Annotated in this window: 53 protein-coding genes (2 of these 53 cut by a window edge); 17 read left to right on the forward strand and 36 right to left on the reverse strand. The window is 69.8% G+C overall.

Features of this window, described 5'->3' with window-relative positions; translation table 11 throughout:
* The 3 genes in view from AB0H76_RS32400 to AB0H76_RS32410 are tightly spaced (at most 3 nt apart) and all read right to left on the reverse strand, a layout consistent with a single transcriptional unit that may run on beyond the window.
* On the reverse strand, positions 1-871 hold the 5' portion of the coding sequence (locus tag AB0H76_RS32400; RefSeq protein ID WP_357330831.1) for an MlaD family protein. The gene continues 185 nt to the left of window position 1, outside the view; 871 of the gene's 1,056 nt are visible here — the first part of the coding sequence; its start codon is at positions 869-871; its stop codon lies off the left edge, out of view.
* Between the two features lie 3 nt (positions 872-874).
* Positions 875-1,741, reverse strand: coding sequence for an ABC transporter permease (locus AB0H76_RS32405; RefSeq protein ID WP_357330832.1), 867 nt, complete (start codon positions 1,739-1,741; stop codon positions 875-877).
* On the reverse strand, positions 1,742-2,620 hold the full coding sequence (locus AB0H76_RS32410) for an ABC transporter permease (RefSeq protein WP_357330833.1): 879 nt from the start codon (positions 2,618-2,620) through the stop codon (positions 1,742-1,744). It lies immediately after the preceding gene.
* Between the two features lie 456 nt (positions 2,621-3,076).
* Here AB0H76_RS32410 and AB0H76_RS32415 point away from each other — a divergent pair, with 456 nt between their 5' ends.
* Together AB0H76_RS32415 and AB0H76_RS32420 are read left to right on the forward strand one after the other, a co-directional pair.
* A complete protein-coding gene (locus AB0H76_RS32415; protein ID WP_357330834.1) occupies positions 3,077-3,535 on the forward strand; it encodes a DUF4377 domain-containing protein in 459 nt (152 codons plus the stop codon).
* Positions 3,536-3,616: 81 nt separating this feature from the next.
* Complete coding sequence (locus AB0H76_RS32420) at positions 3,617-4,747, forward strand: VCBS repeat-containing protein (RefSeq protein WP_357330835.1); 1,131 nt, start codon at positions 3,617-3,619, stop codon at positions 4,745-4,747.
* A 23-nt stretch (positions 4,748-4,770) separates the two neighbouring features.
* On the opposite strand, the gene AB0H76_RS32425 is transcribed toward AB0H76_RS32420, so the two are convergent.
* A complete protein-coding gene (locus tag AB0H76_RS32425) occupies positions 4,771-5,682 on the reverse strand; it encodes a LysR family transcriptional regulator (RefSeq protein ID WP_357330836.1) in 912 nt (303 codons plus the stop codon).
* Positions 5,683-5,752: 70 nt separating this feature from the next.
* On the opposite strand from AB0H76_RS32425, the gene AB0H76_RS32430 reads away from it, so the two are divergent.
* Positions 5,753-6,880, forward strand: coding sequence for a TDT family transporter (locus AB0H76_RS32430; RefSeq protein ID WP_357330837.1), 1,128 nt, complete (start codon positions 5,753-5,755; stop codon positions 6,878-6,880).
* Between the two features lie 5 nt (positions 6,881-6,885).
* On the opposite strand, the gene AB0H76_RS32435 is transcribed toward AB0H76_RS32430, so the two are convergent.
* Positions 6,886-7,746: an RNA polymerase sigma factor gene (locus AB0H76_RS32435; protein ID WP_357330838.1), complete on the reverse strand. Its 861-nt coding sequence runs from the start codon at positions 7,744-7,746 to the stop codon at positions 6,886-6,888.
* A 36-nt stretch (positions 7,747-7,782) separates the two neighbouring features.
* Positions 7,783-8,652 (reverse strand): haloalkane dehalogenase, encoded by an 870-nt coding sequence (locus AB0H76_RS32440; RefSeq protein ID WP_357330839.1) that lies wholly within the window; start codon positions 8,650-8,652, stop codon positions 7,783-7,785.
* Between the two features lie 182 nt (positions 8,653-8,834).
* On the opposite strand from AB0H76_RS32440, the gene AB0H76_RS32445 reads away from it, so the two are divergent.
* Positions 8,835-9,599: an HNH endonuclease family protein gene (locus AB0H76_RS32445; RefSeq protein ID WP_357330840.1), complete on the forward strand. Its 765-nt coding sequence runs from the start codon at positions 8,835-8,837 to the stop codon at positions 9,597-9,599.
* Between the two features lie 35 nt (positions 9,600-9,634).
* On the forward strand, positions 9,635-9,859 hold the full coding sequence (locus tag AB0H76_RS32450; protein ID WP_357330841.1) for a hypothetical protein: 225 nt from the start codon (positions 9,635-9,637) through the stop codon (positions 9,857-9,859).
* Positions 9,860-9,862: 3 nt separating this feature from the next.
* Here AB0H76_RS32450 and AB0H76_RS32455 read toward each other — a convergent pair whose 3' ends face one another.
* Genes AB0H76_RS32455 through AB0H76_RS32465 form a run of 3 tightly spaced genes read right to left on the reverse strand, consistent with a single transcriptional unit; the run spans position 9,863 to position 11,744 of the window.
* Positions 9,863-10,222, reverse strand: a complete 360-nt coding sequence (locus AB0H76_RS32455) for an ACT domain-containing protein (RefSeq protein ID WP_357330842.1) — start codon at positions 10,220-10,222, stop codon at positions 9,863-9,865.
* Between the two features lie 20 nt (positions 10,223-10,242).
* Positions 10,243-11,265 (reverse strand): NAD(P)-dependent alcohol dehydrogenase, encoded by a 1,023-nt coding sequence (locus AB0H76_RS32460; protein ID WP_357330843.1) that lies wholly within the window; start codon positions 11,263-11,265, stop codon positions 10,243-10,245.
* Between the two features lie 47 nt (positions 11,266-11,312).
* Positions 11,313-11,744, reverse strand: a complete 432-nt coding sequence (locus tag AB0H76_RS32465) for a hypothetical protein (protein WP_357330844.1) — start codon at positions 11,742-11,744, stop codon at positions 11,313-11,315.
* Between the two features lie 85 nt (positions 11,745-11,829).
* Here AB0H76_RS32465 and AB0H76_RS32470 point away from each other — a divergent pair, with 85 nt between their 5' ends.
* Positions 11,830-12,627 (forward strand): helix-turn-helix transcriptional regulator, encoded by a 798-nt coding sequence (locus AB0H76_RS32470; RefSeq protein WP_357330845.1) that lies wholly within the window; start codon positions 11,830-11,832, stop codon positions 12,625-12,627.
* Between the two features lie 6 nt (positions 12,628-12,633).
* Here AB0H76_RS32470 and AB0H76_RS32475 read toward each other — a convergent pair whose 3' ends face one another.
* On the reverse strand, positions 12,634-13,554 hold the full coding sequence (locus AB0H76_RS32475) for a LysR family transcriptional regulator (RefSeq protein ID WP_357330846.1): 921 nt from the start codon (positions 13,552-13,554) through the stop codon (positions 12,634-12,636).
* Between the two features lie 79 nt (positions 13,555-13,633).
* On the opposite strand from AB0H76_RS32475, the gene AB0H76_RS32480 reads away from it, so the two are divergent.
* Together AB0H76_RS32480 and AB0H76_RS32485 are read left to right on the forward strand one after the other, a co-directional pair.
* A complete protein-coding gene (locus AB0H76_RS32480) occupies positions 13,634-14,329 on the forward strand; it encodes a type 1 glutamine amidotransferase domain-containing protein (protein WP_357330847.1) in 696 nt (231 codons plus the stop codon).
* Between the two features lie 12 nt (positions 14,330-14,341).
* Positions 14,342-14,806, forward strand: a complete 465-nt coding sequence (locus tag AB0H76_RS32485) for a hypothetical protein (RefSeq protein ID WP_357330848.1) — start codon at positions 14,342-14,344, stop codon at positions 14,804-14,806.
* 4 nt (positions 14,807-14,810) lie between these two features.
* Here the strand turns inward: AB0H76_RS32485 and AB0H76_RS32490 are convergent, their stop codons facing one another.
* From AB0H76_RS32490 to AB0H76_RS32530, 9 genes are all read right to left on the reverse strand, one after another.
* On the reverse strand, positions 14,811-15,620 hold the full coding sequence (locus tag AB0H76_RS32490) for an ABC transporter permease (protein WP_357330939.1): 810 nt from the start codon (positions 15,618-15,620) through the stop codon (positions 14,811-14,813).
* Positions 15,620-16,438 carry an antibiotic transporter gene (locus AB0H76_RS32495; protein WP_357330849.1) on the reverse strand — a complete coding sequence of 273 codons (819 nt, stop codon included), beginning with the start codon at positions 16,436-16,438 and terminating at the stop codon, positions 15,620-15,622. Before AB0H76_RS32495 ends, AB0H76_RS32490 begins: the two co-directional genes overlap by 1 nt.
* Positions 16,435-17,409 (reverse strand): ATP-binding cassette domain-containing protein, encoded by a 975-nt coding sequence (locus tag AB0H76_RS32500; protein WP_357330850.1) that lies wholly within the window; start codon positions 17,407-17,409, stop codon positions 16,435-16,437. Before AB0H76_RS32500 ends, AB0H76_RS32495 begins: the two co-directional genes overlap by 4 nt.
* Positions 17,399-30,625, reverse strand: a complete 13,227-nt coding sequence (locus AB0H76_RS32505; protein WP_357330851.1) for an amino acid adenylation domain-containing protein — start codon at positions 30,623-30,625, stop codon at positions 17,399-17,401. Before AB0H76_RS32505 ends, AB0H76_RS32500 begins: the two co-directional genes overlap by 11 nt.
* Before the next feature lie 290 nt (positions 30,626-30,915).
* Positions 30,916-31,329: an AMP-binding protein gene (locus AB0H76_RS32510; protein ID WP_357330852.1), complete on the reverse strand. Its 414-nt coding sequence runs from the start codon at positions 31,327-31,329 to the stop codon at positions 30,916-30,918.
* 181 nt (positions 31,330-31,510) lie between these two features.
* Complete coding sequence (locus AB0H76_RS32515; protein WP_357330853.1) at positions 31,511-32,710, reverse strand: FAD-dependent monooxygenase; 1,200 nt, start codon at positions 32,708-32,710, stop codon at positions 31,511-31,513.
* 199 nt (positions 32,711-32,909) lie between these two features.
* Complete coding sequence (locus AB0H76_RS32520; RefSeq protein ID WP_357330854.1) at positions 32,910-33,557, reverse strand: PadR family transcriptional regulator; 648 nt, start codon at positions 33,555-33,557, stop codon at positions 32,910-32,912.
* A 69-nt stretch (positions 33,558-33,626) separates the two neighbouring features.
* Positions 33,627-35,663, reverse strand: coding sequence for an MDR family MFS transporter (locus tag AB0H76_RS32525; protein ID WP_357330855.1), 2,037 nt, complete (start codon positions 35,661-35,663; stop codon positions 33,627-33,629).
* 58 nt (positions 35,664-35,721) lie between these two features.
* A complete protein-coding gene (locus AB0H76_RS32530) occupies positions 35,722-36,357 on the reverse strand; it encodes a TetR/AcrR family transcriptional regulator (protein WP_357330856.1) in 636 nt (211 codons plus the stop codon).
* A gap of 188 nt (positions 36,358-36,545) precedes the next feature.
* Here AB0H76_RS32530 and AB0H76_RS32535 point away from each other — a divergent pair, with 188 nt between their 5' ends.
* Positions 36,546-37,517 (forward strand): sigma-70 family RNA polymerase sigma factor, encoded by a 972-nt coding sequence (locus AB0H76_RS32535; RefSeq protein WP_357330857.1) that lies wholly within the window; start codon positions 36,546-36,548, stop codon positions 37,515-37,517.
* Position 37,518: 1 nt separating this feature from the next.
* Here the strand turns inward: AB0H76_RS32535 and AB0H76_RS32540 are convergent, their stop codons facing one another.
* Positions 37,519-38,151, reverse strand: a complete 633-nt coding sequence (locus AB0H76_RS32540) for a TetR/AcrR family transcriptional regulator (RefSeq protein WP_357330858.1) — start codon at positions 38,149-38,151, stop codon at positions 37,519-37,521.
* 94 nt (positions 38,152-38,245) lie between these two features.
* On the opposite strand from AB0H76_RS32540, the gene AB0H76_RS32545 reads away from it, so the two are divergent.
* The gene (locus tag AB0H76_RS32545) at positions 38,246-39,121 is read left to right on the forward strand and encodes an oxidoreductase (protein ID WP_357330859.1); all 876 of its coding nucleotides are present in this window, start codon (positions 38,246-38,248) and stop codon (positions 39,119-39,121) included.
* A 42-nt stretch (positions 39,122-39,163) separates the two neighbouring features.
* Here the strand turns inward: AB0H76_RS32545 and AB0H76_RS32550 are convergent, their stop codons facing one another.
* Positions 39,164-40,099, reverse strand: a complete 936-nt coding sequence (locus tag AB0H76_RS32550; RefSeq protein WP_357330860.1) for an NADP-dependent oxidoreductase — start codon at positions 40,097-40,099, stop codon at positions 39,164-39,166.
* 114 nt (positions 40,100-40,213) lie between these two features.
* Between AB0H76_RS32550 and AB0H76_RS32555 the strand changes: the two genes are divergently transcribed.
* The 3 genes from AB0H76_RS32555 to AB0H76_RS32565 are packed head-to-tail and all read left to right on the forward strand — an operon-like array spanning position 40,214 to position 42,010.
* Positions 40,214-41,182 carry a helix-turn-helix domain-containing protein gene (locus tag AB0H76_RS32555; RefSeq protein ID WP_357330861.1) on the forward strand — a complete coding sequence of 323 codons (969 nt, stop codon included), beginning with the start codon at positions 40,214-40,216 and terminating at the stop codon, positions 41,180-41,182.
* Between the two features lie 52 nt (positions 41,183-41,234).
* A complete protein-coding gene (locus AB0H76_RS32560) occupies positions 41,235-41,672 on the forward strand; it encodes a transcriptional regulator (RefSeq protein WP_357330862.1) in 438 nt (145 codons plus the stop codon).
* Entirely contained in the window at positions 41,669-42,010 is a 342-nt protein-coding gene (locus tag AB0H76_RS32565; protein WP_357330863.1) for a DUF3817 domain-containing protein, read from the forward strand. The genes AB0H76_RS32560 and AB0H76_RS32565 overlap by 4 nt, the downstream gene beginning before the upstream one ends.
* Here the strand turns inward: AB0H76_RS32565 and rdgB are convergent.
* The 10 genes from rdgB to clpS form a co-directional block, all read right to left on the reverse strand.
* Entirely contained in the window at positions 42,007-42,612 is a 606-nt protein-coding gene (gene rdgB, locus AB0H76_RS32570) for an RdgB/HAM1 family non-canonical purine NTP pyrophosphatase (protein WP_357330864.1), read from the reverse strand. The genes AB0H76_RS32565 and rdgB overlap by 4 nt on opposite strands.
* The gene (rph, locus tag AB0H76_RS32575; RefSeq protein WP_357330865.1) at positions 42,609-43,376 is read right to left on the reverse strand and encodes a ribonuclease PH; all 768 of its coding nucleotides are present in this window, start codon (positions 43,374-43,376) and stop codon (positions 42,609-42,611) included. The genes rdgB and rph overlap by 4 nt, the downstream gene beginning before the upstream one ends.
* Before the next feature lie 45 nt (positions 43,377-43,421).
* Positions 43,422-44,186 carry a cyclic nucleotide-degrading phosphodiesterase gene (locus tag AB0H76_RS32580; protein ID WP_357330866.1) on the reverse strand — a complete coding sequence of 255 codons (765 nt, stop codon included), beginning with the start codon at positions 44,184-44,186 and terminating at the stop codon, positions 43,422-43,424.
* A 69-nt stretch (positions 44,187-44,255) separates the two neighbouring features.
* Positions 44,256-44,942, reverse strand: a complete 687-nt coding sequence (locus tag AB0H76_RS32585; RefSeq protein WP_357330867.1) for a rhomboid family intramembrane serine protease — start codon at positions 44,940-44,942, stop codon at positions 44,256-44,258.
* A gap of 87 nt (positions 44,943-45,029) precedes the next feature.
* Positions 45,030-45,992 (reverse strand): cysteine synthase, encoded by a 963-nt coding sequence (locus tag AB0H76_RS32590; RefSeq protein ID WP_357330868.1) that lies wholly within the window; start codon positions 45,990-45,992, stop codon positions 45,030-45,032.
* An 8-nt stretch (positions 45,993-46,000) separates the two neighbouring features.
* Positions 46,001-46,273 (reverse strand): MoaD/ThiS family protein, encoded by a 273-nt coding sequence (locus tag AB0H76_RS32595; protein WP_357330869.1) that lies wholly within the window; start codon positions 46,271-46,273, stop codon positions 46,001-46,003.
* A 24-nt stretch (positions 46,274-46,297) separates the two neighbouring features.
* On the reverse strand, positions 46,298-46,711 hold the full coding sequence (locus AB0H76_RS32600; RefSeq protein ID WP_357330870.1) for a M67 family metallopeptidase: 414 nt from the start codon (positions 46,709-46,711) through the stop codon (positions 46,298-46,300).
* A gap of 121 nt (positions 46,712-46,832) precedes the next feature.
* Positions 46,833-47,894, reverse strand: coding sequence for a P1 family peptidase (locus tag AB0H76_RS32605; RefSeq protein ID WP_357330871.1), 1,062 nt, complete (start codon positions 47,892-47,894; stop codon positions 46,833-46,835).
* 44 nt (positions 47,895-47,938) lie between these two features.
* Positions 47,939-48,511 (reverse strand): DUF2017 domain-containing protein, encoded by a 573-nt coding sequence (locus AB0H76_RS32610; protein ID WP_357330872.1) that lies wholly within the window; start codon positions 48,509-48,511, stop codon positions 47,939-47,941.
* A gap of 23 nt (positions 48,512-48,534) precedes the next feature.
* Positions 48,535-48,861, reverse strand: coding sequence for an ATP-dependent Clp protease adapter ClpS (gene clpS / locus AB0H76_RS32615; protein ID WP_357330873.1), 327 nt, complete (start codon positions 48,859-48,861; stop codon positions 48,535-48,537).
* Between the two features lie 95 nt (positions 48,862-48,956).
* On the opposite strand from clpS, the gene AB0H76_RS32620 reads away from it, so the two are divergent.
* Positions 48,957-50,258, forward strand: coding sequence for a nicotinate phosphoribosyltransferase (locus AB0H76_RS32620; protein WP_357330874.1), 1,302 nt, complete (start codon positions 48,957-48,959; stop codon positions 50,256-50,258).
* Position 50,259: 1 nt separating this feature from the next.
* Here the strand turns inward: AB0H76_RS32620 and AB0H76_RS32625 are convergent, their stop codons facing one another.
* Positions 50,260-50,469 carry a hypothetical protein gene (locus AB0H76_RS32625; RefSeq protein ID WP_357330875.1) on the reverse strand — a complete coding sequence of 70 codons (210 nt, stop codon included), beginning with the start codon at positions 50,467-50,469 and terminating at the stop codon, positions 50,260-50,262.
* 52 nt (positions 50,470-50,521) lie between these two features.
* Positions 50,522-50,743: a hypothetical protein gene (locus tag AB0H76_RS32630; protein WP_357330876.1), complete on the reverse strand. Its 222-nt coding sequence runs from the start codon at positions 50,741-50,743 to the stop codon at positions 50,522-50,524.
* Positions 50,744-50,835: 92 nt separating this feature from the next.
* Between AB0H76_RS32630 and AB0H76_RS32635 the strand changes: the two genes are divergently transcribed.
* The 3 genes from AB0H76_RS32635 to AB0H76_RS32645 all read left to right on the forward strand — a co-directional run bounded on the left by AB0H76_RS32635 (position 50,836) and on the right by AB0H76_RS32645 (position 54,393).
* Positions 50,836-51,399, forward strand: a complete 564-nt coding sequence (locus AB0H76_RS32635) for an isochorismatase family protein (RefSeq protein WP_357330877.1) — start codon at positions 50,836-50,838, stop codon at positions 51,397-51,399.
* A gap of 47 nt (positions 51,400-51,446) precedes the next feature.
* The gene (locus tag AB0H76_RS32640) at positions 51,447-53,483 is read left to right on the forward strand and encodes an ATP-dependent DNA helicase (RefSeq protein ID WP_357330878.1); all 2,037 of its coding nucleotides are present in this window, start codon (positions 51,447-51,449) and stop codon (positions 53,481-53,483) included.
* A gap of 208 nt (positions 53,484-53,691) precedes the next feature.
* Positions 53,692-54,393: a methyltransferase domain-containing protein gene (locus AB0H76_RS32645; RefSeq protein WP_357330879.1), complete on the forward strand. Its 702-nt coding sequence runs from the start codon at positions 53,692-53,694 to the stop codon at positions 54,391-54,393.
* A 47-nt stretch (positions 54,394-54,440) separates the two neighbouring features.
* On the opposite strand, the gene AB0H76_RS32650 is transcribed toward AB0H76_RS32645, so the two are convergent.
* From AB0H76_RS32650 to AB0H76_RS32660, 3 genes are all read right to left on the reverse strand, one after another.
* Complete coding sequence (locus tag AB0H76_RS32650) at positions 54,441-54,926, reverse strand: hypothetical protein (RefSeq protein ID WP_357330880.1); 486 nt, start codon at positions 54,924-54,926, stop codon at positions 54,441-54,443.
* 191 nt (positions 54,927-55,117) lie between these two features.
* Positions 55,118-55,387, reverse strand: a complete 270-nt coding sequence (locus AB0H76_RS32655; protein WP_357330881.1) for a hypothetical protein — start codon at positions 55,385-55,387, stop codon at positions 55,118-55,120.
* A 64-nt stretch (positions 55,388-55,451) separates the two neighbouring features.
* Positions 55,452-56,468: the 3' portion of a protein kinase gene (locus AB0H76_RS32660; protein WP_357330882.1), read on the reverse strand. It continues 123 nt past the right edge of the window; only the last 1,017 of its 1,140 coding nucleotides appear in the window; the start codon falls outside the window, past its right edge — the gene reads right to left on this strand; it ends in the stop codon at positions 55,452-55,454.

Below are 56,468 nucleotides of genomic sequence, written 5' to 3' on the forward strand. Positions count from 1 at the left end.
CCATCTGCGCCAGCACGGTCAGCATCGGCGCGAGCATGTCGGTGGCCTCGGCCAGCTGATTGCCCGCCGCGGTCACCGTGGTCGCGAGGCCGGGCAGGATCTTGCCGGTCAGCGCCGCGACGCCCACGTCGTAGCGGTCCTTGTCGGTCTGGGTGATCCGGATGTCGTGCACCTGATCGAGGATCTGGATGGTCGCGCCGGCGAACTTGCCGCCGCCGTCGAAGGCCGGCCCGAGCTGACCGAGCAGCTCGGAGGGCGGCATGTTCTGGTTGTCGGCGATGATCTTGGAAACCTGGATCAGCGCCTGCACCAGCGGCGTCATCGCCTGGAAGTCCGCGGACACCTGCGCGATGACGGTGGCCAGCTGCGGGGTCAGCACGGCCGCGCCCACCTGGGACAGGCTGCGCAGGATCGAACCCATGGTGGCGTCATAGACGCGATCCGAGCGCGGCCCGGTCAGATCGACGACGCTGCCGGCCCGCAGCGGCGAACCGCCCGCGCCCCGGAGCAATTCGAGCTCACTGATGCCGAACAGGTTGGCGGGGGCGTAGTCCACCCGCAGGCTGTCGTCGATGCCGTACAGCCGGGAACCGTCCAGCCGCAACATGATCCGCTGGGTGCCGTTGGCGTCGGGGCTGATCTCCTCGACCTTGCCCACCTGCACGCCGTCCAGGCGCACCTGGGTGCCCGCGCTCAGCCCGTCGCCGACCTGCTCGGTGTGCAGCGCGATCCGCAGCCCGTCCTCGGTGCGCAGATTCCGGTACAGCGAGGTCGCCAGCGCCACCACCGCGAGGAGGGCGACGATCGTCAGCCCGACCGTGCGGGCCTTCTTCTTGTCCGCGGCGACGCCGGGCAATCCGTAATTAGGCATTACTCACCCCGTAAAACTGATCGCCGCGTTGAAACCCCAGAACACGATGGACAGCACCATGTCGATGGCGATGATCGATACGAAACTGGCCCGCACCGCCCGCCCGGACGCGATGCCGACACCCTCGGGACCGCCGGTGGCGAAGAAGCCGTAGTAGCTGTGCACCAGGATCACCACGGTGCCGAAGATGGCCACCTTGAGCACGGCGGCGATCACGTCGAAACCGGAGACGAACTGGAAGAAGTAGTGGTCGTAGACGCCCGCCGACTGCCCGTGCACCAGCGTGATCAGCCCGCGGCAGGCGCCGTAGGACAGGATCAGCGCGATCAGGAAGGTCGGGATGATGGCCAGCGCGCCCGCGATCACCCGGGTTGTCACCACGAACGGCACCGAGCGCAGGCCCAGCGACTCGATCGCGTCGATCTCCTCGGAGATGCGCATGGAGCCGATCTCGGCGGTGATCCGGCAGCCCGCCTGCGCGGCGAAGCCCACCGCGGCGGCGATCGGGGCCAGCTCGCGGGTGGTCGCGTAGGCCGAGACGACGCCGGTGACCGGGCCCATGCCGAGCATGTCCAGCGTCGCGAAGGACTCCACGGCCACCGAGGCGCCCATCACCAGGCCGAGCACGATCATCATCGGCACCGTGCCGCCGCCGACCACGATGGAGCCGCGGCCCCAGGTCATGTTGGTGATGGCGCGCATGGTCTCGGCGCGATAGCGCTTGAGGGTCAGCGGGATCGCCGAGAGCACCTGCCAGACGAAGACCGCGATGAAACCGAGCATGTCGGCCGCGCGCATGACCCGGCTGCCGCGCCGGAAATAGCGCGCGACCCAGCGCAACCCCTTCGGGGTGTAGGAGGAGGTCGTCATCTAGGCCAGCTTCGTGGGTAGGAACATGGCGGTGACCTGGGTCATCGCCAGATTCACGATGACGATCGAGACCACCGAGAGCACCACGGCCGCGTTCACGGCGTCGGCCACGCCGCGCGGCCCGCCCTTGGCCTCCAGGCCGCGCTGGCAGGCGATGATCACCACGAGGAACCCGAAGATCAGCGCTTTGAGCAGCGAGACCCACACGTCGGCGGTGGTGGTGAAGGAGCCGAAGGTGGCCCAGTAGCTGCCCGGCGTGACGCCCTGGCCCGCGATCGCGACCGCGTAGCCGGCGAGCACGCCGACGAAGATGATGAGGACGTTGAGCAGCGGCGCGACGATCAGCATGGCCGCCATGCGCGGGATCACCAACCGGTTGATCGGGTTGATGCCCATGGTGTGCAGGGCGTCGATCTCCTCGCGGATGGTGCGCGCGCCGAGGTCGGCGGCGATCGCGGCGGCGCCCGCGCCGCCGAGCAGGAAGCCGGTGGCCATCGGGGCGCCCTGCTTGATGACGCCGAGGCCGCCGGTCGCGCCGAGCAGCGAGTCCGCGCCCAGGGTGTGAATGAGATTGCCGACCTGGATGGACACGATCACGCCGAACGGGATCGCGATCAGGATCGCCGGGATGGTCGTCACCGTGATCAGCCGCCAGGCCTGCAGGATGGCCTCGCGCCACTGGAATTTGCCGCGCGCGATGTCGCCGGCGGCGCCGGTCACCGATTCCTCGGCCATGCCCACGGCACGGCCGAAGGTGCGCAGCGAGGACACCACGGTGTCGGAGAAGTTCTTGCGGACCACCTGGACCGCGGAGTCGCGGCGCTTTTCCGCCCGCAGGCGTTCGAGTTGGGCCAGCGCGGTAGGGGTATCCGGGGTCATACGCGAGTTCCGTGCCCCACGCCGATGGCACGGGTTGTGTCGAAGTTCATCAGGTATCTCTCCGAATCCGGCAGCAATGCCAACTCAAGCAAGCTAATAGGTACTCTAGGTCACAACAAAATCGCGCCTGTGTGACGCTGGCCACTTACTCACGGGTTCGGGCACCATTCGAGTTATTCATGAAGCGCATCACAGGACGTTCACGAAAGCGATAGAGACCACAAATGCGCAGCACAACACCCTTTCTGCCATTTCTCGCGGCATCGCGCAACAAGGACTGAAGTCGGAAATGCGGCATCCGGCGGCGGCGGCCGCAACCGAGCCGGAAGACTTCTGAGAGTCAATTTCAGTTTGCCGCGAGATTGCCTTCCCCTCCTACAGCAAACACTCTTCCGCAGTGCCACCATCGAGCCATTTTCGCGATATAGCTAATTCTCAGCTATTAACGTCGGACCGATGCAGCTACGGCTCTGTCACGCAGTTCTGCTCGGTGCCGCGATTCTGCCCGCCGCGGCCGCGTGCGGCTCCTCCGCACCAGCCGAATCCCCAGCGAAAGCCTTCGAGGTGGACGTCGCGCACGAGACCATGCGCTGCACCGAGACCTCCGAGCAGCGATGCCTGCAAATCCGCCGCGACCCGAACGGGCCCTGGGAGCTCTGCTACGACGAGATCGACGGCTTCGACCACGACCCGGGCTATCGATACCACCTGCGGGTCGAGCCGGACCCGGCCGGGCAATCCGCGCCGGACGCGGCGCGCTGGCAGCTGGTGGCGGTGCTGGACAAGCAGCGCGTCATCCCCGAACCGGCGGAACCGCCCAGCAATATCGGCCTCGACGGGCCGGGCCTGACCGGTGGGCGCCGAGGGCTGGGCACAGTGCCCGGCCGCGCTGGGCACCTGAACGAATTCCGTTGAATCGCAATATCTTCGCGTGACATGCGTCATAGGGTCCGAGCCCAGGTATGGAACCTACCCGCACGTCAGGAAGTACCCCGCATGCGCACCACTCCCCTCGCCCTCGCCGCCGGCACCGCCGCGTTCTACCTGTTCGCCACCGGCGCCGCCCACGCTGGGCCGATCACCTTCGCCGCCAAGGTGGATTCGCCCTCCGGCGGGTCCTTTCCGTCCTGGGGCCCGGGCCCGTCGCCGGGCGGCACCGTCGGCGCGGACTTCAACGGCGACGACATCATCGACATCGTCGCGGCCGACTTCCAAGGCGCCGGGCCGATTCTCATGGCCGGCAAGGGCGACGGCAGGTTCAACACCGGCACCCGGGTCGGCGATGTCGGCATCGGCTACGGCGCGGTCGCCGCGGGCGATCTGAACGGTGACGGCGCCCCCGATGTGGTGGCGCAGGCGTGGACCTTCGTGGCCACCTTCCTCAACAACGGCGACGGCACCTTCGCCGCGCCCAAGAAGGTCACGACACTGGAGGGAGCCCAGCAGGAGGTCGCGGTCGCCGACACCAACGGCGACGGCAAGGCCGACGTGCTCAGCCTCGCGCCCGCCGGGGTCAAGACCTGGTTCGGCAAGGGCGACGGCGGCCTGGATTCCGGCCCGACCAGCATCATTCCCGGCGTCGCCGCCTCGTTCACCCTCGGCAGGTTCAACGCCGACAACCGGATCGACTTGGCGGTGAACAACGATGTGCTGCAACAGGTGCACGTCTTCACGGGCAAGGGCGACGGCAGTTTCCAGCTGCGCGGGGCGAGCACCTCGGGCCTGATCACCGAGGCCGTGCGCGCCGGTGACTTCAACGGCGACGGCATCGACGACGTGATCACCGCCGACTCCTTCTCCTTCAGCACGACCCTGCTGACCTCCAACGGCCAGGGCGGCTTCTCGAAGACCGACCGGGTAGCGCTGTCCGGACTCGGGCCGACCGGTATCGCCGTGGGCGACTTCGACCGGGACGGGAAACTGGATGCGGCGATGTCGGCGGTGCTCAACTCGAAGATGGTGGTGCTCAGCGGAAAAGGCGACGGCACCATCGCCAAGGCCGGCGATTTCGGGGTGACCTCGCAGCCGCAGACGCCGGTCGTGGCCGACTTCGACCGCGACGGCAAGCTCGACATCGTGGTCGCGGGCAGCGCGAACGCGGTGTCGTTCCTGAAGAACATCTCCTGACGCCGAGGCGTCATAGAACCACGCTATGACGCGCTCTTCAGGGCGATCGCGTACAGGTCGCGCGCCGGTCCGGTCGGGCGCTGGCCCTTCGGCCACACCGCGCGCAGGCTGCGGCTCAGGTCCAGGTCGGCCACCTCGGGGGCGACCAGGGTGCCCGCGGCGATGTCGGCGGCCACCGCGAGCGAACTCAGCACCGAGACACCGACTCCGGCGGCGACGGCGGTCTTGATCGCGGTGGTGGAGGACAACTCCAGCGCCACCGTGGGCTGCCAGTCCGGCACCGCACGGGTGAGCACCCTTTCGAACAGTGTTCTGGTGCCGGAGCCGGGCTCGCGCTGGATCAGCGCGGTGGCCGCGAGCTCGGCGCGGGTCACCGACCCGCGCCGAGCCCACCGGTGCTGCGGCGCGACGACCACCAGCAGCCGGTCCCGGGCCACCACATGACTTTCCAAGCCGCGGAAGGCCTGTGGGCTCTCGATGAACCCGATTCCGGCCTTGCCGTCGAGCACCGCCTGGGCCACCTCGACGGAGTTCCCGGATTCCAGCGCGATGGTGACCTCGGGTGCGGTGAGCCGCATCGTCATCAGCCAACCCGGGAACAGGTATTCGGCGACGGTCTGACTGGCCGCCACCCGCAGCCGGGAATCGCGCTCGGCCCGCAGGGCGTCGATCCCGGCGTCCAATTGCCCGGCGGCGTCGACGACCTGGCGCGCCCAGGCGGCGATCAGCGCGCCCGCCGGCGTCGGCCGGGAGCCGAGCGTGGTGCGCTCCAGCACCGGTGTCCCGACCAGTTTCTCCAGGTAGCGGATGCGCGAGGAGGCCGAGGGCTGGCTGATCCCGTGCACCTGCGCGGCGCGACCGAGGCTGCCCAGCTCGATGACCGAGAGCAGCAGATCCAGCGCGGCCAGATCGGGGACGCGCGGCGAGAGAGGCATAGAACCACTCTATGCATGCATAGCTACGCTGCGGCTACTCGGCAGCGCGCGCGGCGGCCAAGCTGGAGTCATGACCGCCACCCTGACCTCGCGTCCAGCGCCCGCCCGGCGCCTGTTCGGCGAGCTGGACCGCGACTCGCTGCGTCACCTCGGACCGAACTGGTTCGCGGCAGTGATGGGCACCGGCATCGTGGCCAACGCCGCCGCCCTGCTGCCGCTGCAACTCCCCGGCCTGCGCGGCGCGGCCACCGTGGTCTGGGCCGGCGCCGCCGCGCTGCTGATCGGGCTGACCGCGGCCTACGCGATGCACCTGATCCGGTTCCCGGACAACGCGCGCGCCCACCGGCACAGCCCGATCATGTCGCAGTTCTTCGGCGCACCGCCGATGGCGCTGATGACCGTCGGCGCAGGCGCACTGCTGCTCGGCCAGGACGTGATCGGGCTGGGCGCCGCCGTCGCCGTCGACTGGGTGCTGTGGAGCGTGGGCACGGTCCTCGGCCTGCTCACCGCCTTCGCGATCCCCTACCGGATGTTCACCCGGCACCGGGTCGAGCCCGATGCCGCGTTCGGCGGCTGGCTGATGCCGGTCGTACCCCCGATGGTCTCCGCGGCCATGGGCGCCCTGCTGGTCCCGCACACCCCCGCGGGGCAGGCCCGGCTGACCATGATCATCGCCTGTGTCGCCATGTTCGGCCTGTCGCTGATCGCCGCGCTGGTCACCATCACCATGATCTGGTCGCGGCTGGTGCATTTCGGCGTCGCCAAGGGCGCGACGGTGCCGACCCTGTGGATCGTGCTCGGCCCGCTGGGCCAGTCGGTGACCGCCGCCGGCCTGATCGCGAACGCCGCGCACGGCGCGCTGCCCGACCTCTACGACAAGGGATTGCTGGTCTTCTCGGTCATCTTCGGCATCGTCACCTGGGGATTCGCCATGCTGTGGCTGGCGCTGGCGATGGCGGTCACCTATCGGACCTACCGCGCCGGCGAGCTGAACTTCAACCTGAGCTGGTGGGGGTTCACCTTCCCGCTCGGCACCTGCGTCACCGGCAGCACCGTGCTCTATTCACACACGCACGCGTACCTGTTCGCCGCGACCGCGATCGCGCTGTACGCACTGCTGGTGAGCGCCTGGGCCCTGGTGGTGGCGCGGACCCTGCGGGGGCTGTTCAGCGGAGCGCTGCTGGCGCCCGCGTACTGAGCCATTCAGTCCAGCAGGGGGAAGCGCCCGGATTCCAGCATGCCGGTGATGGCCCGCAGCTTCGTCTGCGGGGCAGCGTAATCCGGGTGCACGCGCAGGACGGCCGCCGCGTCGTGCAGGCGGATCATCTGGGCCTCGGCGTCGACGACCGTACGACCGCCCACGCCGATCCGGTGCGCCGCGTACACCGGATTGTCCCGATCGATCCGGCCCGACCGCAGCGCCTGATCGATCCGCCGCGAGCAACGGCATCGAGCCTGCTCGCTGACGACCCCGCAGGTCGCCGTCAGGAAGGTGCCGATGCGTTTCTTGGCGCGCTCCAGGCGTTTTCGATACGCGGCCGGGCCGATGCCGAGGATGTAGGCGGCGTCGGCCGAGCTGAGCTCGAAGACTTCACCGAGCACGAAGGCGACGCGTTCGTCGCGGGCCAAGCACTGCAGCATGGCCTGGCTGCAGCCGAGCCGGACCTCACCGGAGAGCAGCGCGGCGTCCGGGCCGCGATAGTCCTCGTCGGCCAGCCCGTCGGACAGGCCGGCGGCGAACTGGTCGAGGTCGAGGTCGATCCGCTCCTGCGGCGAGCGGCGGCGCAGGTTGATCAGATAGTTGACCCCGACCCGGTAGGCCCAGGTCAGTAGCTTGGCCTCGGCCCGCCAGGAGCCGAGGCGGCCCAGGACGCGCAACAGGATCTCCTGCGTCGCGTCCTCCGCGTCGGCGGGGCGGCCGGTCATCCGAAGGGCCAAGCGGTACAGCGGATCCTGCAGGCCCCGGACCACCTGCGCGAGCGCGGCCTGCTCCCCCGCGACCGCGCGCGCGACCAACGCGATTTCCGCGTCCCGGTCCGCGTCCTCGGTGCCTGCACTGTCCACCCCACCATTGTCCCCGCGCTCTCGCGGCTGTGCCGCTCAGGATATTTCGGCCACCCCGACCAGCGCGTGCTTGTCCAGCCAGGTCACCAGCGCCGCGCCGATCTCGTGCGGGCGATCCTCCGGCGCGTGGTGCTTGGCCGGTGGGATCTCGACCTTCTCGGCGTTCGCGAACGTGGTCACGGCCCAGTCGACGGCCGCGGCGGTGCCGCCCTGCCCGTTGGACAGGGCCAGGATCAGTTTCGGGAACTCCGGGGCGCCCGCCAGATAGCGGCCATAGTTCTCGATCAGGGCGACCACGTCGGCGGGCGCGCCGTCGAGCGGAATCTCCCTGGGCCAGGCCAGCAGTGGCTTGCGGGAGGCGGGCGTCGGATAGGGCGCGCGGTAGACCTCGTGGTCGGCCGGGGCCAGGTCCGTCACCTGCGCGGGCAGGTTGAACTCGATGAACATGTTCTGCTCCAGCACCATTCGCTCGCCCTCGGCGCCGCGGTATTTCGCGAACAGCTCGCGGGCCTGCGGCGGCATCTCACCGGCCGTGCCCGGCCGCAGGAAGGTCTCCAGGACCGCCAGGCCACGCACCCGGCCGGGATGCCGTGCGGCCCAGTCCATCGCGAGCGCCCCACCCCAGTCGTGGCCGACCAGGACGACCTGCTCCAGATCCAGCGCGTCGAACCAGGCATCGAGGTAGCGGGCGTGATCGGCAAAACGGTAGGGACTGTCCGGCTTTCCGGAGTCGCCCATGCCGATCAGGTCCGGGGCGAGCACCCGGGACCGGTCCGACACGTGCGGAATCACGTTGCGCCACAGATACGACGAGGTGGGGTTGCCGTGCAGGAACACGATCGGGACGGGGCCCGATCCGGTGTCGGTGTAGGAGATGAAGGAATCGAGAACGTCGACGGTCTTCACGATGGAATGTCCTTTCTGTCGCTTACACCTGGTTTCGACACAGCTTTCCGGCCCGCTGTGACAGCATTGGAGGTGACGTGCGTCACCAACTGTGCCTAACCTCATACGCGGCATTGCCTTTCGCCGTGGCAGCAGCGAGTTACCTTGACGCCGTTCGCGATTGCAGGCGTTAGGAAGAACTGATGAAGGTCACGGCCCCACGGCTGTCTCTGCTCGGCCGTGCGGCCGGGCTGTGCGTCGCACTGGCCCTCGCCGCCGGCTGCGGCCAGGCGACCCAGCTCGGCCCGGCGGCACCCAATGCCCCGGCCGCTCCGCTCGGTTCGGCCGCCGAGATCAACGACCTGGTGGAGAAACTGCAGGTCGGCAAGGAAGCCGCGATGAGCGGCTACGAGCGCGAGAAGTTCCCGCACTGGGACACCAACAAACCCGAGCACGGCTTCGCCGCCGAATTCACCCAGTACGCCAAGTGCACCACCCGCGAGGTGATGATGTTGCGCGACGCCACCGGCCCGGTCACCCTGGATCCGAAGACGTGCAAGATCACCGTCGGCAAGGGCGGCGGCTGGCAGGACGAGTACGGCTTCCTCGACAGCAAGACCGGCAAGCTCAAGCCGTACAAGTTCATGACCGACCCGGCCTCGGTCGACGCCGAGCACATCGTGCCGCTGGCCGAGGCGTGGCGTTCGGGGGCCGCGTCCCAGGACGAGGACACCCGTCGCCGCATCGCCAACGACAACCTGAACCTGGAGGCCTCGGACCCCTCGGCCAACCGTTCCAAGGGTGATCAGGATGTTGCGAATTATTTGCCACCGGGCACTTTCCGGTGCGCCTATATCGATCGATACGTCCGGGTGAAGATAAAGTACGCACTGACCGTTGATTCCGCCGAACAGTCCGCCCTGCGCACCGCGGTCGCGGACTGTGTCTCTCGAGGAGAGTTCAAATAAGCGACATCATCGAGATTCCCGCCAAGGCCGCCGTCATGACCGAAGAGGAGGGCACCGTCTCCGGTGAGCTCGACGTCACCGTCGACGATGCCGGAAAGGGCCTGGTCCGCTACCGGGGCAACGAGAAGTGGTACACCATCGGCAATATCGAGGCCGAGCCGCCACGGACCTGGAAGACCGCCGCCGAGCTGGCCGCCGCGGTCAGCGCCGTCAGCGGCGAGAAGGACGCGGCGGGCAACACCGTTCCGTTCGAGGCCTGACCCTCAGGTAGTCACCCGGTGCCCGGCGCCTTCGAGCACCGCGGTGGCTGCCTCGAGTTTGCTCTCGGGGACCAGCACCAAGTCGGCGTGATAGGTGGAGGCGACGAACACCGCGATCTTCGCCTCCGCCAGCGGGCCGATCAGGGCCGCCAGCATGCCCGGCACGTCCAGCCCGTGCGCCGACGCGCCGCCGTAGAACCCGACCCACTTCTCCGCGTCCACCCAGGGCGGCGCGTCCCGGACCACGGTGAGCCCCTCCGGCGCCCGCACCAGCGCGATCCACTCGTCGTCTTCGGGAAACGTCGCCTCCGGGAAGTGCTCGATCACGAACCGTGAGGGCACGACGTTCAAACGCTGCGACATTCCGCCACCTTAGAACCAGCTCACGACATGGTGATGACCACCTTGCCGAACGGATCACCGTCGGAGAAGTAGCGGTAGGCCGCGGCCGCCTGCTCGAACGGGAAGGTGCGGTCGATGACCGGGCGCAGCCGATGCTCGGTGATGGCCTGGTTCATGGCTTCGAAATGAGTACGGCTGCCGACGGCGATCCGGCGGATCGAGAGGTAGGAGCTGCCGAACGGATTGCCGTCGCCCGCGGTGAGTTCCGGTCCCGGCAGTGCGCCGATCAGGGTGAGCTGGGCGTTGTAGGCGCCGGCGGCCACCGATTTCGGCAGGGTCGGCATGCCGACGGTGTCGATGATGTGGTCGGCCCCGTCGCCCGCGGTGTGCCGGGCGACTTCCTGCTCCCAGTCCGGGGTGTCGGCGCGCACGATCACCTCGCCGGCGCCGAGTTCGCGCAGGCGCTCGGCCTTCTCCCGGGTGGAGGTGACGGAAATGACTCGGGCGCCGAGCATTACGGCGTGCTGCACCGCGAACAGTGCGACCGTTCCGGAACCGACCGTCAGCACCGTCTGTCCGGGCCGCACCGGCACCGGGGTGGTGAGCGCGGCCCAGGCGACGACGCCCGCGCAGGTCAGGGTGGCGGCCTCGGCGTCGGTGAGGTGCTCGGGCACGTGCACCACCGGATCCTCTTCGAGCAGCGCGTAGGTGGCGAGCATGCCGTGGTGATTGGCGCCGTACTGCTCGGCGGCGTGCGCGAGCCGCTGCGGGCCGTCGACCCAGCGCAGGAAGTACGTCGCGGTGACGCGGTCGCCGGGGGCGGCCCGGGTTACCTTCTCGCCCACGGCGATCACCACGCCGACGCCGTCGGACAGCGGGATCACCCCGGGTGTGGCGGGCAGCGGGTAATGACCGTCCATCAGCATGAGGTCACGCCGATTCAACGATGCCGCACGAACTTCGACGAGTACCTGGTGCGGGCCGGGCTCGGGCCGTTCCTGGTCGCTCGCCTCGAGGCCGAGTCGGCCCCGGGACGGATCCAGATGGTAGGCAAGGCCGTTCATGGAAGTCTCCTTCGCGCCGGGGACCGGCGTCGATCGTGGTGGGTTGGTCAGCCGATGTATTGGCTGTCGAGGCGAATGCGCCCCTGCTCGTCGAGGGCGATGACGTCGTAGCCCGCGCCGGCCACCGCGCCGTCGGCGCCGACCATGTCCCAGCCCAGGCCGATCAGGCCGGTCGAGAGGCGGGCGACAGCGCCGCGGGCGGCGAACCGGTGCCCGGGGGCGACGAACATCTCGTAGGCGCGGGTCACGCGCCGCTCCACAGCGTCGAGGCCGCGCACCGCCACCGGCGGGATCGGGAAGGCCAGCTCGGCCAGCGCCTCGCGCATCGCCTGCGGCGGGTCGATCAGGAGCTGCATGCCGTCGGCGGCCCACAGCTCATGGATGCGCTTGCGCCGCAGTTCGTTATCGGCTTCGTTCCACATCGCGACGTAGCGCTCGGCGAAGGCGGTCAGGTCGTGGTCGGTCAGATCGTTGCTCATGGCAGCGAGCTTGCGGCAGCGGCTGCGGCCGTGCGATTCCCTGCAGGGAATGGTGCGCCCGCACCGCGCGCCGCACACTGGGCTCATGACCACTGTGGAGGCGACCGGATTCGCGCGCCAGCTCAAGCACTGGCGCACGCGGCGGCGGGTCAGCCAGCTAGATCTCGCGATCCGGGCCGAAACCAGCCAGCGCTATCTCAGTTTCCTGGAGCAGGGCCGATCCCGGCCCGGCCGCACCATGGTGGTGCGGCTGGCCGAATCGCTGGAGCTCTCGCTGCGCGAACGCAACGACCTGCTGCTGGCTGCGGGCTACGCGCCGGTGTTTCCCGAATCACGCCTGGACACACCGGAGTTGGCGCCGGTGAAGGCGGCACTGGAGCGCATTCTGGAGGGGCATATGCCCTACCCCGCCGTCGTCATCGGCCCGTACGGCCGGCTGGTCGCGGCCAACGCCGCCTTCGATCTGCTCGCCGGGCCCGCCGCACCGCACCTGCTGCAACCACCGATCAACGTGCTGCGCTTGGCATTACACCCGGAAGGCCTGGCGCAGCACGTGCTCAACCTGCCGGAATGGGGCCGCCACATCACCGAGGCGCTGCGCGGGCGCGCCCTGCGCAGCCCCAACCCGACGCTCGACGAACTCATCGCCGAGCTGGAAAGCTATCTGCCCGAGACGAATCCGGGCCCGGACCACCTCGGCTTCGCGGTGCCCCTGCGGCTGCGCTGCCCCGAAGGCGAACTGCAGCTGATCACCACCATCACCTCCTTCGCCACCGCGGTCGACATCACCCTGGCCGAACTCCACCTCGAGGCGTTTCTCCCCGGCGACGACTACACCGCCGACTACCTGCACCGCCGGTACGGCGACCGCCCGCGCGAGTAGCCGGAATCACCAGGCGCGGGCGGCGGTGCGCAGGTGCTGGATGACCTGTTCGACGTGCGGCGCGGACGGGCCCGGGCGGCGCACGAGGAAGCCCGTATTGATGGGTGGGTCGGCGGGGTTCAGGAGCGGGACCAGGGTGCCCGAGGCCAGGGCGGCGGCGCAGAGATAGCGCGGCAGGACGCTGATCCCGGCGCCGGCGGCGACGGTCGCGGCCACGGCGCGCAGGTCCGAGACGATGACGGCGGGCTCGGCGCTCAACCGGACGCCGAAGACGTGGCGCCAGTATCGGCGCAGGATCGGCAGGTCGGCGGCGTAGCTGAGCAGCGGGAGGCCGGCCAGGACCGCGGGACCGTCGGCGGAGAGCCGCTCGAGATCGAGGTGCGCGGCGACGGCAGGCGCGGCGACCAGGACGAATTCCTCGTCGATCAGCGCCTCCGCGACCATGGCCCGCCCGCGCGGGCGGATGGTGGAGATCACCAGGTCGTGCTGACCGGCCCGCAGCCCGGTCAGCAGTTCCTCGGACAGGCCCGTGCTGACGGTGAGCCGGATGCCCGCCGTGATCAGCGGCGCCAGCGCCGGAAGCACCTGGGCGGCAAGCATCTCGGCCGGCCCCGCGAGCCGCACGGGTGGTTCGAGCGCGGCTTCGGCATGCGGTGCGCGGCCGATCGCGTGTTCGAGCGCGTCCAGCGGGCCGGCCACGCGCGCGGCCAGTTCGGCCGCGGCGGCGGTCGGCGTCACCCCGCGCGGCAGCCGCTCGAACAACTGGTAGCCGAGCCGCTTCTCCAGGGCCTGCACCTGCGCGGTCACCGTAGGCTGGGAGAGACCGACCAGGCGGGCGCCCGCTGTGACCGTGCCCGCCCGATACACCGCCAGGAATGTCCGCACCTGCGTCAGATCCAGGGCACCATCGGTTTCCCTATCGCTCACATCGGAAAGTCTATTGGCGAGTCGATAGGTTCGGTTCCTAGGGTCGATAGCGACACCCTCGACGAAAGGCTCTCCCCCTATGGCCAAGATCCTGTTCGTGCTGACCGGCGCCGACCACTGGACCCTTAGCGACGGCACCACCCACGCCACCGGCTATTGGGCCGAGGAGTTCCTCGCGCCCTACCGCGCGCTCACCGCCGCGGGCCACGACATCGTGGTCGCGACCCCGCAGGGCACCGTGCCCCCGGTCGATCAGGGCAGCCTGACCGCCGATTCCAACGGCGGCCAGGAGCAGGCCGACGCGGCCGCCGCCGCGATCGCCGCCACCCCCGAACTCCAGCACCCGATCCGGATCACCGACGCGGTCCTGGACGACTACGCCGCGGTCTACTACCCCGGCGGCCACGGCGCGATGGAAGATCTCCCCACCGACCAGGCCTCGGGCGAGCTGCTGGCCGCCACTCTCGCATCCGGCAAGCCCTTGGCCATCGTCTGCCACGGCCCGGCCGCGCTCTTGGCCGCCACCGCGGCCGACGGCACCTCGCCCTTCGCCGGTTACCGCCTCACCGGCTTCACCAACGAGGAGGAAACGGCCGCCGGTTTCGCCTCGCGCGCCCCGTGGCTGCTCCAGGATCGCCTGGTCGCCCTCGGCGCCGATTTCCGCGACGCCGAGCCCTGGGCGCCGCACACCGAGGTCGATCGCAACCTCTACACGGGCCAGAACCCCGCGTCGTCGGCTCCGCTGGCCGAGGAATTGCTGAAGGCCTTGGCCTGAGAGAATGGCCGGATGCCTGATCTGCTGTGGGATGACGTCCGGAGTTCCCTCGACCCCGCGACCGCGGGCGAGCTGCCCGACCTGCGGGTAGCCGACACCTCGGTGGCCGACTGGCAGGCGTTGTTCGAGCTGATCCGGTCCAGCGGCTGGACGTGGGAGTACACCGAGGACGAGGTCCCCGCCGACCTGCCGACCGCCCAGGCGGTGCTGGACCGCTCCGAGGACGCGCCGATGCCCGCCCTCGAGGTCCGGCCGGTCCCGGATGTGCTGATGGTCTTCCGGCCTTGGGCGGCGGAGTCGATCGATTTCGACGTCGACCTGCGCGAACTCCAGGGCCAGCGCGGCCTGGACCTGCTGTGCGAGTTCCTCGGCACGATCGGCCGGCACCTGGGCAAGACGGTGACGATGGTCACCGAGGACGACCGGCCCGTGCTGGCCTTCGACCCCGCGGCCGACCGGGTCGTGGTGCCGGCCTGAGCGCTCAGCGCCGGCTGGCCCGCCGGTAGCCGATGACCGCCGGGGTCGCGAAGATCGCGATCAGGGCCACCGACCACACCACCGTGAGCGTCAGCGGGTGGGCGGTGGGCCCGCCCAGCGCCAGTGCCTTCATGGCGTCGACGGCGACCGACATCGGCTGGTTGCGCACCACCGGCTGGATCCACTGCGGGTAGGCGATCAGCGGGACGAAGCCGGTGCTGAAGAACATCAGCAGCGAGCTCAGGATCGTGATGCCCTCCACCAGTGTGGCTTTCGCGGTGAACACCGCCACGGCGGTGACCATGGTCGCGAACGCCAGGCCGAACAGCACCGGGACGCCGACGAAGGCCAGCGCCGCGAGCCACCCCTGCTGGAACCGGAAACCCAGCAGATACCCCATGAGGATCACCACGATGGTGCCCGCGAGGATCCGGCAGCCTTCGGCCAGGATGCGCGAGATCAGCCCCGAGGCGCGGTGCACGGGCAGCACCCAGAAGCGGGCCAGCAGCCCGGCATCGCGTTCCCGCCCGAGCATCACGCCGCCGGCGACCGCGCCGGACAGCGCCCCGACGATCGCCACCATCGGCACCGAGCCGTACAGCGCGTTCGTGCCGGCGAATTTCTCGATCTGATTGCCGACCACGATGTCGAGCATGAACAGCAGCAGGCACGGGATGATCAGGGTTTCCAGCAGGGCGACCGGGTTGCGGGACCATCGCAGCAGCAGCCGCTGGGTCTGAATCATCGTGTGCCGCACCAGCGAGACGGGCGCCGCCTCGGCGGGACTGCTCGTACGAACGACCGACAGCACCATCATGCCCTCCTCGAACTCAGCCGGATCACCAGTGGCATGCACACCACCAGAATCCCGATCGCCCACAGCAGCGGTGGACCCATCAGCGCCCAACTCACTTCGCCCGCATTGCCTTTGGTATCCCCGGCCAGGGCACGCAGCCCGATCGCGAACTGTGAGATCGGCTGATTGCGCACGAAAGGCTGTACCCAGGACGGGAATTGGGTCGCGGGTGCGAGCCCGGTCGAGAGCATGCCCAGGATCAGCGGCGGCAGCACCAGCGCCTGTGTCGTGGCCTCCGGACTCTTGGATACCGTGCCGATCACGTCCGCGCCGAGCGTCAGCGCGATGCCGATCAGCATGGCGAACGCCAGGAAGCCGAGGGTGTGCGCGGCGTCGAGATAGAACCGGAACCCGATGACATGCCCCGATACCAGGGCTGCTGCCAGGGCGATGAGCAGCCGGAAGACATTGCCCGCCATGCGCGCCGCCACCGGCACCAGCGGCCCGATCGGCATCGCGCCGAACCGGCGATCCAGGCCCGCGACGGCGTCCGTGGCGGCGCGGAAGGCCGCGCCGATCGCGGTGAACGCGGCCGCCTGCAGGATCACGATCGGCATCATGAACTGCGCGTAGCTGCTGAATCCGTGTCCCGCGAAGGTCATCACCGTCTTCAGCGGGATGTAGAAGCTGGCCGTGAACGCCACCGGCGCCAGGATCGAGGACAGCACCTCACCGGTTTTCACCGACGGCACGATCAGCCGCGAGGTGAGCACCCACCACTGCTGGATCCGGACCGGAGTGGCACGGGTATCGGCCAGCCAGGCCCCGGCGGTCACGCGCCCGCCTCCGTGTCGGCGGCGGCCAGGTGCCCGGTCAGCTGCAGGAACACATCGTCGAGCGAGGGCCGGCGCAGCGCGATGTCGACGAGTTCGATGCCCGCGTCGTCCAGCCGCCGCAGCGCCTCGGCCAGGGTCTTCGCCCCGTCCGGGGCGGGGATGGCGAGGCGATCGGTGTCGGCGATGCGGGCCGCCCGATTCTCCTGCGGCAGCAGCGATCCCAGCGCCTCGGCGATGGTCGGCAGGTCTTTCAGATCCAGCGGGACCACTTCGCAGTAGGCGCCGCCGGTGCGCGCCTTCAACTCGTCCGCGGTGCCCTCGGCGATGACCACGCCGTGATCGATCACGATGATCCGGTCACACAGCGCGTCGGCCTCTTCCAGATACTGGGTGGTCAGCAGGGTGGTGATCCCGTGCTGACGGAAGCTCGATACCAGGTCCCACACGCCTTGCCGGCTGCGCGGATCCAGCCCGGTGGTCGGCTCGTCGAGGAAGACCACGTCCGGCCGGACCACCAGCCCGCAGGCGATATCGATGCGCCGGCGCATGCCGCCGGAGTAGGTGCCGACCCGCCGGCCCGCCGCGGTCAGCAGATCGAATTCGGCCAGCAGTTCATCGGCGCGGGTCCGGGCGGCGCGCTTGCGCAGGCCCATCAGCCGCCCGAACATCACGAGATTCTCGTAGCCGCTGAGCATGTCGTCCAGCGCCGCGAACTGGCCGGTGAGCATGATGGCGCGGCGCACCGCCGCCGGATCGGCGACCACATCGTGGCCGGCGACCGTGGCCCGGCCCCGGTCCGGCGCGATCAGCGTGGACAGGATGTTCACGGTGGTCGTCTTGCCCGCGCCGTTGGGGCCAAGGATGCCGAGCACCTCCCCCTGTGCCGCCACGAAATCCACGCCGCGCAAGGCTTTCACCGCGCCGAACGATTTCTCGATGCCCTCCACCACTACCCCGGTGTCAGTGCTCATTGCTTCCTCCAAAGTTTTCGTCGAGCACGCGCGCGATAATGGGAAGTACGTGCGGAGCCGTCATTTCGTCGTGGGTGACCGCCACGTCGTGTGCGGTGATCGCCCCGGTGACGTAGGGCCGCCACCCCGCCGGGCCGAAGATGTCCGAACTGTCCACGGTGGCATGGAAATACAGCACGTCACCGTGGTAGACCGGCCGCTGATAGCCGGTGCGGGTGCGCGCGGAGGCGTTGTAGGAGCCCGCCATGCGCTCGAGCGTGCCCGCGTCGACCAGGGCCGCGCCGCCCATCCGCGCGCTGATCAGCTCGGCCGCCTGCGCCGCGGTGGCGTCGGCGGGGACGTCCTCGATGCCGAAGACCACACCGAAGGTGCTGACGAACGAGCCCGCCGTGAGCGGTTCGATGCTGTCGCCGTCGATGTCGGCGGTGTCCGCGTCGAGCAGCGCGACGACGCCCACCGCCTGGCCCTCCTGTTCCAGCCGCACGGCCACCGCGTGCGCGATCAGACCGCCGAACGACCAGCCCAGCAGGTGATACGGGCCGGTCGGCTGCACTGCGCGGATCTCGCGCACGTACCGCTCGGCGAACTCGGCGATGCTGTGCACCGGCGCTTCGCGTCCGCTCAGATCCGGGGCTTGCAGACCGTAGATCGGGCGGCCCGGCGCCAGGGTCTCGGCGAAACCGAGGTAGGTCCATGACATTCCGGACGACGGGTGGATGCAGAACAGCGCCGGTTCGGCGCCGTCGGCGCGGATCGGCAGCAGCACGTCCAGCCCGAGCGCCGAACCCGCCGAGGCCGCGGCCGCCGCCTGCTCCACCATCGCGCGCTCCTCCGCGGCGCCGAGTTCCCGGGCCGCGGGGGTGTGCGCGAAAGCCGCGGCGGCGGTGAGCGCTTCGACCCACAGCTGGGCCAGCTCGGCCACTTCGGCGCGGTCCAGCAGCCGCGCCGGGTACCCGAAGCTCGCTTGCAGGCGGTCGTCGATCACGACCGCGTTCACGTCGAGTTCGGCTTGCAACGGAACGTCCGGGTATTCGGTCGCGGGCAGCTCGCCGAGCTCGTCGGTGGGCAACCAGCCCAGGCCTTCCAGCCCGGCCGGTATGTCACCGACGGAGTACCGGCCGAGATAGTTGAACCCGATCCGGCCGGGAAGTCCCGGTGGAAGCCGCTGTGCTGTCTCGGAATTCAGATAGCGGAGCAGCCCGAAGCCGATCCCCTTGTCCGGCACCGCGAGCAGCTGATGCTTGACCGCCCGGATGGCCGCGCCGACGGCGGGACCACCCGCCAGCGCATCCGCCAGGTCGATGCCGTCCAGGCCGATCCGGAGCGGATAGATGCTGGTGAACCAGCCGACCGTCCGCGAAAGATCCGCGCCGGGAATCACTTCCTGCTGTCGGCCGTGGCCTTCCAGCCGGAGCAGCACGCTGCGCCCGGACGAGGCCGTGCGACCGGCCCGCCACTGTTCGACGGCGATCGCCAGGGTGGCCAGCAAGGTGTCCTCGACACTGCCGTGGAACAGGCCGGGCAGCGTCGTGAGCAGCGCGCCGGTGACCGCCGCGGGCAGTTCGACGTCGACCATCCGCAGCGTGTGCGCCTGGTCCACGGCCGGATCCAGTTCGCGCGCACCCAGGGCCGGGTCGGGCCCTTCGACCACCTCACTCCAGTAACCGATCTCGGCCACCCGGGTAGCGCTGTGCGCCTCCTCGGTCAGCGCGTGCGACCACCGGCGCATGGAGGTGCCGGTTTCGGTCAGGATCGGGGTCGAGCCGGCCGAGATCTGCGCCCACGCGGCCATGAAGTCCGGCACCAGGATGCGCCAGGACACCCCGTCGACGACGAGATGGTGCGCGATCACCAGCAATCGCCCCGCCCGGCTCCGATCGCCGGCCTCGCCCACCGGGTCCAGCCAGAGAAATTGCAGCACGGCGCCTTCGGCCGGATTCAGCCGGTTCATCGCGGAATCGAGTTCGGCCACCGCGTATTCGCGCAGGTCGACCGTGTCCGCGTCGGCGGCGAACTCGACCCGGTGCAGCAGGGCGGCGGGGTCGACCGAGCCGGGTTCGCCGACCCGCAGCCGCCACTCGCCGGTGTCGTCCTTAAACAGGCGCGCCCGCAACATGTCGTGCCGATCCAGCACCGCGCCGAGGGTGGCGGCGAGCTGCTCGTGGCGGATACCGACGGGCAGTTCCAGCACCGCGGTCTGCGCGAACCGATGGTGGTTGCCGCCGCGTTCGAGCATGTAGCGCACGATCGGCGGCAGCGGCAGCTCGCCGACTCCGCCGCCGGGCAGCTCGTCGAGCGTGACGGCCACGCCCGCCGCGTCGGCGGCCGCCGCGAGGGCGGCGACGGTGCGGTGCTCGAAAACCTGGAGCGGAGTGACGGTGACGCCCTGCGCCTTGGCCCGCGACACCAACTGGATCGCGAGAATGCTGTCGCCGCCCAGGGCGAAGAACGAGTCCGCGACGCCGACCTTCGGCCGCCCGAGCAGCTCGGCGAAGACCTCGGCCAGCACCTCCTCGGTCCGGGTGCTCGGCGGCACATACTCCGCCTGGTCGTCGCCGAAGACCGGTTCCGGCAGCGCTTTGCGGTCCAGCTTGCCCACCGCGTTCAGCGGGATCTCGTCCAGCACCACGAAGGCCGAGGGCACCATGTAGCCGGGCAGCGCGTCGGCGGCGTAGGCGCGCAGCTGCGCGACGTCCAGGTCGACTCCGGCTGCCCGGACGACGTAGGCGGCCAGCGCGGTCGCACCGGCCGGACCCGGAACACCCAGGGTGACAGCGAATTCCACGCCCGCGCCCCGGCCGAGTACCGCGTCGATCTCGCCGAGTTCGATGCGCTGCCCGCGCACCTTCACCTGGAAGTCGGTGCGCCCGAGGTATTCCAGCTCCAATCCGGCGGCGGCACGGGTCCAGCGCACGAGGTCGCCGGTGCGGTACATCCGTTCGCCCGCGTCCCCGAAGGGATTGGCGACGAAGCGCGCGGCGTTCAGATCGGGGCGCGCGTGGTACCCCCGCGCCAGTGCCGGGCCCGCGAGATACAGCTCACCCGCCACCCCGAGCGGGACCGGGCGCAGCCGGTCGTCGAGCACCAGGGCGGCCGCACCGCGGATCGGCCCGCCGATGGTGACCGGCCGATCCACCGACAGCCCCACCGAACCCGTTGCCCAGATCGTGAATTCGGTCGGACCGTAGAGATTCACCATGGTGCGACCGGCGGTCCCGGTCCAGCGTTCGACCAGTTCCGCTCCGACCGCCTCGCCGGCCACCGCGAGCACCCGCACGCTGGCGACCTGCGCGGGGTTCACCGTCGCCAGGGCCGACGGTGTGATCACCACGTGGGTGACCTGTTCGGCGTCGAGCAGTTCGGTGAGTGCGTCGCCGCCGAACACCTCGGGCGGCGCGATCACCGAGGCGCCGCCGGATCCGAAGGCCATCAGCGCTTCGAACACCGACGCGTCGAAGCTCGGCGAGGCCACCTGGAGGACCCGGGAGTGCTCGTCCAAGCCCATCGCTTCGCGCTGTGCGACAACCACATCGGCGATGCCGCGGTGGGTGACGGTGACGCCCTTGGGCGTGCCGGTGGAGCCCGAGGTGTAGATCATCCAGGCCGGCTGGTCCGGCCGGACAACGTTCAGCGGCAATGCCGTGCGGTCCGCACCGCGCCACTGCTGGGCGAACGCCGGATCGTCGAGTACCAGCCACTGTCCGCTGGCCGCGAGCGCGTCCCGGTGCGCGGCAACGGTAAGTCCCAGCACCGCACCGGAATCCGTGAGCATGTGATCGATGCGGTCGACGGGATGCTTCGGGTCGACCGGCAGGAAGGCGGCTCCGGCCTTGGCCACCGCCCAGAGGCCGGTCAGCAGGTCGACGCCGCGGGTAAGTCCCAGCGCCACCACGGTTTCCGGGCCGACACCGGCGGCGATCAGCAGCCTGGCGAGCTGGTTCGAGCGAGCGTCGAGGTCACCGTAGGTCGTGGTGGCACCGGCGGATACGAGCGCGGGACGATCGGCGTAGCGCGCGGCCGAATCACCGAGCAATCGCGGCAGTGTCACCGTCCCCGAGGTCTCGGGACCGCGCACCGGCACCAGCTCGGCGCGTTCGGCCGGGTCCAGCAGATCGATATCGGCCAGGGCGATCTCGGGTTCGGCGACGATCGCGGCCAGCACGCGCCGCCACCGCGCCAGGAAGGACGCCACGGTCGCGGCGTCGAAGAGATCGGTCGCGTAGGTGAGGACACCCTCGATGCCGCCGGGTTCCGCCCCGGCGAAACGCTCGCGCAGGTCGAAGGCCAGATCGAACTGACCCGCCGACCGTTCCAGGTCTTCGACCCCGACCCGCAGTCCCGGCAGCTCCAGGATCGGTTCCACGAAATTCTGCAGCGACAGCGACACCTGGAAGATCGGATGGTGTGCGGTCGTCCGCGCCGGATTCAGTACCTGCACCATGCGTTCGAACGGCACATCGGCGTTCCCGAATGCCTCCAGATCCGAAGTACGGACCGCACCGAGGAATTCACCGAACCCCAGGTTCGGGTCGACCCGCGTGCGCAGCGCCAGGGTATTCACGAACATCCCGACCATGTCGTCGAGCGCCGCCTCACCGCGACCGGCGACGGCGGTCCCGATCACCACATCATCGGTGCCGCCGAGCCGCGCCAGCAATACCGCGAGCGCCGCGTGCACCACCATGAACACGCTGACGTCCTGTGCGGCAGCGAGTTCCACCACACCGCGATGCAGATCCGCGTCGACCGCGAAATCCAGATCCGCGCTCCGCATCGACTGCACCGCGGGACGCGGCCGGTCACCGGGCAGTTCCAGCAGATCCGGGGCACCTGCCAGCGCGTCGGTCCAGTGCCGAATCTGGCTCGCCGCCAGCGACTCCGGGTCCGACTCGGCGCCGAGCAGGTCGCGGTGCCACAGCGCGAAGTCGGCGTACTGCACCGGAAGTGCGGCCAACGCACCGCCGTCGCCGAACGCGTGGGCGGCGTAGGCCGTCATCAGGTCGGTCGCCAGCGGTGCCATCGACGCGCCGTCGGCGCTGATGTGGTGCACCACCAGCACCACCACGTGCACCGTCTCCGCTACCCGGAACAAGCCGACCCGCAGCGGCGGCTCGGTGGCGAGGTCGAAGCCGACGCCGGCCAGCCGGTTGATCCGATCGGCCAGCGGCGCACCGTCTTCGGTCGCGACGGCCACCAGTTCCGGTGCCGCCACCTCGGTTCCGACGATCACCTGGCGTGGGCCTTCGGCGTCGGCCGGGTACATGGTGCGCAGACTTTCGTGCCGCCGCACCACCTCGGTCAGCGCGCGGTGCATGGCGGCCGCGTCGAGGTCGCCGGTCAGGCGCAGCGCGACCGCGATGTTGTAGGCGGCGGAGCCGGGTTCGAGCTGGTTGAGCACCCACATGCGCTGTTGCGCCGGGGACAGCGGGATCCGGTCGGGCCGGATCCGCGGGGCCAGGGCGAAGCGGGCCCGGGCGCCCGCGGCGGCGGGAACGATCCGGCTCGCCAGCCGCGCCACGGTCGGCGCGTCGAACAGATCGCGCAGCGCGATGGTGGAGCCGAGTGCCGCGTTCACCCGGGCGACCACCCGCGTCGCGCTGAGCGAGTTGCCGCCGAGTTCGAAGAAGGACTGGTCGATGCTGACCCGGTCGCTGCCGATGACATCGGCGAAGACGTCGGCGACCGCCTGCTCCACCGGGGTGCGCGGCGCGAGGTAGCGGCGCTGGTAGCTCTCGAAGTCCGGGATCGGCAACGCTTTTCGATCGAGCTTGCCGACCGGTGTCAGCGGCACGTCGTCCAGGACGAGCAGATAGCCGGGCACCATGTAGCCGGGCAGTTTCCCGGCGACCCGGTTGCGCAGCCGCTCGGTGTCGAATTCCGTGCCCTCGGAGACGGATTCACGCCAGTCCTGGGTCGGCACCACATAGGACACCAGCACGGTCTCGCCACCGGGTCCGGGCATGCCGATCGTGGCCGCGTACTCCACCTCGTCGTCGGCTCCGAGGACCGCGTCGATCTCGCCGAGCTCGATCCGCAAGCCGCGGATTTTGACCTGGAAATCACTGCGCCCCAGGTATTCCAGTTCCAGCGCGCCGTCGCGCAGCACCCAGCGCACCATGTCGCCGGTGCGGTACATCCGCTCCCCCGGCTCGGCGAAGGGATTGGCGATGAAGCGGGCCGCGGTCATGGCGAACCGGTTGAAGTAGCCGCGCGCGATGGCGGGTCCGGCCAGATACAGCTCGCCTTCGACACCCACCGGCACCGGCCGCAACCAGCCGTCCAGCACCATCAGCTCGGCGCCGCGGATCGGCCCGCCCATGGTCACCGGTTCACCGGCCCGCAGTTCGCCCGGGCCGGTCGCCCAGATGCTGAATTCCGTGGGGCCGTAGAGGTTCAGCATGCGACGGCCCGCCGACCACTGCGCGGTCAGCTCGGCGCCGGCCGCCTCACCCGCGACCGAGAGCACCCGCAGGTCGGGCAGATCCCGCGGATCCATGGTGGCCAGCACCGACGGCGTGATCACCGCGTGGGTGACCCGTTGCGCGCGCAGCAGCTGTTCGAGTTCGGCGCCGCCGTAGACCTCCGGCGGCGAGAGCACCAGGTGCCCGCCCATGCCGTGCGCGCACAGCATCTCGAAGACCGAGGCGTCGAAACTCGGCGAGGCCACCTGCAATTCCCGGGCGGTGGCGTCCAGCGCCAGCGTTTCCCGCTGTGCTGTCACGAGATTCGCGACGCCGCGGTGGCTGAGCAGCACCGCCTTGGGCTTGCCGGTCGAGCCCGAGGTGTAGATGAGGTAGGCGGTCTGATCCATCCGGATCGCGCCGCCGCGTTCGGCATCGGTGATGGGGTCGGCCGGCACCGTCATCACCCGGCGGATGGTGTTGAGCTCGTCGAGCAGCAGCCAGTCGATGCTGCCGGGCAGCGTCTCGCCGGTGGCGTGCACCGTGACCCCGATCGGCGCCTTGGAGTCGGTGAGGATGTGCTCGATCCGCTCCACCGGATAGTTCGGGTCCAGCGGCAGGAACGCCGCGCCGGTCTTCACCAGCGCCCACACCGCGACCACCGATTCGATGGACCGGGTCAGTGCCAGCACCACGAACACTTCCGCGCCGACGCCGCGGCGCAGCAGCACCCGGGCGTACCGGTTGGACCAGGCGTCGAGTTCGCCGTAGGTCATGGCCGCGCCGTCCAGGCTGACCGCGATGGCGTCCGGGTCGATCGCCGCGCCCGCGCTCAGGATCTCGGGCATGGTGCGCTGCGGCACCGACTCCGCGCCCCGGCGCGGCAGCAGCCGCGCCCGCTCGGCACGGTCACAGTGCTGTAGCCGGGCTACTCGCGCACCCGGCTGCTCGGCGATCTGCCGGAGCAGCAACACGAATCGGTCCAGCAGGCGGGTCGCGTCGGCCGCCGCGAAATGATCGGCCAGATACTTCACGGTGATCCGCAGGGTGTCCCGCTGGCCGGGCGCGCCGTGCAGCGGAATCACCATGAGGTTCAACGGGTACGGCGTCGCGTCGGTCCCCTCGACGTCGAGCACGCGCATGCCCGCGATATCCAGTGATCGCGACAGGGTCTCCCGATCGATCGGGTACGACTCGAAAACGGTCAGGGTGTCGAACAATTCGGCCAGGCCCACCGCCTGGTGGATCTCGGCCAGCCCGACCTGCTGGTGATCGAGCAGGCGCGCCTGCTCGGACTGCAACCGCGCCAGCAGATCCGCCACCCGCTCGGCCGGATCCAGGCGGACCCGCACCGGCAGCGTGTTGATGAACAACCCCACCATGTCCTCGACCCCGGCCAGCTGCGGCGGCCGGCCCGACACGGTGCCGCCGAACACCACGTCGGTGCGCCCGGTCAGCATCACCAGCAGCAGCGCCCACGCCGCCTGCACGGCGGTGTTCGTGGTGGCGCCCGCTTCCCGGGTCGTGGCCTCCAGCCGCGCGATCAGGTCGGCGGGCAGGTCGGCCGACACCATGCCGGATGCGGTGGACTCCACCCCGGCCAGGCTCGGCACGGCCCGGGTCGGCGCGTCGACCCCGTCCAGCGCCAGCTTCCACGCGTCGATCGACGCGGACCCCGCGGCCTCGCCCGCCGCCAACCACGACAGGAAGCCCCGGTAGGAGGGTGCGGGCGGCAGGACCTCGGCCATCGCGGCGCCCGCGGCCGCCGCGATGTACATCGTCAGCAGCTCCCGCACCAGCAGCGGCGTCGACCAGCCGTCGAGCACCACATGGTGATTGGTCATCAGCAGCGTGTAGGTTTCCTCGTCGCCGCGGATCAGCAGGAACCGCAGCAGCGGCGGGCAGGTCAGATCGAAGCGGCTGCTCGCGTCCACCGCGAGGGTGCGCTCCAGTTCCCGCTGCCGCGCGGCGGGTTCGGCCAGGTGGCGCAGATCCAGTTCGCGCCAGCGCACCTCGGCGGCGCCGAGCACCAGTTGCTTCGGGCCGTCCGCGGTTTCGACGAAGGCGACGCGCAGATTCTCGTGCCGATCGACCAACGCCTGCGCGGCGGCGCGCAATCGCGGCGCGTCGACGTGACCGGCCAGGGTGAGCCGGGTTTGCACGGTGTAGCCGTCGGCGGTGTCGGTGTCGTACATGGCGTGGAACAGCAGCCCGTACTGCAACGGCGAAAGCGGCCACGCGTCGGCGAGATTCGGGTAGGTGCGTTCCCAGCCGTCGATCTGCGCCTGCGTCACCGGGGTCAGCGGGAAGTCGGACGGGGTGTGCCCAGCCGCCTCCGCCCGGGTGAGCGCCGTGAGCGCTGCCGCCCACAGGTCCGCCAGCTCGCGGACGTCCGCCTCGCTCAGGATTTCCGAGGCGTAGCCCCAGGTGATTTCGAGAGCCGAGGCACCCATGATCGCGTTGATATCGATGACGGCGGCCAGCGGCGCGCGGTCGTCCTGGGTGGCGGCGAAACGGCGCGGCAGCCAGTCGCCGTCAGCGCCGCCGGCCGCGCGACCGAGGTAGTTGAAGCTGATCTGCGGCGCGGGCGTGCCCGCGAGCGCGGCGGCGGTCTCGGGATTCAGGTACCGCAGCATGCCGTAGCCGACGCCCTTGTCCGGCACGGCGCGCAACTGCTCCTTCGCCGCCTTGATCGCCGCTCCGGCCGCCGGGCCGCCGGTGAACGCCTGCGCCACATCGACATCCGTGAGATCGATCGCGACCGGATACACGCTGGTGAACCAGCCCACCGTGCGCGCGAGATCGGCGCCGGGCAGCACCGACTCCTCACGCCCGTGCCCCTCCAGGGTGAACACCGCGCCGCTGCGCCCACGCCAGCGGGCGACCGCCAGCGCCAACGCGGCCAGCAGCACATCGTCGGCGCCACAGTGGAACCGCTGCGGCACCACCTCGAGCACAGCGCTCGCCACCTCGGCGGGCACCGAGCTCTTTATCTCCGCCATGGTGGCGACCACATCCACCGCCGGATCGGCGGCCCGCGCGCCGATCAGCGGATCGGGGGTGCCCACGATGCGTTCCCACACCGGAAGCTCCGCCGCCCGCCGCTCGGCCTCCTCGACATTGGCGTGCGCCCACCGCCGATAGGAGGTTCCCACCGGTTCGAGCGCCCCACCGCTGAAAGCGGTTGCCAAGTCCGGCAGCAGGGTTCGCCACGAGACGCCGTCGGTCACGAGGTGATGCAGCACCAGCCACAGCACTGGCCCACCGGCGGCAGTTTCCGCCCCCGCGGCCGAGGGATCGATCAGGACGAACCGTGCCATCGTTCCGGCGGCGGGATCGAGTTGGTCCGCGGCGCGCTGCAATTCGCGCTCCACGGCCGCGTCCATCCGCACGTCGGCGGTCACGCTGTCGACCAGATCCGCCGCGTCGACCGAACCCGGTTCGGCGACAATCCATTTCCAGGTGTCCTCCGTGCGCCGCAGCCGGCTGCGCAGGACATCGTGCTGGTCGATCAGGGCTTGGACCGCCGGGATCAGCTGCTCGCGAGTGCTGCCCGCGGGCAGGCCGATCAGCACCGCCTGGCTGTAGCGCTGCCAGGTATCACCCTGTTCGAGCATGGCGTGCACGATCGGCGTGGTCTCGAGCACGCCGATGCCACCGCCGGGCAGTTCCCGCACCGCGCTGTCGGCGGCCTCGGTGGCGACGGCGGCCAGTGCGGCAACGGTTTTGCGTTCGAAGACGTCGCGGGCGCTGAACGCCAGTCCGGCGGCGCGGGCGCGGGAGACGAGCTGGATGGAGATGATGCTGTCGCCGCCGAGACCGAAGAAGTTGTCGTCGACGCCGACCGCGTCCACGCCGAGGACCTCCGCGAACAATGCCGCCAGGACTTCCTCACGCGGGGTGGACGGCGCCCGGCGCACCACGGCGCGGGTGCCGAAATCCGGTGCGGGCAAGGCGCGCCGATCGACCTTGCCGACGGGAGTCAACGGCACATGATCGAGAACCATCAGTACCGACGGCACCATGTAGGCCGGAAGCTCCTGTCCGACAGCGGCCTTCAGCGCCTCGGGCTGTACTTCGGCACCGGGCTTGCCCAGCACATAGGCGACCAGCGCGGTCGCGCCCGCGGGGCTCTTCGCGCCGATGGTCAGGGCGAAGCCGATCTCGGGCTGCCGCTGCAGGGCCGCGTCGATCTCGCCCAGCTCGATCCGGTAGCCGCGCACCTTCACCTGGAAGTCGGTGCGGCCCGCGTACTCCAGTTCCAGGCGCTCGGCGCGGCGGCACCAGCGCACCAGGTCACCGGTGCGGTACATCCGTGCACCGGGCGTGTAGGGATCCGCGACGAAGCGGCTCGCCGTGAGCCCGTTGCGCTGGTGGTAGCCGCGCGCCACGGCGGGGCCACCGAGGTACAGCTCGCCGGTCGCGCCGGGCGCCACCGGCCGCAGCCACGGGTCCAATACCACCGCGGTGACGCCGCGGGCCAAGCTGCCGATGGTCACCGGCGCTTGGGGTTCCAGCGGCGCGCTCACCGTGACGGTGATGGTGGTCTCGGTCGGGCCGTAGCCGTTGAGCAGCCGCCGCCCGGCCCAGCGCGCCACCAGCTCGGGCGGGCACGCGTCACCACCGACGATCACGGTGCGCAGCGCCGGCAGGGTGGCCGGATCCAGCGAGGCCACCACGGCCGGGGTGACGTTCAGGTGCGTGACCTGGTGCGCGCGCAGCACTTCGGCGAGTTCCGCGCCCGCGTACGCCGCGGGCGGCACGACGGCGACGGTCGCGCCGGCGGCGAAGGCCACCAGCAGTTCCTCGATCGAGATGTCGAAGCTGGGCGACACCGCGTGCGCCACCACCGAATCGGCGCGCACCTCGAAGGTCGTGCCGGAGTTGTGCACCAGGTTCCCCAGTCCGCGGTGCGTCACCGTGACGCCCTTGGGCAGGCCGGTCGAGCCGGAGGTGTAGATGAGATAGGCGGGCTGGTCGAGGTGCAGCCGCGCATGCCGGTCGGCATCGGTGATCGCCGCCGAATCTTGCTGCGCGATAAGCTGTTTCGTCGATGATTTGTCCAGGGTGAGCCAGGAGACCCGGTCGGGCAGCGCGGGGCGCGCGGCCGCCACCGTCAACCCGGTGACCACACCGCTGTCGCGCACCATGTACTCGATCCGGTCGGCCGGGTACCCCGGGTCGATCGGCACGAAGGCCGCACCCGCCTTGGCCACCGCGCACATCGCCAGCACCGATTCCACCGACCGCGGAATCGCCAGCGCCACCGTCTGTTCCGGACCCGCGCCGGCCGCGATCAGCACCCGGGCCAGCCGATTGGTGTACTCGTCGACCTCGCGGTAGCTCAGCCGCGCCGTCCCGGCGACGAGCGCTACCGCCGACGGGTCGAAGGCCGCACCGTCGGTGAGGATTTCGGGCAGCGTCCGCGGGGGCACATCGGCCGCCCCGCGGGCGGGCACCAGCTCGGCGACCTCGTCGTCGAACAGCACCGGCACCGCCGACAGCGGCGCGTCGGGCCCGGCGAGCAGGAACCGATTCAAGAACGCCAGAAACCGCCGGTGCTGGCCGGCCAGCTCGTGCGCGCCGTACAGGTTCGGGTTGGCCTGGAAGTCGATGTGCGTACTCTGCGCGCCCACACCGGGATACAGGTTGAGGAACAGGTCGTCGATCATGCCGGAGGTGAGCACATGCATCCGCCCGGTGACCTCGCCGAGCTCGATCCGGGTGTCCACCATCATCAGGTTCACCGTCGGCCCGAAGGAGGCGCCCTCGTCCACCGCCCAGCCGAGGTCGCGGACGATGTCCTCCTGGCGGTAGCGCTGCCGGCGCAGCGCCGAGGTCAGCTCGCCCTGCGCGGCCCGGATGAACTCGCCGACCGTCATCGCGGCCCGCATGCTCAGCCGCAGCGGCACGACATTGGCGACCATGCCGCCGGAGCGCCGCAGCGAGGCCGTGGTCCGGCCCGAAACCGGCAGGCTCAGCACCACTTCCGGCGCACCGGTCATGGCGCCCAGGTAGGCGCCGAAGGCCGCGACCACGATCGGCGCGATGCTGGAGTTCTCCGCTTTCGCCACACCGTCGAGCAATTCGGCGGTGTCGGCGGGCAATTCGCCGGCGGCGACCCGCGGGTGCGCGTCCACGTCGGCGGCCCGGCCGGCCAGGCTGACCGGCTCGGCCATGCCCGCGAGATGCTCGCGCCAATACTGGCCGTCGGCCTGGAAGCGCGGCGAATCCCGGTATGCCACATCGCTGTCGATGATCTTGCGCAGATCCTCGGCCTTGTTCGCCGGCTGGTCCGGCCCGGCCAGCGCCGCGTTGTACAGCTCGGCGGTGCGCTGCAGCATCGTCATCGCGCCGAACCCGTCCAGCACGATGTGGTGAATCCGCTGATACCAATACCAGTGGTCCTCGGCCAGCCGCAGCAGCACGTAGCAGCCGAGCGGGTCGCGCAGCAGATCCAGGGGCGCGCTGTATTCCGCGCTCATCCAGGCCTGCGCCGCCGCTACCGGATCGGCTTCCCCGCGCAGGTCGAGCACCGGAATCGTGTCGTCTTGGCCGGTATCGACGAGCTGGTACGGAAAGCCGTCGACCTCGATCAGGCGCACGTACCCGGTACCGAATTCCCGGCCGGCCTGACGGGCGACATCGGCGAGCAACTCGACGTCGACCGGGCCGGCGAATTCGACGTACTGCGCGATGGAGATGGCGGTGTCGCCCGCGAAGTGCTGGGCGAACCAGATGCCACGCTGGGCTGCGGACAGCGGAAACGCACCGGCGGGCAACTGATCCGGCGCGATCGGCGAGTGGGATCGCATAGAAGTTCCTGGAAGTTCAGGAGATAGCCAGTGAGGACAGACAGAACGCGCGCCGCGCCGCTGCTCGGCGGGCGCGCAGTCGACCGCCGGCCAGCCTGCCCGATCGCGCGGGATCGTGGCTCGCGGCGGGGAATTCGACCAGCGTGCGCAGTATTTCTTTCCTCGGGAGTCTATCTCGCGGCGAGTCGCGGATAACTTGAAATGCGCTCAGCGGGGAGCAATTCGGGCTTGAAACCGACTGGTCCGGCAGCACGCGAAAACGGGCGGACCGGAGTGTCCGCCCGTTCGGCTCAGCAGGCCTGGGGGATGTGGAACAGGTCGGCCTCGGTGATCGGGGCGTCGGACCCGGTCAGATAGCCCAGCAGCGTCGAACGATCGTCGAGCACCAGCCAGTCGATCGTGTCGGTGAGCGCACCGCGCTCCTCCTTGGTGGTGACGCCGAGGCGGCCACCGAATGCGGCCGAGGCGGCGGAAACCGCGGTGGCGCCGATCTTCTCGATCGCCCAGCGGGTCACCACGAACTCGACGGACGGTTCGACCGCGACGGCGATGCGGGTGCCGGGTGCGGCGCCGCGGGCCAGCAGGACCCGGGCCAGGCGGTTGGACCAGCGGTCCAGGTAGTCGCGGTCGGCGTCGAGGGTGGACACCGCGGTGGCCTGCCGAGCAGCGCCGGTGCGGTTCTGGGCGAGGGTTGCGGTGTTCATGAGGTGTTCCTCCGAAGTCGTTCCGTTCTTGCTGTACGACTTCTAATTTCCCCTGTTCAGAGCCCTCTCGACAGGACCCCCAGTGCTGGTGCACCCGACCCCCGGGGGTGAACGATTTCCCACCCCAGGGGGTGCGGCGATGTCGCCGGCGGCGGACGGGCCCACGACCGGCGACATCGGATCAAGCGGCGAGGAGATCCGCGGATACCGTTGCGTCCCAATCGATCCGGTAGCGCTGCTCGGCGCCGAGCTGCTTCTCCTGATCCATCATCTTGAACATCACCGGCATCACCAGATTCATCATCTTGCGGGCCACCGGGCCGGGGGTCTTGCTGTGATTGATCTTCGCGGCGCGCTTGGCGATGCCTTCCACGCGGGCGCGCCGCAGCTGCTCGTAGACCCGGAAGGCCTGCTCGTGCGGCAGATCCCGCAGGCAGCGCGCCAGCTGGATCGCGCTCTCGATGCCCATCGAGGCACCCTGCCCGGAACTGTTGGACGGCGCGTGCACCGAATCGCCCGCCAGGACGAGGCGGCCCCGGTGCCAGCGCGGCACCGGCGGCATGATGTGCAGCGCGCCGGCGACCTCCAGGTTCGCGGCGGTGGTCGCGCGCACCAGCGCACCGCCCGCCGCATCGTCGCTGTAGGTCTCGCGCAGGATCCGCAGCCAGTGCTCGGGCGGCAGCGCCCGCGCCTCGGTCAGCGAAAGATACTGCTTGCTGGGCAGATTCGCGCCCCACATGACCCGGCCGTCGTCGAGCGCGCCGTACAGGTAGTAGGCCTGCTTGCCGAACGCGAAGACCATGGTGCCCGGTTCGACGTCCAGCTCGCAGTCGACCATCGCGCCGAAACCGAGCATCCCGGTGTAATCCGGGCCCGGCGCGTTCGGGTCGATCAATCCCCGCACGGTCGACCGGATGCCGTCCGCGCCGATGAGCACGTCGGCGGTGGCGCTGCTGCCGTCGGCGAAGTGCGCGGTGACGCCGTCGGCGCTCTCCTGGACGCGCACCAGGCGCTTGTTGTATTCGAACGGCACACCGGCGGCGGTCGCGTGATCGTGCAGCAGGTTGTGCAACTCGCTGCGATCGACCAGTTGCAGCGGCTCGGTATCGGCCAGATTGGGCACCGAGTGCTGTTTGCCGCCGACCGAGAGGGCCATGCCGGTGATGGGAAACGCGATGTCGCGCACCCGATCTCCGGCGCCGACCACCTCGAGGGCGGCCAGACCGTTGGGCGCCAGCGCCAGGCCGCTGCCGATATTGAAGGCGGGGCCGGGATAGGCCTCGAAGACACGGGCGTCGATGCCCGCCTTGCGCAGTGCGGTCGCGGCGACCGGGCCGGCGATGCCGCCGCCGATCACCAGTGCGGAACGTGTGGTGGACATGGTTGTACTCCAAATCAGGTCGGTCGAGGTTCCCCGAAACCGTCCTGCCGCCACCCGGTCTATCCTGTGGTTGCCAAACCTTGGGCCGGGTGTGCGTATGCGGGCACGGTTCGAGACGGTTTTCTCGGGCTCGGCGGTGGTGTTGCCGCACCGCCGCCGGGCCTGGGTCTTGCACGCGCCCCGAGCGCGAGGCGCCGATCTACTCTGGCAGTTCCCCCCTTTCCACCAGCTCGAAGACTTCGGCCGGATCGATGTTCTCGACGTGCATGCGACGCCAGAAGCCCAGGTCGGGGAAGGTACCCTCGACGAGCTCGGCGCGGAAGGACCGCGTCCACCGCAGCTCGGCGTCCAGCATCGCCAGGCCGTATTCGGTCTCGACGGTGAACAGCCGGGGCAGGCCGCCGGCCAGCTCGGCCAGCTCACGCCGGACCTCGGCGATGTTCTGCTCCAGGGCCGCGATGCGATGGCCGAGCAGCTCGATCACCAGATCCGGGGGCAGCACGCCCAGAATGGACAGCCCCGCGGTGAACCGCGTCGCCTCCAGCTCCGGATCGGCGATCAGCTCGGTGGTCCACTCCCGCATTTCGGCGCGCCCGGCCTCGGTGATCCGGTAGATCACCCGTTCCGGGCGGGCGCCATCGCGTTCGCTGCCGATCTCCTCCAGGAAGCCCGCCTTGGCCATGTTCTGCACGACCGTATAGAGCGAGCCCCACTTGATGTCCATGTCGCGGTCTTTGCCGCGCTCTTTCAGCTTCGAGGCGATCTCGTAGCGGTGCATCGGCCGTTCCACGATGACCGACAGCACTGCCAATGCCAGCAGATTGTTGACCTTGCGCTTGGTAGCCATTGCACCTCCTTACTCGTAGACGAGTATACGTCTACGAGTATTCGGCCACAAGTATTCGAGCGAGCGCGGTCAGACCCGCACGACGTCGTGTTCCAGCTGGTCATCGAGCAACTTCCGGGCGATGTTGTCCAGCGCCTCGTCCAGCAGCGCGCTGTCCACCGGATCGCGATCGTCCAGATCGTCGATCCGGCCGCTGAGCCAGCGCCGCCAGGCGTGATGCACCCGATCCACCTCGGCCCGCCCGGCGACGGTCAGGTCCAGATTCCCGTCGTCGGCGTCGACGTAGCCCGCGCCGATCATGGTCAGCAACACCGGCTCGACGATCTCGCCCGGCACCTTGTGCGCCTTGGCGATCGACTCGATGCTCGCGCCGCCGCGAATCCGGTTGTGCAGATAGATCTGCCCGAGCGCCCAGGCCTGGCCGCGACTCAGATCGCTGCCCGCGTCCGAGAGGATGACCGCGCCGACCGAGCCGCCGTCGGCGTGCGCCTTGCGCATGGTGGCGCCCACCGACCGCTCCAGCAGCGCCACTCGATCCGAGTGGTCCGGCATCGAGAAGCCCTCGCCCACATCGGTGGCCCCGCCGCGGATGCTGTCGCGCAACGGCACCTGCTTCAGGAACCAGGCCACCAGGAATCCGATGATCGCGACCGGCACCACCCACTTGAACACGTAGTCGATGGACATCGCGTAGGCGTCGATGATCGGGGCGGACTGCTCGATCGGAAGATTGCGCAGCGCTTCGGGATTCGCGGCGACGCCGGGCGAGACCCCGGGCGATTCCGCCAGCGCCCGGCCCAGATTCGGGGTCAGCTGATTGTTGTACAGGGTCCCGAACACCGTGGCGCCGAACGCGCTGCCCAGCGTGCGGAAGAAGGTGACGCCCGAGGTCGCGGTGCCCAGATCCGCATAGGGCACGGTGTTCTGCACCACGATGGTGAGCACCTGCATGGACAGGCCGATGCCCATGCCGAGCACCAGCATGTACAGCGATTCCCGCCAGGTGCCGGTGGACCGGCCCATCGTCGACATCAGGAACAGGCCGACCGCCATCACACCGGTGCCGACGATCGGAAAGTATTTGTAGCGGCCGGTTTTCGCGACCACCTGACCGGACAGGATCGAGGTGAACATCAGGCCCACCACCAGCGGCAGCGTGCGCACACCCGACATGGTGGCCGACACACCGTCCACATACTGGAAATAGGCGGGCAGGAAGGTCATCGAGCCGATCATCGCGAAGCCGACGATGAAGCTCAGGATCGAACAGACCGTGAAGACGTTGCTGCGGAACAACTTCATCGGCAGCATCGGTTCGCGGGCCCGCAGTTCGACGGCGACGAAGGCCGCCAGCAGCACCGCCGACGCCACGAACAGGGCGATGATCTGCCAAGAGCCCCACGGGTATTCCTGCCCGCCGAACTCCAGTCCGAGGATCAGGCAGGAGACGCCGGCCGCGACCAGGCCGATGCCGGCGTAGTCGATGATCGGCCGGGCGACGGCACGCACGTGCGGGATGGTCCGGGCCGCGAGCACGATCATGATGATCGCGATCGGCACGTTGACGTAGAAACACCAGCGCCAGCTGCCGTGGTCGGTGAACAAACCGCCCAGGGTCGGACCGACGACGGTGGTGACGCCGAAGACCGCGCCCAGCGCGCCCTGATACTTGCCGCGTTCGCGCAGCGGGATGGTGTCGGCGATCAGCGCCATCGCGGTCACCATGAGGCCGCCGGCGCCGATGCCCTGGATGCCGCGGGCCACGATCAGCAGCACCATGTCGTTCGACAGGCCGGCCAGCGCCGAACCGGCGATGAAGATGACCGCGCTGACCTGGAAGACCAGTTTGCGGCCGAACAGGTCACCGAGCTTGCCCGCCAAGGCCGTCGCGACCGCCTCGGTGAGCATGTAGGCGGTGACCACCCAGGCCATGTGCCCCGCGCCGCCGAGGTCCGCGACGATGCTGGGCAGGGCCGCCGACACGATCGTCTGGTCCAGCGCGGCCATCAGCATGCCCAGCACGATGGTGCCGAAGATGAGATTGATCCGGCCGCGACTGAGCGCTTCCGGGGCGGACTTCTCGGCGACAGCAACTGCCTCGGTCATGCGCACAGTATGGTCTGATGCCGCCATCATGGACCGCCAGCGACACGGCAGCTAATCGTCAGCCGGGGCGCACCGCGTACCGGTCCAGCGCCGGGGCGAGAGCGCCGAAGGCCTCGGCGATGTAGCCGGTGAGCGCGGCGGCGATGTCCTCGTCGGATTCGCCGGCGAGCGTGCGGCGCACGGTCTCGTCGAACAGCACCCGGTGCACCCCGGCGAGCTGCGCGGCCGCGACGCGCGGCGCGATATCGGTGGGCGCGGCCGCGGTCTCCGCCGCGAGCGCGCGAGCCAGCGCCGCCTCGCGCTCCTCGTGGAATTCGCGCAGCCGGGCGACCAATGCCGGACTGTCGGCGATCAGCTGCGCGAACGCGGGCCCGGAGAATCCGACGACCTGGTCCCGCCCGGCCGCCGCCGCCAGATACGCGCGACGCAGGGCCGCGAGCGCGGACTCCCCCGGCGCCCGCTCCCGCACCGTCCGGGCGAGCTGCTCGACGAACACCGGCCCCAGATCCAGCGCCAGGTCCTCCTTGCGCGGGAAGTAGTTGGTCACGGTCATCTTCGCGACGTCGGCGGCCGCGGCCACCTCCGCGATCGTCACCTTGTCGAAGCCGCGCTCCAGGAACAGCAGCGTGGCCTGCTGCGAAATGCTGTCCCTGGTCTGCTGTTTCTTGCGCGCGCGGAGGCCCGGTTCGGTCATGCCACGCAGCCTAGCCGAATTCGTCCTAAATTTATACTTGACATATTTTTAGGTCTGATCTAATTTTGTCTTCGCCGCCGGAGCCGGCGGCACCGAGCGGAATATTCCGGGCCCCGGAGTGCTTCTACCTGGCACTGATCCGCGCGACGACCCCGCCGATGCCCGCTCCACGATCGAAAGGCCTTCGGATGCCTCAGTTCTGCGCCACCAACCGCCGCCTCGCCCCGACCACCGGCGCGGTCAGCGAAGACCCGGTCAAGGATTACCTGCGCGCCATCGGGCGCACGCCGTTGCTCACCGCCGGCGAGGAGGTCGAGCTGGCGGGCTACATCCAGGCCGGGCTGGCCGCCCAGCAGCGCCTGGACGAGAGTGCCGCCGCCGGAGCCGAACTCGATACCGCGACCCGGCGCGAGCTGCGCCGCACGGTGACCACCGGCAACCGCGCCAAGGAGCACATGGTCGAGGCGAACCTGCGCCTGGTCGTCTCGATCGCCAAGCGCTACCCGCTGCCGACCGGTATGTCGCTGCTGGACCTGGTGCAGGAGGGCACCTTCGGGCTGATCCGCGCCATCGAGAAGTTCGAGGCCGAACGCGGGCTCAAGCTGTCCACCTACGCGACCTGGTGGATCCGCCAGGCGATCGGGCGGGCGCTGGCCGACCAGGGCCGCACCATTCGCATTCCGGTGCACGTGGTGGAGGTGCTCAATCGGGTCACCCGGGCCCAGCGCACGCTGTCGCAGCAACTGGGCCGCGTCGCCACCCCGGCCGAGATCGCCACCGAACTCGACCTGCCCACGGCGCAGGTCGAAGAGGTCCTGCGGCACGGCCGCACCCCGATCTCGCTGCACACCCCGGTCGGCAGCGAAGACGACACCGAACTCGGCAGCCTGATCGCCGACGCCGCCCCCGACCCGGCCGAACTGGTTGCGGCCGGGCAGATCCGGGGCCGGCTCGACGCGGTGCTCGCGACCCTGAGCGATCGGGAGCGCGAAGTGATCCTGCTGCGGTTCGGCCTGGACCGCGGCGAGGCCCGCACCCTGGAGCAGGTGGGCACCGCGCTGGGCGTCTCGCGAGAGCGGATCCGCCAGCTCGAGGCCAAGGCGCTCGGCAAGCTGCGGCAGCCGAGCCGGGCGCGCAACCTGGCCGACATGCTGGGCTGAGCTACGCCGAGGGCTCGATCAGCGCGATCGAGAGCGGGACCAGCAGGTCGACCAGCACGTCGATCGGCGGGCGCGGGTCGGCCAGCAGCCATTCGCTGCTCAGCCCGTTGATCGCGCCGATCAGGGCGGCGGCGCCCAGGTGGGTGCCGCCGCGCAGGTGGCCGCCGGGGGTGACGCGCGGGATCACGACCGCTTCGAGCAGCGCGGCCCATTTGTGCCGGCGGGCGCGCCGGTGCTTCTCCATCTGCTCGCTGACCCCGACCACCTCGATGAACGCGACCTTGGCGCGGAACGCGTCCGAACCGATCGAGCCGAGGTAGGCCGACATCGCCGTGTGCATCGCGGCCTGCGCGTGCGCGGCCGAATCCAGTTCGCGGACAGCGGCGATCACCGCGGAAGCGGCTTCGTCCTGGATCCGGTCGTAGGCCGCGACCAGCACGTCCTCGCGGGTCTGGAACTCCTCGTAGAACTGGCGCTTGGACAATCCGGCGGCGGCGCAGACGTCGGCCAGCGAGCAGTCGGTGTAGCCGCGCTCGGCGAAGATCCTGGTCGCGGCGTCGAGGAACCGGAGCCGGCGTTCGGCCTTGCGTTCGGTGACGGCGCGTCCGCCGTATTGCCTGCCCACGGTTGTCACGAGCTTCACGGTACCCAGCCGTTCTGACGCGTATTGTCTGAGTCAATCCCCCCGCGCTCTTCCCCCGGAACTTACTCCGGAGTAAGGTTGGCCCATGGCGTGGAAACCAACACAGATCCCGGATCAGACCGGGCGCACCTTTGTCATCACCGGCGCGAACGGGGGACTGGGCACGGAGACCACCAAAGTCCTGGCGGCCAAGGGCGCGACCGTCATCATGGCCTGCCGCAACGCGGAAAAGGCCAAGTCGGTCGCCGACAGCATTCCCGGTGACGTACGCACCGCGACACTGGACCTGGCCGACCTGGATTCGGTCCGCAAATTCGCCGAGACCTCCGGCGAGTTCGACGTGCTGGTCAACAACGCGGGCCTGATGAACGTCCCGTTCTCGCGCACCAAGGACGGCTTCGAAACCCAGTGGGGTGTCAATCATCTCGGGCACTTCGCGCTCACCGGCCTGCTGCTCGACCGGATCGGCGACCGGGTGGTCACCCTGGCCAGCATCGCGCACAAGCAGACCCCCAAGTTCTGGGTCGACGACCTGAACTACGAAAACCGGCGCTACCAGCGGAATCTGGCCTATGCCCAGGCCAAGCTGTCGAACCTGATGTTCGCCCGCGAACTGCAGCGCCGCCTCGGCGAGGCCGGTTCGGCCAAGCGCTCCTACGGAGTGCACCCCGGCGTGTCGGCCACGGACCTGTTCGCCCGCACCGAGACTCCGCTGGACCTGGTCAGCAAGCCCTTCATCCGGCTGATCGGGCACGCGCCGGCCAAGGCCGCCCACTCCACCCTCTTCGCGGCGACCATGCCGGACGCCGACCCCGAAACCTATTGGGGCCCGGCGCGATTGATGCAGAGCCAGGGGCCGGTGGAGCCGTCCCCGTCGAGCAAGCTCTCCCAGGACCGGGAGCTGTGGCGGCGGCTGTGGGAAGAATCCGAGCGGCTGACCGGCGTCACGTACAAGTTCTGAGTTCGGGTCGTCCCGGCGTTCCCGGCCGGGACGACGCGGCGCTCAGTCGAGGGTGAGCACGACCTTTCCGACGGTGCGACCACCGGCGATGAGCTCGTGCGCCTTGACCACCTCGCCGAGCGGCAGCGCGGTGTCGACGTGCGCCCGCAACAACCCGGACTCCACCAGCGCCGCGATCTCGCGCAGCCCGTGCAGATCGGCTTCGACCGCCATGAACCGCGCTCGCTTGCCTTGCGGCCGAGCGAGTTCCGCGAGTTGCAGCTCGGCGGGCGAGGCCAGCGACACCACGATTCCGCCCGGCCGCAGCGTGCGCAGCGAGCGTGGTCCGTACTCGCCGCCGATGGCGTCGAGGACCACATCCACCTCCGACACCGCCTCCGCGAAATCGACCGCGGTGTAATCGATTACCTCGTCCGCGCCCAGGCCGCGCACGAACTCCTGATTGGCGGTGCTCGCGGTGCCGATGACGTACGCGCCCCGCGCCTTGGCGATCTGCACCGCCACATGCCCCACGCCCCCGGCCGCCGCGTGGATCAGCACCCGCTGGCCGGGCCGCACCTCGGCCACGTCGACCAGCGCCTGCCAGGCGGTCATCGCCACCAGCGGCAGGGCCGCGGCCTCGGCGTGGGTCAGGGCGGCCGGCTTGCGGACCAGATGCCGGGCCGGCGAGGTGACGTACTCGGCGTAGGTGCCCGCGGGCAGCGGATGCCGGGGCATGCCGAAGACCTCGTCGCCGGGCTGGAACAGGGTGACGCCCGGGCCGATCGCCTCGACCACACCGGAGACATCCCAGCCGAGCGGCACGATCCGCCCGACCAGGCCGCCGAGCAGCCGGTGCCACACATCGGTCGGATTGACCGAGGTCGCGTGCACCCGCACCAGCACCTCGGCCACCCCGGGAACCGGCTTGTCCGCCTCGGTCACCCGTAGTACCTCGGGGCCGCCGAACTCGTCCTGACCGATCGCAAGCATCGTCATATCTCCTGGTCATCGGGGCGGATTCCGGATGAATCCGCCGCGCCGAGAACAGAATTCCGCAGCGCCGCGCTGCCAGCGAGTGGCAAGCAGGCCAATATGTGCAAGGATCTTGCCATGCATCGGGTAGTCGTTCTGGCCCTGGACGGGGTCTACCCCTTCGAATTGAGCATCCCGGCGCGGATCTTCGGCACCGCCTTCGACACCGACGGCACGCCGCTCTACGAGATCATCACCTGCACGCTCGACGGCCGCCCTGTGCGCAGCAACGCGGATTTCACCATCGCGGTCGAGCAGGATCTGACCGCCCTGTACACCGCCGACACCATCGTCATCCCGCCGTTCATCGGTTGCGGGGCGGAGTCGGACGCGGAGTGGCTGCCCGCGGGGTTGCCCGAGGCGATCGCACGGCTCGAGCCCGACGTTCGGATCGTCTCGATCTGCACCGCCGCCTATGTGCTCGCCGCCGTCGGGCTGCTCGACGGCGCCACCGCCACCACGCACTGGAACCAGGCCGCCGACTTCCAGCGCACCTTCCCGCAGGTGCACGTCGACCCGACGGTGCTGTTCGTCGACCCCGGCCGGATCCTCACCGCCGCCGGCGCCGCGGCGGGCATCGATCTGTGCCTGCACCTGGTCCGCCGCGACCACGGCACCGCCGTGGCCAATCGGGTCGCCAGGCTCTGCGTCGTCGCGCCGTGGCGCGAGGGCGGCCAGGCCCAATTCATCGAGCGCCCGGTGCCCGAACCGGCCTCCTCCGCCATCGCGAGCACCCGCGAGTGGGCGCTGCGGCACCTCGACCGCCCGCTCACCCTGTCCGAACTCGCGGGTCAGGCCCGGATGAGCGTGCGCACCTTCTGCCGCCGGTTCCGCGACGAGGTCGGCCTGCCGCCCGGGCAATGGCTGACCCAGCAGCGCGTCGACCACGCCTGCATGCTGCTGGAGACCACCGACCTGCCGATCGACCGGGTCGCCGCGGAATCCGGGTTCGGCACCGCCGCGGCGATGCGTCAGCACCTGACCGCGGCCCTCGGCATCGCCCCGACCGCCTACCGCCGCACCTTCCGGGCCGCGGCCACGCGCTGACGGCGATGACCTGCTCCTACGGCCGCTGTAGTAGACGGGTACCGTAGGACCCGTGTCTGCTCCTCCGCGCCGCTCGGCACACAATCGCCCGGCTCTCATCGCCCTGGTATTGGTGTCCGCGCTGACCTGCCTGGCCCTGGGCTGGTGGCAGTGGGAGCGGTTCGAATCCTCCAGCGGCACCGGGCAGAACCTCGGTTACGCCCTGCAGTGGCCGCTGTTCGCCGGGTTCGCCGTCTTCGCCTACGTCCGCTTCGTGCGGCTGGAGCGCGAATCCGAGGACGACGGCGAGCAGACCCCGAAACCCGCGAAAGACATTGCGCCACGGGAGATTCCGGCAGGCATCCTGCCCGAGCGCCCGAAGGCGGCCCGCGACGAGGACCCCGCGCTGGCCGACTACAACAAATACCTGGCCGACCTGCACGCCAAAGATCTCGACGACCAGATCCGCCGCGCGGGCCTGGAGTCCCACCCCGAGAGGAGCGCCGGATGAGCGCCACCGAAACCGCGCCCGGCGCGAAGACCCAGAAGATCGCCGCGGCGCTCACCCGCTACCGCGTCCTGGCCTGGATAACCGGCCTGTGGCTGCTGCTGCTCACCGGCGAGATGATCGCCAAGTACGGCTTCGACGTGGACACCCCGAGCTGGATCGCCGTGGTGCACGGCTGGGTCTACTTCGCCTACCTGCTGGTGACCGCGGACCTCGCCGTGAAGGTCCGCTGGCCCCTGCTGCGGACTGTCGGCACCCTCATCGCGGGCACCGTTCCGCTGCTGTCGTTCGTCATCGAGCACATCAACGCGAAGAAGGTCAAGCAGGACTTCGGCGTCTAGCCTGCCAGTGCCGCCAGCGCGGGCAGCAACTGCTTCAGGGCGCGGCCGCGATGCGAGACCGCGTCCTTCTCGGCCGGCGTGAGCTGCCCGGCACTGACCGCGCCGCCGTCCGGGAAGAACAGCGGGTCGTAGCCGAAGCCGCCGTCACCCTGCGGGGCGCGCCCGATGGTGCCCGGCCATTCGCCGCGCACCACGAGCTCCTCGCCACCGGGAACGACCAGCGCACAGGTGGAGACGAACCGGCCGCCGCGCCGCTCGTCCGGCACGTCGCCCAGCTGCGCGAGCAGCAGCGCGTTGTTGGCCGGATCGTCGCCGTGCCGGCCCGACCAGCGGGCCGACAGCACGCCGGGCATGCCGTTCAGGGCATCCACCTCGATGCCGGAATCATCGGCGACACAGGGCAACCCGGTGGCCGCGGCGCCGTCGCGTGCCTTGGCCAAGGCGTTCTCCTCGAAGGTCGCGCCGGTCTCGGGCGCTTCCTCGTAGGGCGGCACATCGTCCAGGCCGACGATCTCGACGCCGGCGATCCCGGCCTCGTCGAGGATGCGCCGCAACTCCGTCAGTTTCTTGGCGTTGCGGCTGGCGACCAGGACCCGGCTCATTTGCGCTTCTCCACCAACTCGGGCAGCAGGCCCGGGTACGGCAGCGCGAGCGCCTCCTTCTGCACCTGGAACAGCTGCTCACAGCCGGCCAGCGCGGAGTCCAGCATCTTGTCCAGGGTGGAGCGCGGGAAGGTGGCGCCCTCGCCGGTGCCCTGGATCTCCACCAGGGTTCCGGTGTCGGTGGCGACCACGTTCATATCGACCTCGGCGCGCGAATCCTCCTCGTACGGCAGGTCCAGGCGGACTCGGCCGTCGACGACGCCGACGCTGACCGCGGCGATCGCACACGAGATCGGCTGCGGGTCGGCCAGGCCGCCGGTCGCGCCGAGGTAGGTGACCGCGTCGGCCAGCGCGACATAGGCGCCGGTGATCGCGGCGGTGCGGGTGCCGCCGTCGGCCTGCAGCACGTCGCAGTCGATGGCGATGGTGTTCTCGCCGATCGCGGCGAGATCGATGCAGGCCCGCAGGGAGCGGCCGACCAGGCGGCTGATCTCCTGGGTGCGCCCGCCGACCTTGCCCTTCACCGATTCCCGGCCGGAGCGGGTGTGGGTGGCCGCGGGCAGCATCGCGTATTCGGCGGTGAGCCAGCCCAGGCCGGAATCGCGGCGCCACGGCGGCACGCCCGTGGTGACGCTGGCGGTGCACATCACCCGCGTCCCGCCGAATTCCACCAGCACCGATCCCGCCGGATGCGTGGTGAACCCACGGGTGATCCGGACCTCGCGGAGTTCGTCGTCCGCCCTGCCATCAGCTCGTCTCGACACGCGCTCAGCCTAACGGCGCGGGTCGAGACGGGATATGCGGGGGACTCAGATGTCGAAGGTCTCGCCCGGCGCGACCGCGTGCACGGGCCCGGAGAACTCCGCCTTGGCTTCGGCGATCACGTCTTCCCGCGAGGTCCACGGCGGGATATGGGTGAGCAGCAGCTCCTTGACCCCGGCCCGGGTCGCGATCTGCCCCGCCTCGGTCCCCGAAAGGTGAATGCCCGGTGGACGATTCGCCGGATCGTGGGTCCAGGAGGCCTCCGACATAAGGATGTCGGCGCCCTGCGCGAGTTCGAGCACCGCGTCGCACATGGCCGTGTCGCCGGTGTAGACGAAGGTGCGCCCGGCCTTGGTGGTGATGCGCAGGCCGTAGGACTCCGGCGGATGGAACATCCGCCGCGCCAGCACGGTGTGGCCGGGGCCGAACGGCACCGCCTCGTGCTCGGCCCAGATCCGGTGATCGATCACATCGGACCAGTCGTCGCATTCGCCGCCGACCTCGGCCGAGGCGTTGCCGATGCGCAAACCCGCGTCCGAGGGACCGCGCACGATGGCCTTGCCGACCGGCGGAGTGGGGTGATAGCGCCGCCACACCAGCAGGCCCGGCAGATCCAGGCAGTGATCGGCATGCAGGTGGGTGAGGAAGATGTCGACCTCACCGGGATCGGCGTAGCGCTGCAACGCGCCGAGTATGCCGGGCCCGAAATCGATGACCACCGGCCGCATATCCGGTCCGGTCAGCAGGTACCCCGACGCTGGGGAGTCCGGGCCGGACACACTGCCCGAGCACCCGAGGACGGTAAGGCGCATCCCATCATGCTGCCACGACGAATTTTCGGTCACCAACGGATCCCCCACATTCGGCTGCGTTCGAGGGCCTCACCTGGGCGGCGCAAGGATCCCCGACTGATCTCCGCGGCGGCTTCGGCGTGCATCACCAGAGAGTACCCAGCCCGCGAGCAGTCCACCCAACGCACCGAAAAGATGGCCCTGCCAAGATATTCCGGGGTCACCGGGCAGCACGCCCCACAGTGCCGAGCCGTAGACCACGAAAACGACCAATCCGAGCAGGATCTGGCCGATATTGCGGGCGAACCAGCCCCGCGAGATCAGGTAGGTCAACCAGCCGAAAATCAGCGACGACGCGCCGAGGTGCACGCTGTGGTCCGGGCCGATCAGCCAGGTGCCGACGCCCGCGACCAGCCAGATGATCGCGGTCGCGGCCAGGCCCCGGCCGATCCCGCTCAGCAGAACCAGGAATCCGAGAATCAGCACCGGCAGCGTGTTGCCGACCAGGTGCGGCCAGCCGCCGTGCAGCAGCGGGGCCCACAGGATGCCCCACAGCCCTTCGGGCTCGCGCGGCTCGATGCCCTCCCGGTCGAGGCGATGATCCACCAGGGTGTCGACACCCTCGATGCTGTAGAGCAGGGCCACGAAACCCAGGATCAGGACCCCGGCCTGCGCCCAGGCGCGCTGCCCGAGACCGGAAGCGCCCGGCTTGGAAACCTGCCCGCGCAGCCGCGCGATCCGATCCGGATCGAACGACGGGCCCGTGCCGCCGGCCATGGCAACCTCCTCGTGTCACGAGGTCGCCCGAGTGCGGCGGCCCCGCTCCACCGAGGGTACCGGCGCTCGACGCCGGTACGCGCGGGCTCAGGCCCAGAGCTGGCCGTCGAGCCGCTCCTCGGCTTCTTCCAGAGTGCCGTCGTAGGCGCCGGTGGACAGATACTTCCAGCCGCCGTCGGCCACGACGAAGGCGATGTCGGCGCGCTTGCCCGCCTTGAGCGCCTTACGCGCGATGCCGAGCGCGGCGTGCAGGATGGCGCCGGTGGAGATGCCCGCGAAAATGCCTTCCTCCAGGACCAATTCGCGGGTGCGCTTGACCGCGTCGAACGGGCCCACCGAGAAGCGGGTGGTCAGCACGGACTCGTCGTAGAGCTCGGGGATGAAGCCCTCGTCGATATTGCGCAGGCCGTACACCAGCTCGCCGTAGCGCGGTTCGGCGGCGACGATCTCGATGTCGGCGACCTGCTCGCGCAGGAAACGGCCGGTGCCCATGAGGGTTCCGGTGGTGCCGAGCCCGGCCACGAAATGCGTGATCTCGGGCAGGTCCGCGAGGATTTCCGGGCCGGTGGTCTCGTAGTGCGCGAGCGCGTTGGCCGGGTTGCCGTACTGGTAGAGCATCACCCAGTCCGGGTGCTCGGCGGCGATCTGCTTGGCCTTGGCCACCGCCTGATTCGACCCGCCGGCAGCCGGGGAATCGATGATCTGCGCGCCGAACATGGTGAGCAGCTGACGACGCTCCACCGAGGTGTTCTCCGGCATCACGCAGACCAGGCGGTAGCCCTTGAGCTTGGCCGCCATCGCCAGCGAGATCCCGGTGTTGCCGCTGGTCGGCTCCAGGATGGTGCAGCCGGGCGTGAGCCGGCCCTCGGCCTCGGCCTGCTCGATCATGCGCAGCGCCGGGCGGTCCTTGATGGACCCGGTCGGATTGCGGTCCTCGAGCTTGGCCCACAGCCGGACGTGGTCGTCACCGTCCCACTTCGGGGACAGCGTGCGCAACCCGACCAGCGGGGTGTCGCCGAGGGTCGCGATCAGTGATTCATAGCGCGCCACGGCCGGTTCTAGCCTCCGGCGACGGCGGGCAGGATGGTGACCGAGGCGTCCGCGGGCACCTCCGCGTCGAGCCCGCCGGAGAAGCGCACGTCCTCGTCGTCGACATAGATGTTGACGAAGCGGTTCAGCTTGCCGTCCTTGAGCAGGCGCTCGGCCAGGCCTGGGTGGTTCGCGTCGAGGTCGGTGATCAGGGCGGACAGCGTGTCGCCGCTGGCCTGCACGCGCTTCTCACCGCCGGTGAGGCTGCGCATGATGGTCGGGATGGACACGGTTACCGACATGGGGACTCCTCGATTTCCTGGGATTTAGTACGTGTCGACGATCTGCACGGGCTCTTCGGTGACCACGCCGTCGATGATCCGGTAGCTGCGCAGCTCGTGCTGCTCGGGATCGCGGGTGGAAACCAGCACGTAGTGCGCGTCGGGCTCGGAGGCGAAAGAGATATCGGTGCGGCTCGGGTACGCCTCGGTGGCGGTGTGCGAGTGATAGATGACCACCGGGGTCTCGTCGGCGTCGTCCATCGCGCGCCACACCTTCAGCTGCTCACCGGAATCGAACCGGTAGAAGGTGGGCGAGCGCTCGGCGTTGACCATGGCCACGAACCGCTCCGGGCGGTCCGAACCCTCGGGCCCGGCGATGATTCCGCAGGCCTCGTCCGGGTGGTCGGCGCGGGCGTGCGCCACCATCGCGGCCACGAGGTCGCTCTTGATCACCAGCACCAGTCAACCCTTCCCTATCCCGGCTGTCCCAGCCGACAACGACCCAGGATATTCACCTATTCCCGGCACCGCCCGCACCGGCACGGCATCGGGTGACCTGTTGCACACTCCGGCCGGGAGGCTAGGCGCTGAACAGGTCGCGGTAGGACGGGATGCCCGCGACGGCGGTCGCGGCGAGAATGGCGTCGACGATGGCGCGTTCCACGGCGACGGCCGCGGCGGTGCAGACCGCGTCCAGGACCAGCAGGTCCGGCGGGAACGCGGGCGGCATCGGGAACCCGGCCGCCGGCTCGGCGGTGCCGGTGGCCAGCGCGAACAGGGTGTCGCCGTCGAGCGGGGAGTGCGCGGGCCGGATCGCCCGGGCCAGCCCGTCGTGCGCGGTCGTGGCCATCCGGCGGCAGCCGATCGGGTCCAGCGGCGCGTCGGTCGCCACCACCCCGATGGTCGTGTTCAGGACGGTGCCCTTGACCGGCAGCGCGTTCGCGCGCGTCACCTGTTCCGGTGCGGGCGTGGACAATCCGAAGAACTCCGGGCCGTCGGTGCCGGCGCCCCAGGGCAGGCCGGTGCGCGGATCGAACACCGAGCCGACGGGATTGGCGACGATCAGCGCCGCCACCGTCACGCCCGCGGCGGGCCCCTCCCCCAGCACGATGCTCGCGGAACCCACCCCGCCCTTGATCGACCCGGCGCGCGCACCCACACCGGCGCCCACGGAACCCCGGGCGAAGTCGGCCGCCGCCGCCTCGGCCGCGCGGAAACCGAAGTCGGGCGTCGGCCGAATTCCCCACGCGCCCACCGGAAGATCGAAGATCACCGCGCCCGGCACGATCGGCACCACCTTGGCCGGGTCGGCCGGATCCATCGGAATGCCTTCCCCGTGCTCCTCCAGCCAGCGCATCACGCCGTCGGCGGCGGCGAGGCCGTAGGCGCTGCCGCCGGTGAGCAGGATCGAATTCACTTGCCGCACAGTGTTACCCGGGTCCAGCAGATCGGTCTCCCGGGTACCCGGGCCGCCGCCGCGCACGTCGACCGCCGCGACCGTGCCGCCGGGTGCGCGCACCACGGTGCACCCGGTGGCCGCGCCGCTGCCGAGCGTGGCGCGCGGATCGAGTTCGTGGTGGTGCCCCACCAGCAGTCCGGCGACGTCGGTCAGTGCGTTACGCGCTCCGGGTACCGCGTTCATGACCCACCATTCTGCGTCGGAACTACTACCGGCACGGGCAATCGCTACTCGGGGGAAATCGCTTGGAGCAGGGAGTCCTGCATCCACGTCAGCCAGTGATACACATCGAGGTGGACGCCGCGCGGATCGCCCGGCTCGAGCTGATCGGGGGTGTCCGCGTCGATGTCGAGGACGGCGCCCAAGGCCAGGCGGACGTCGGTCAGCGCGGTGAGCCAGGCGTCGGCCTGCTCGGGCGTGAGCGAGACCTTGCCGCCCTCGACCGGGACGGTATTGAGCACCACCGTGGCGGCGGTGACCTTGGCGTCGATGATCTCCGGCTCGTGCAGGCCCCGCAGCGCGCTGTTGAGGTCGGCCCGGTCGGCGTCGGGGGAACCGGGCTCGCTGCGGTGGAAGTCGGGCAGCAGGCGCTTGAGGCGCGGGTCCTCGGGCGGGACGGTATTGCCGCTGCGCAGCCCGGTCAGGGCGGCGAGCTCGTCCTCCGGCGCGGACTGCGACCGTTCGACGAGCAGCCCGGAGACCGCGCCGACCAGCGAGCGCAGTACCGCGGCCTCCCGGTGATCCATCTCGGATCGCAGTTTGAGGCCGCTCAGCGAGTTCTTCCGGCTCCACTTACGCACGAAGACTCAGGGTAGTCGCACCATCATTCATCCCGTTGCATCGTGGCCCACAGGCCAGCCGCGTGTAGCCGGCGCACGTCCGCCTCCATCTTGTCCCGCGAGCCCGACGACACCACGGCTTTGCCCTCGTTGTGCACCTGCAGCATCAACTCGGTGGCCTTCGCCTTGGTGTAGCCGAAAAGCTTCTGGAAGATGTAGGTGACGTAGTGCATCAGGTTGACGGGGTCGTCCCAGACCACCGTCACCCAGGGGCGGTCTTCGGCCTCCAGGACCTCGGTGTGCTCGACCGCCTCCGGAGTCGCCTGTGCCGCCGACAGCGTTGTTGCCAGTTCCGTTTCGCACAAGGCCATGACGTCCAGGGTACGACTCGGCACCCGGAGCACAACACCTGCGAGAAAGCTGGCGGATCAGGCCACAGTTGCGTCTCGTTATCTACAGTGACGGGGTGGAGACCCCCAGCACCGCGCTCCTTACGGACCAGTACGAATTGACCATGCTCGCCGCCGCCCTCGCCGACGGCTCGGCCGAGCGGCGCTGCACCTTCGAGGTGTTCGCGCGGCGATTGCCCAACGGTCGCCGCTACGGCGTCGTCGCGGGCACAGGCCGGGTCCTGGAGGCGCTGGAGCGGTTCCGGTTCGGCCCGGAGGAGCTGGCGGTGGTCGCGCGCTTCCTCGACGCCCGCGCGGTGGAGTGGCTGCGCGACTACCGCTTCACCGGGGAGATCGACGGCTACGCCGAGGGCGAGCTGTACTTCCCGGGCTCCCCCATCCTGACCGTGCGCGGCAGCTTCGCCGAGGGCGTGGTGCTGGAGACGCTGATCCTGTCCATCCTCAATCACGACAGCGCGATCGCCTCGGCCGCGGCCCGCATGGTCAACGCGGCCGCCGGGCGGCGGACCATCGAGATGGGTTCGCGGCGCACCCACGAACTCGCCGCGCCGGCCAGCTCCCGGGCCGCCTACCTGGCCGGGTTCGACGCCACCTCGAATTTGGAGGCCGCGCGCCGCTTCGGAGTGCCCAGCGCGGGGACCAGCGCGCACGCGTTCACCCTGCTGCACAGCGGATCCGATGGCTCGCACGAGCAGGCGGCCTTCCGCAGCCAGGTCGAATCGCAGGGCGTGGGCACCACACTGCTGGTGGACACCTTCGACATCACCCAGGGCGTGGTCAACGCCGTCGCGGTGGCGGGCCCGGAACTCGGTGGGGTGCGCATAGATTCGGGTGACCTCGGCGTGCTGGCCAAGCAGGTGCGCGATCAGCTCGACGGCCTCGGCGCCACCGGGACCCGCATCGTGGTCTCCGGCGACCTGGACGAATACGCCATCGCCGCGCTGCGCGGCGACCCGGTGGACGTCTACGGCGTGGGCACCTCGCTGGTCACCGGCTCGGGTGCGCCGACCGCGGGCATGGTCTACAAACTGGTCGAGGTCGACGGCGTCCCGGTCGCGAAACGCAGCAGCCACAAGGAATCCCGCGGCGGCACCAAGAAGGCGATCCGGTTGTCCCGGCCCACCGGCACCGTCGTCGAGGAGATCGTCTATCCCGCAACGGGTCCCGCGCCCGCGGCGAACGGGTTCGAGAGCCGTGAACTGCAGGCGCCGCTGGTACGTGGCGGCCAGGTGCTGGACGGGCTGCCGACCCTGGAGCAGAGCCGGGACCTGGTCCGGCGCGGGCTGATCAGCCTGCCGTGGGAGGGGCTCAAGCTCTCGGCCGGTGAGCCCGCGATTCCCACCACGTTCCTGAAGTGATTCAGCCGCGCCGGCGTTCGTAGCGCAGGCTGAATCCGATGAACAGCGTGGCGAATACCGCGCCGCGCAGTCCGAGCCAGGCCCACTCGACACCGTCGACGGGGCGGTCGAACAGCAGCCACATGCCGCTGAACGCGAGCGCGCAGGCGGCGAACACGATCGCCTGCAGCGTCCAGAGGGTCACCCGGACCATGAAGTTGTCGTCGCGCACTGCGACCCCACCTTGTTGCGACACAACGAAATACCAATCGTGAGTAGACGGTTCAGGGCGCGGGCGGCGTCCGGCGCGCGGCCGCGGCCCGCTTGCGGCGGTTGACCAGCTCGACGGCCAGCGCCGCGACGAAGACCACGACGAGCGCGCGAATGGACAGATTCACCCAGCCGCCCCAGGCGCCGGGGCCGCCGTCCAGATAGAGGGTCACTCCGAGATAGGCCAGGTAGCCGACAGCGACGCCGACCACGATGCGAAGTGTGCTGCTGCCCATGTGTTCCTCCAGGGGGTGCGGTGTAGCGGCGGCACAAAGTAATCGCAGGGCGGTAGCCTTCGGTTTACATCCGCGCGAAAAGGAGCCTTGTCATGAACCGGGCGTTGATCATCGTCGACGTGCAGAACGATTTCTGCGAGGGCGGATCGCTGGCCGTCGCGGGCGGCGCGGCGGTGGCCGAGCGGATCAGCGAACACGTCGCGACCAGGGATTACGCCGCGGTCGTCGCGACCCGCGATTACCACATCGACCCGGGCGCGCATTTCTCCGAGCACCCGGATTACGTGGACAGCTGGCCGCCGCACTGCCGGGTCGGCACACCGGGCGCGGAATTCCATCCGAACCTGAGTACCGACCGGATCGAGGAGATCTTCTCCAAGGGTGAGTACTCCGCCGCCTATTCGGGTTTCGAGGGCGCGGCCGCCGACGGCAGCACGCTGGCCAAGTGGCTGCGCGCCCGCGATATCGAGGCGGTGGACGTGGTCGGCATCGCCACCGACCACTGCGTGCGCGCCACCGCGCTGGACGCCGAGGGCGCCGGGTTCGATACCCGGGTGCTGCTCGACCTGACCGCGGGCGTCGCCCCGGCGAGCACCGATTCCGCGCTCGACCAAATGCGCAAAGCGGGCATCGAGCTGCAGGGCGCCGTCGGCTGAGCCGCTGTCCGCCCGCACCTGTCGGTGCGGCGCAGTAGTCTGCTCGGGTGCCTGAACTCCCGTCTGCTTTGGAGCTGTTGTCCACCGCCGTCCAAGCGCTGGGCGGCAAGGAACGCAGCGGGCAGGTGACGATGGCGGCGGCCGTCGACCACGCGATCGATACCAAGGAGCATCTCGCCGTCCAGGCGGGCACGGGCACCGGTAAGTCGCTGGCGTACCTGGTGCCGAGCCTGCGGCACGCCGTCCGCACCGGGCGCACCGTCGTGGTCTCCACGGCGACGATCGCGCTGCAACGCCAGCTCGTCGATCGTGATCTGCCGCGCCTGGCCAAGGCCCTGAAGGAGCCGCTCGGGCGCGAGGCGCAGTTCGCGATCCTCAAGGGCCGCAACAACTACCTGTGCCTGAACAAGATCAACAGCGTCATTCCCGAGGAGCCCGAACAGGAGCTGTTCGACGCGTTCGCGATCTCCCGGCTCGGCCGCGAGGTGCAGCGCCTCAACGAATGGGCCTCCGACACCGAGACCGGCGACCGCGACGAGTTGGCGCCCGGCGTCACCGATCGCGCCTGGCGCCAGGTCAGCGTCTCCTCGCGCGAATGCCTTGGCAAGTCGCGCTGCTCGTTCGGCCAGGATTGCTTCGCGGAGAAGGCCCGCGCGGAATCGGGCCAGGCCGACGTGGTGGTGACCAACCACGCGCTGCTGGCCATCGACGCCATCAGCGGCATCCAGGTGCTGCCCGAACACGATGTGGTGGTGATCGACGAGGCACACGAGCTCGTCGACCGGGTCACCGGCGTGGCCACCGCCGAGCTGGCCGCCCCGGCCATCAGCGCCGCCGCGCGCCGCTGCGCCAAACTCATCGACGAACGCGAGGTCGACCGGCTAGAGGGCGCCGCCGAGGCCTGGCACGAACTGCTGGAGGAACTGCCCGCGGCCCGCTGGGATGTCATGCCAAGCGGTGTCGCGCCGGTGCTGGCGCTGGTCCGGGACGCGGCCTGGAACGCGCGCACCGAGCTGGCCCCGCCCGGATCCAGCAAGGAGCAGGGCGATCCGGACACCGCGGCCGCGCGCACCCAAGCCCTGGCGGCGATCGACGAGGTGCACGACAGCGCGGTGCGCGCGCTCACCGCCTTCGACGAACCCGATCCCGCGACCCGGCGCGATGTCATCTGGCTGGCCGCCGACGAGATCCGCGGCGTCGCCCGCAAATCGCTGCGCATGGCGCCGCTGTCGGTGGGCGGGCTGCTGCGCACCCGCCTGTTCGGTCCCTCCACGGTCGTGCTGACCTCGGCGACGTTGCAGATCGGCGGCTCGTTCGACAGTCTCGCGGTCACCTGGGGCCTGCCCGCGCAGCACGCCAACCGTCCCGACACCGCCACCGCGAACGGCGCCCAGGCGCCCTCCGACGGCGAGACGGTGCGCTGGAGTTCGGTCGATGTCGGCTCACCGTTCGACCACGCGAAATCCGGAATCCTCTATGTCGCCAAGCACTTACCGGCCCCGGGCCGCGACGGCCTGGCACCGGCCTACCTGGACGAGATCGAACGGCTGATCACCGCGGCGGGCGGGCGCACACTCGGCCTGTTCTCCTCGATGCGCGCGGCGAAGGCGGCGACCGAGGCGCTGCGCAGCCGGCTCGACACTCCCGTGCTGTGCCAGGGCGACGACGCGACCGGCGCGCTGGTGCGCAAGTTCGCCGACGACCCGGAGACCTCCCTGTTCGGCACGCTGTCGCTGTGGCAGGGCGTGGATGTGCCGGGGCCGTCGCTGAGCCTGGTGATCCTGGACCGGATTCCGTTCCCGCGCCCCGACGATCCGCTGCTCACCGCGCGCCAGCGCGCGGTGGAGTCCCGGGGCGGCAACGGGTTCATGACGGTGGCGGCCAATCACGCGGCGCTGCTGCTGGCGCAGGGCACCGGGCGGCTGCTGCGCAGCGTGGACGACAAGGGCGTGGTCGCGATCCTGGATTCGCGCCTGGCCACCGCGCGCTACGGCGGATACCTGCGGGCGACGTTGCCGCCGTACTGGGAAACCGCTGATCCGGAGGTTGTGGTGCGCGCGCTGAAACGGCTGACCACGGTGTAGTTGTGACACCGCGCACAAGAACTGGACTTGATTCCAACCGGAAGTAAATTGGATTGCAGTCCTTCGGTGACCCCCAATTCCCCACCGAAGGCACCGGCAGCCCCCGCGCCAAGCCCTGCACGCGGCGCGGGGGCACCGCTGAGCCGAACCTAACTTCGTAACACAATTTTGGTTTCGCCTTACAGCGTCACATGAGACCGTTGTCCAGATGAAGCACCCTCTCGACACCGATGTCCTAGGCGAATTCCTCGTCAGTGCAAGATCTTTGGCGGAGTATCGCGCGATCTTCGATCTGACCGACGCCGACCTGGTGGGCCGCCGCATTCTCGACTGCCCGGGCGGGGCCGCGAGCTTCACCAGTGAAGCCAGCGACCTCGGCGCGCGCGTCATCGCCACCGATCCGATCTACTCGCGCTCCGCCGAGCGGCTGCGCAGCTTGGCGGTCAGCGAGACCGACCGCGGAAGCGACTGGGCCACCGCGCATTACGACCGCTACCGGTGGGATTGGTACGGGGGCCCGGAGCAGCATCGCGCCATCCGGCACGCGGCGGCCAAGCTGTTCGCCGCCGATCTGACGGCGCATCCGGAGCGCTATATCGCCGCGGAGTTGCCCACACTCCCCTTCCGGGACAACAGTTTCGACCTGGTGTTCAGCTCACATCTGCTGTTCACCTACGCCGATCGCCTGGACGCGAACTTTCATCTCGCGTCGCTGCTGGAGTTGGCGCGGGTGAGCGCCGGGGAGGTCCGGCTGTATCCGCTGGTCGACCATATCGGCCGGCATCACGACGTGCTCGTGGAACATCTGCGTAAAGAACTGCGCGACCTGGGGATTCACTCCGCGCTGCGGGAGACGGAGTACGAGTTCCACCATGGTGCGCACACCATGCTGATCCTGCACGGTGACTGAGAGCCGAAAGTGCCGTGCCCAGCGCGAGCTGGGCACGGCACCGATTCTCAGTTGAGGCTGAACGTAGCCGTGCCCGAGAGCTGCGGCAGTTCGCGATCACGCTCGTCGAGTGTGACGATCCGAGCCTCCACCCGGCCGACGCCCGGTCCCATGCCGAACCCGCTGATCACGCCGTCCGTGGCCTGGATGACGCCGTGCTCGTCGACGATGTGCTGCTGCCCGTTCTCGCGCCCGGTATCCAGGTTCTTCCAGCGCACGGCCACTTTCCACTTCGAACACCCCTCCCCGGTCTGGGTGATGTTCACCCGGACGCCGAAGGTCCCCGGCTGCGCTTCGCGCACGGTGATCGCGTCGATGATCGCGGAGCAACTGGTGGGGATCAAGCGCGTCAGGGTCGGGGTGAACCGCATCCCGTCCTCGTGCGGAATGGCGGTGGATGGCCCTGCGAGCCCGACCAGCCCGGCGGCGGTCACCGCTGCGATGACGCCGGTGCGAACCGAAAACTGTTGCAGCTGCTTGCGATTGAGAGTCATGCCCGGTTTGTCGGACTGCCCGCCGGCGTTGTTACTACTAAAGTTGCGTTAGTGAAATCACTGTAACAGGTTCCGTTGTTGATCTAATCGATGTCAGCCGAAAGCTGTTAGCACACAGGAGATCTCATTTCCATCTCAGCTCCGGCGGCAACGGCAACTGGGCGAGCAGCCAGGCGGACGCCTCATCCAGATCACCCGGCCGGATCCGTCGCGGCGTCTCGGCGATCACCCACTCCGCGCGCGACCCACCGCATCCACTCGGTACCGCCGTCGAGCGTGCCGCCCCAACTGAACATCGCACGGAACAATTCCTGCTCGGGGATCGCCTCCAGCGGACCCGAAAGCCGCCACAGCTCTTCGGGAGTGAAGCAGTGCGAGCAGCCGTCGACGGGCCGCGTGCGCCCGGCCCGGGGCCCGAACGCCCGATCCAGCTCCGCGAGAGCCGCTTCCACCGTCGTCATCTTCCGACGGTATCGACCCGGTGCCGACTCCGGCCAGGCATTTACGCCGCGTCCGGGGAATCCCTCAGAGCACCACCAGGACGACCGCGATTCCGATCAGCACCAGGACTCCCGCACACAGCGCCACAATGAGGCCGGTCCTGGAGCGCGGCTGATCGATGGACGCCTGGCGCTCGTGCCAGCCCAGTGGTTGCGCGGGCGCGGGCGGCTCCGCGTGCACCGGCTGGGCGGGCGCCTGCTGGACGTACCTCGGCCGCTGATGCGGGCGGAATTGGTCCGCTGGGTAGGGGTTTCGGGGCGTCGGGGGCTGACCGATCCGCACCGTCGGCCCGGCATCGATCGGCGCGCCCGCGGAGCCCAGGTCGGCGGCACTCGCTCCGCCCATCGCCAGGCGCGCCGCCTCCGCGAACTCCGCGCACGAGCGGAACCGCTCGTCCGGGCGCTTCGACAGCGCCCGGTGCAGCACCGCGTCCAACTCGGGCGGCAGGCCCCAGCGCACCTCGCTGATGGCGGGCGGGCGGCGCTGGAGATGGCCCTGGACCATCACGGGCGCGTGCTTCGATTCGAAGGGCGAGGCGCCGGTGAGCAGCCAGAACAGCGTGCAGGCCAGCGAGTACTGATCAGCGGTGGCGTCGAGTTGTGCGCCGGTCAGCTGTTCGGGTGAGGCGAAGGCGAGGGTGGCGTTGAAGGCCCCGGTTTCGGTGAGGTGGCCGGCGTCGTCGCGCAGCTTCGCGATACCGAAGTCGGTGAGGAACACCGGTTCCGGGCCCACGGTGGCGCGGGCCAGCAGGATATTGGCCGGTTTCACGTCGCGGTGCAGGACGCCCTTGTCGTGGGCGAAGTCGAGGGCCGCGGCGGTTTCCTGCACGATGCGCAGGGCCCGCTGCGGCGGCAGGATGCGGGTGTCGAGATTTCCGGCGTCGGCGCCGTCGATGTACTGCATGGCGATCCAGAGCTGGTCGTCCTCGAGCCCGCTGCCGTAGGCGGAGACGATATTCGGGTGCGCGAGACGCGACACCAGATCGGCTTCGCGCTCGAAGCGCGCGCGTACCCGGGTGTCGGAGAACAGCTCCCGATTCAG

The organism is Nocardia sp. NPDC050712 (genome assembly GCF_040654295.1).
GTDB lineage: Bacteria > Actinomycetota > Actinomycetes > Mycobacteriales > Mycobacteriaceae > Nocardia.

Excerpts from the sequence above, each read along its gene's own strand:
- AB0H76_RS32415 (WP_357330834.1), top strand. The coding sequence starts at position 3,077 with ATGCAGCTACGGCTCTGTCACGCAGTTCTGCTCGGTGCCGCGATTCTG.
- rdgB (WP_357330864.1), bottom strand. The coding sequence starts at position 42,612 with ATGAGCCGGGTCCTGGTCGCCAGCCGCAACGCCAAGAAACTGACGGAG.
- AB0H76_RS32480 (WP_357330847.1), top strand. The coding sequence starts at position 13,634 with ATGGCCAAGATCCTGTTCGTGCTGACCGGCGCCGACCACTGGACCCTT.
- AB0H76_RS32445 (WP_357330840.1), top strand. The coding sequence starts at position 8,835 with ATGAAGGTCACGGCCCCACGGCTGTCTCTGCTCGGCCGTGCGGCCGGG.
- AB0H76_RS32605 (WP_357330871.1), bottom strand. The coding sequence starts at position 47,894 with ATGAACGCGGTACCCGGAGCGCGTAACGCACTGACCGACGTCGCCGGA.
- AB0H76_RS32430 (WP_357330837.1), top strand. The coding sequence starts at position 5,753 with ATGACCGCCACCCTGACCTCGCGTCCAGCGCCCGCCCGGCGCCTGTTC.
- AB0H76_RS32490 (WP_357330939.1), bottom strand. The coding sequence starts at position 15,620 with ATGGTGCTGTCGGTCGTTCGTACGAGCAGTCCCGCCGAGGCGGCGCCC.
- AB0H76_RS32425 (WP_357330836.1), bottom strand. The coding sequence starts at position 5,682 with ATGCCTCTCTCGCCGCGCGTCCCCGATCTGGCCGCGCTGGATCTGCTG.
- AB0H76_RS32630 (WP_357330876.1), bottom strand. The coding sequence starts at position 50,743 with ATGGGCAGCAGCACACTTCGCATCGTGGTCGGCGTCGCTGTCGGCTAC.
- AB0H76_RS32580 (WP_357330866.1), bottom strand. The coding sequence starts at position 44,186 with ATGCGCCTTACCGTCCTCGGGTGCTCGGGCAGTGTGTCCGGCCCGGAC.
- AB0H76_RS32505 (WP_357330851.1), bottom strand. The coding sequence starts at position 30,625 with ATGCGATCCCACTCGCCGATCGCGCCGGATCAGTTGCCCGCCGGTGCG.
- AB0H76_RS32565 (WP_357330863.1), top strand. The coding sequence starts at position 41,669 with ATGAGCGCCACCGAAACCGCGCCCGGCGCGAAGACCCAGAAGATCGCC.
- clpS (WP_357330873.1), bottom strand. The coding sequence starts at position 48,861 with ATGGCCTTGTGCGAAACGGAACTGGCAACAACGCTGTCGGCGGCACAG.
- AB0H76_RS32545 (WP_357330859.1), top strand. The coding sequence starts at position 38,246 with ATGGCGTGGAAACCAACACAGATCCCGGATCAGACCGGGCGCACCTTT.
- AB0H76_RS32635 (WP_357330877.1), top strand. The coding sequence starts at position 50,836 with ATGAACCGGGCGTTGATCATCGTCGACGTGCAGAACGATTTCTGCGAG.
- AB0H76_RS32450 (WP_357330841.1), top strand. The coding sequence starts at position 9,635 with ATGACCGAAGAGGAGGGCACCGTCTCCGGTGAGCTCGACGTCACCGTC.
- AB0H76_RS32455 (WP_357330842.1), bottom strand. The coding sequence starts at position 10,222 with ATGTCGCAGCGTTTGAACGTCGTGCCCTCACGGTTCGTGATCGAGCAC.
- AB0H76_RS32515 (WP_357330853.1), bottom strand. The coding sequence starts at position 32,710 with ATGTCCACCACACGTTCCGCACTGGTGATCGGCGGCGGCATCGCCGGC.
- AB0H76_RS32650 (WP_357330880.1), bottom strand. The coding sequence starts at position 54,926 with ATGACTCTCAATCGCAAGCAGCTGCAACAGTTTTCGGTTCGCACCGGC.
- AB0H76_RS32465 (WP_357330844.1), bottom strand. The coding sequence starts at position 11,744 with ATGAGCAACGATCTGACCGACCACGACCTGACCGCCTTCGCCGAGCGC.
- AB0H76_RS32500 (WP_357330850.1), bottom strand. The coding sequence starts at position 17,409 with ATGAGCACTGACACCGGGGTAGTGGTGGAGGGCATCGAGAAATCGTTC.
- AB0H76_RS32655 (WP_357330881.1), bottom strand. The coding sequence starts at position 55,387 with ATGACGACGGTGGAAGCGGCTCTCGCGGAGCTGGATCGGGCGTTCGGG.
- AB0H76_RS32485 (WP_357330848.1), top strand. The coding sequence starts at position 14,342 with ATGCCTGATCTGCTGTGGGATGACGTCCGGAGTTCCCTCGACCCCGCG.
- AB0H76_RS32420 (WP_357330835.1), top strand. The coding sequence starts at position 3,617 with ATGCGCACCACTCCCCTCGCCCTCGCCGCCGGCACCGCCGCGTTCTAC.
- AB0H76_RS32410 (WP_357330833.1), bottom strand. The coding sequence starts at position 2,620 with ATGACCCCGGATACCCCTACCGCGCTGGCCCAACTCGAACGCCTGCGG.
- AB0H76_RS32585 (WP_357330867.1), bottom strand. The coding sequence starts at position 44,942 with ATGGCCGGCGGCACGGGCCCGTCGTTCGATCCGGATCGGATCGCGCGG.
- AB0H76_RS32530 (WP_357330856.1), bottom strand. The coding sequence starts at position 36,357 with ATGACCGAACCGGGCCTCCGCGCGCGCAAGAAACAGCAGACCAGGGAC.
- AB0H76_RS32645 (WP_357330879.1), top strand. The coding sequence starts at position 53,692 with ATGAAGCACCCTCTCGACACCGATGTCCTAGGCGAATTCCTCGTCAGT.
- AB0H76_RS32550 (WP_357330860.1), bottom strand. The coding sequence starts at position 40,099 with ATGACGATGCTTGCGATCGGTCAGGACGAGTTCGGCGGCCCCGAGGTA.
- AB0H76_RS32535 (WP_357330857.1), top strand. The coding sequence starts at position 36,546 with ATGCCTCAGTTCTGCGCCACCAACCGCCGCCTCGCCCCGACCACCGGC.
- AB0H76_RS32555 (WP_357330861.1), top strand. The coding sequence starts at position 40,214 with ATGCATCGGGTAGTCGTTCTGGCCCTGGACGGGGTCTACCCCTTCGAA.
- AB0H76_RS32525 (WP_357330855.1), bottom strand. The coding sequence starts at position 35,663 with ATGACCGAGGCAGTTGCTGTCGCCGAGAAGTCCGCCCCGGAAGCGCTC.
- AB0H76_RS32510 (WP_357330852.1), bottom strand. The coding sequence starts at position 31,329 with ATGAACACCGCAACCCTCGCCCAGAACCGCACCGGCGCTGCTCGGCAG.
- AB0H76_RS32460 (WP_357330843.1), bottom strand. The coding sequence starts at position 11,265 with ATGAACGGCCTTGCCTACCATCTGGATCCGTCCCGGGGCCGACTCGGC.
- AB0H76_RS32405 (WP_357330832.1), bottom strand. The coding sequence starts at position 1,741 with ATGACGACCTCCTCCTACACCCCGAAGGGGTTGCGCTGGGTCGCGCGC.
- AB0H76_RS32470 (WP_357330845.1), top strand. The coding sequence starts at position 11,830 with ATGACCACTGTGGAGGCGACCGGATTCGCGCGCCAGCTCAAGCACTGG.
- AB0H76_RS32520 (WP_357330854.1), bottom strand. The coding sequence starts at position 33,557 with ATGGCTACCAAGCGCAAGGTCAACAATCTGCTGGCATTGGCAGTGCTG.
- AB0H76_RS32595 (WP_357330869.1), bottom strand. The coding sequence starts at position 46,273 with ATGTCGGTAACCGTGTCCATCCCGACCATCATGCGCAGCCTCACCGGC.